Annotated in this window: 58 protein-coding genes and 1 pseudogene (1 of these 59 running past the window's edge); 46 read left to right on the top strand and 13 right to left on the bottom strand. The window is 42.5% G+C overall.

Annotated elements, in window-relative coordinates:
- The 22 genes from LG003_RS10695 to LG003_RS10590 all read left to right on the top strand — a co-directional run.
- Positions 1-2, top strand: partial view of a type III secretion protein gene (locus LG003_RS10695; RefSeq protein WP_112879035.1) — a 2-nt sliver only. The gene continues 460 nt to the left of window position 1, outside the view; only 2 of the gene's 462 nt are visible here; its start codon lies beyond the left edge, outside the window; its stop codon straddles the left edge of the window (only 2 of its three bases are visible, at positions 1-2).
- A gap of 11 nt (positions 3-13) precedes the next feature.
- Positions 14-1,177, top strand: coding sequence for a type III secretion system needle length determinant (locus LG003_RS10690; RefSeq protein WP_262980698.1), 1,164 nt, complete (start codon positions 14-16; stop codon positions 1,175-1,177).
- Positions 1,174-2,103, top strand: a complete 930-nt coding sequence (gene sctQ, locus LG003_RS10685; protein WP_112879033.1) for a type III secretion system cytoplasmic ring protein SctQ — start codon at positions 1,174-1,176, stop codon at positions 2,101-2,103. Before LG003_RS10690 ends, sctQ begins: the two co-directional genes overlap by 4 nt.
- Complete coding sequence (sctR, locus tag LG003_RS10680) at positions 2,100-2,753, top strand: type III secretion system export apparatus subunit SctR (protein WP_112879032.1); 654 nt, start codon at positions 2,100-2,102, stop codon at positions 2,751-2,753. The genes sctQ and sctR overlap by 4 nt, the downstream gene beginning before the upstream one ends.
- A 2-nt stretch (positions 2,754-2,755) precedes the next feature.
- Positions 2,756-3,022, top strand: a complete 267-nt coding sequence (gene sctS, locus LG003_RS10675; RefSeq protein ID WP_112879031.1) for a type III secretion system export apparatus subunit SctS — start codon at positions 2,756-2,758, stop codon at positions 3,020-3,022.
- Positions 3,019-3,807, top strand: a complete 789-nt coding sequence (gene sctT, locus LG003_RS10670; RefSeq protein WP_112879030.1) for a type III secretion system export apparatus subunit SctT — start codon at positions 3,019-3,021, stop codon at positions 3,805-3,807. The genes sctS and sctT overlap by 4 nt, the downstream gene beginning before the upstream one ends.
- Positions 3,804-4,859 (top strand): type III secretion system export apparatus subunit SctU, encoded by a 1,056-nt coding sequence (gene sctU / locus LG003_RS10665; RefSeq protein WP_262980697.1) that lies wholly within the window; start codon positions 3,804-3,806, stop codon positions 4,857-4,859. Before sctT ends, sctU begins: the two co-directional genes overlap by 4 nt.
- 1,038 nt (positions 4,860-5,897) lie before the next feature.
- On the top strand, positions 5,898-6,716 hold the full coding sequence (locus tag LG003_RS10660; RefSeq protein ID WP_112879028.1) for a helix-turn-helix transcriptional regulator: 819 nt from the start codon (positions 5,898-5,900) through the stop codon (positions 6,714-6,716).
- 114 nt (positions 6,717-6,830) lie between these two features.
- The gene (locus LG003_RS10655) at positions 6,831-7,664 is read left to right on the top strand and encodes a T3SS regulon anti-activator ExsD domain-containing protein (protein ID WP_112879027.1); all 834 of its coding nucleotides are present in this window, start codon (positions 6,831-6,833) and stop codon (positions 7,662-7,664) included.
- 14 nt (positions 7,665-7,678) lie between these two features.
- Positions 7,679-8,101 (top strand): YscB family type III secretion system chaperone, encoded by a 423-nt coding sequence (locus LG003_RS10650; RefSeq protein WP_112879026.1) that lies wholly within the window; start codon positions 7,679-7,681, stop codon positions 8,099-8,101.
- Positions 8,089-9,939, top strand: coding sequence for a type III secretion system outer membrane ring subunit SctC (sctC, locus tag LG003_RS10645; RefSeq protein ID WP_315903383.1), 1,851 nt, complete (start codon positions 8,089-8,091; stop codon positions 9,937-9,939). The genes LG003_RS10650 and sctC overlap by 13 nt, the downstream gene beginning before the upstream one ends.
- Complete coding sequence (sctD, locus tag LG003_RS10640) at positions 9,936-11,207, top strand: type III secretion system inner membrane ring subunit SctD (protein WP_112879025.1); 1,272 nt, start codon at positions 9,936-9,938, stop codon at positions 11,205-11,207. The genes sctC and sctD overlap by 4 nt, the downstream gene beginning before the upstream one ends.
- Entirely contained in the window at positions 11,204-11,416 is a 213-nt protein-coding gene (locus tag LG003_RS10635) for an EscE/YscE/SsaE family type III secretion system needle protein co-chaperone (protein WP_049582494.1), read from the top strand. Before sctD ends, LG003_RS10635 begins: the two co-directional genes overlap by 4 nt.
- Positions 11,409-11,663 carry a type III secretion system needle filament subunit SctF gene (sctF, locus tag LG003_RS10630; protein WP_112879024.1) on the top strand — a complete coding sequence of 85 codons (255 nt, stop codon included), beginning with the start codon at positions 11,409-11,411 and terminating at the stop codon, positions 11,661-11,663. The genes LG003_RS10635 and sctF overlap by 8 nt, the downstream gene beginning before the upstream one ends.
- A gap of 2 nt (positions 11,664-11,665) precedes the next feature.
- Positions 11,666-12,019: a YscG family type III secretion system chaperone gene (locus LG003_RS10625; RefSeq protein WP_262980695.1), complete on the top strand. Its 354-nt coding sequence runs from the start codon at positions 11,666-11,668 to the stop codon at positions 12,017-12,019.
- Positions 12,012-12,578: a YopR family T3SS polymerization control protein gene (locus LG003_RS10620; protein ID WP_262980694.1), complete on the top strand. Its 567-nt coding sequence runs from the start codon at positions 12,012-12,014 to the stop codon at positions 12,576-12,578. The genes LG003_RS10625 and LG003_RS10620 overlap by 8 nt, the downstream gene beginning before the upstream one ends.
- A 75-nt stretch (positions 12,579-12,653) precedes the next feature.
- The gene (gene sctI / locus LG003_RS10615) at positions 12,654-12,992 is read left to right on the top strand and encodes a type III secretion system inner rod subunit SctI (RefSeq protein WP_118985034.1); all 339 of its coding nucleotides are present in this window, start codon (positions 12,654-12,656) and stop codon (positions 12,990-12,992) included.
- Between the two features lie 6 nt (positions 12,993-12,998).
- Positions 12,999-13,736 (top strand): type III secretion system inner membrane ring lipoprotein SctJ, encoded by a 738-nt coding sequence (gene sctJ / locus LG003_RS10610; RefSeq protein WP_390894120.1) that lies wholly within the window; start codon positions 12,999-13,001, stop codon positions 13,734-13,736.
- Positions 13,736-14,362 (top strand): Yop proteins translocation protein K, encoded by a 627-nt coding sequence (locus LG003_RS10605; RefSeq protein WP_262980693.1) that lies wholly within the window; start codon positions 13,736-13,738, stop codon positions 14,360-14,362. The genes sctJ and LG003_RS10605 overlap by 1 nt, the downstream gene beginning before the upstream one ends.
- A complete protein-coding gene (locus LG003_RS10600) occupies positions 14,341-14,958 on the top strand; it encodes an HrpE/YscL family type III secretion apparatus protein (RefSeq protein WP_112879018.1) in 618 nt (205 codons plus the stop codon). The genes LG003_RS10605 and LG003_RS10600 overlap by 22 nt, the downstream gene beginning before the upstream one ends.
- Before the next feature lie 156 nt (positions 14,959-15,114).
- Positions 15,115-16,050 carry a YopT-type cysteine protease domain-containing protein gene (locus LG003_RS10595; protein ID WP_112879017.1) on the top strand — a complete coding sequence of 312 codons (936 nt, stop codon included), beginning with the start codon at positions 15,115-15,117 and terminating at the stop codon, positions 16,048-16,050.
- On the top strand, positions 16,047-16,439 hold the full coding sequence (locus LG003_RS10590; RefSeq protein WP_112879016.1) for a CesT family type III secretion system chaperone: 393 nt from the start codon (positions 16,047-16,049) through the stop codon (positions 16,437-16,439). Before LG003_RS10595 ends, LG003_RS10590 begins: the two co-directional genes overlap by 4 nt.
- Before the next feature lie 221 nt (positions 16,440-16,660).
- Here the strand turns inward: LG003_RS10590 and cspE are convergent, their stop codons facing one another.
- Complete coding sequence (gene cspE, locus LG003_RS10585) at positions 16,661-16,876, bottom strand: transcription antiterminator/RNA stability regulator CspE (protein ID WP_112879015.1); 216 nt, start codon at positions 16,874-16,876, stop codon at positions 16,661-16,663.
- A 1,784-nt stretch (positions 16,877-18,660) separates the two neighbouring features.
- On the opposite strand from cspE, the gene LG003_RS10580 reads away from it, so the two are divergent.
- Positions 18,661-19,701, top strand: a complete 1,041-nt coding sequence (locus tag LG003_RS10580; RefSeq protein WP_112877993.1) for a hypothetical protein — start codon at positions 18,661-18,663, stop codon at positions 19,699-19,701.
- Positions 19,702-19,898: 197 nt separating this feature from the next.
- Positions 19,899-20,915 (top strand): annotated as a pseudogene (locus LG003_RS10575) (IS630 family transposase).
- Between the two features lie 472 nt (positions 20,916-21,387).
- On the opposite strand, the gene LG003_RS10570 reads toward LG003_RS10575, so the two are convergent.
- Positions 21,388-21,855 (bottom strand): hypothetical protein, encoded by a 468-nt coding sequence (locus LG003_RS10570; protein ID WP_112877992.1) that lies wholly within the window; start codon positions 21,853-21,855, stop codon positions 21,388-21,390.
- Positions 21,856-22,724: 869 nt separating this feature from the next.
- Here LG003_RS10570 and LG003_RS10565 point away from each other — a divergent pair.
- The 3 genes from LG003_RS10565 to LG003_RS10555 all read left to right on the top strand — a co-directional run bounded on the left by LG003_RS10565 (position 22,725) and on the right by LG003_RS10555 (position 25,680).
- Positions 22,725-23,831 carry a hypothetical protein gene (locus tag LG003_RS10565; protein WP_112877991.1) on the top strand — a complete coding sequence of 369 codons (1,107 nt, stop codon included), beginning with the start codon at positions 22,725-22,727 and terminating at the stop codon, positions 23,829-23,831.
- A 536-nt stretch (positions 23,832-24,367) separates the two neighbouring features.
- Positions 24,368-25,027: an acetate CoA-transferase subunit alpha gene (gene atoD, locus LG003_RS10560; protein ID WP_262980692.1), complete on the top strand. Its 660-nt coding sequence runs from the start codon at positions 24,368-24,370 to the stop codon at positions 25,025-25,027.
- 2 nt (positions 25,028-25,029) lie between these two features.
- Entirely contained in the window at positions 25,030-25,680 is a 651-nt protein-coding gene (locus tag LG003_RS10555; protein ID WP_262980691.1) for a CoA transferase subunit B, read from the top strand.
- Between the two features lie 216 nt (positions 25,681-25,896).
- Here the strand turns inward: LG003_RS10555 and LG003_RS10550 are convergent, their stop codons facing one another.
- Positions 25,897-26,019 carry a hypothetical protein gene (locus LG003_RS10550; protein ID WP_262980690.1) on the bottom strand — a complete coding sequence of 41 codons (123 nt, stop codon included), beginning with the start codon at positions 26,017-26,019 and terminating at the stop codon, positions 25,897-25,899.
- A gap of 318 nt (positions 26,020-26,337) precedes the next feature.
- On the opposite strand from LG003_RS10550, the gene LG003_RS10545 reads away from it, so the two are divergent.
- On the top strand, positions 26,338-28,188 hold the full coding sequence (locus LG003_RS10545; protein ID WP_112877988.1) for a phage tail protein: 1,851 nt from the start codon (positions 26,338-26,340) through the stop codon (positions 28,186-28,188).
- 191 nt (positions 28,189-28,379) lie between these two features.
- On the opposite strand, the gene LG003_RS10540 is transcribed toward LG003_RS10545, so the two are convergent.
- The 3 genes from LG003_RS10540 to cysS all read right to left on the bottom strand — a co-directional run bounded on the left by LG003_RS10540 (position 28,380) and on the right by cysS (position 30,582).
- Complete coding sequence (locus tag LG003_RS10540; protein ID WP_112877987.1) at positions 28,380-28,727, bottom strand: type II toxin-antitoxin system HicB family antitoxin; 348 nt, start codon at positions 28,725-28,727, stop codon at positions 28,380-28,382.
- Positions 28,724-28,972 (bottom strand): type II toxin-antitoxin system HicA family toxin, encoded by a 249-nt coding sequence (locus tag LG003_RS10535; RefSeq protein ID WP_112877997.1) that lies wholly within the window; start codon positions 28,970-28,972, stop codon positions 28,724-28,726. Before LG003_RS10535 ends, LG003_RS10540 begins: the two co-directional genes overlap by 4 nt.
- A 224-nt stretch (positions 28,973-29,196) precedes the next feature.
- Positions 29,197-30,582 (bottom strand): cysteine--tRNA ligase, encoded by a 1,386-nt coding sequence (cysS, locus tag LG003_RS10530; RefSeq protein ID WP_112877986.1) that lies wholly within the window; start codon positions 30,580-30,582, stop codon positions 29,197-29,199.
- Positions 30,583-30,849: 267 nt separating this feature from the next.
- Between cysS and ppiB the strand changes: the two genes are divergently transcribed.
- From ppiB to LG003_RS10505, 5 genes are all read left to right on the top strand, one after another.
- Positions 30,850-31,344, top strand: coding sequence for a peptidylprolyl isomerase B (gene ppiB, locus LG003_RS10525; RefSeq protein WP_112877985.1), 495 nt, complete (start codon positions 30,850-30,852; stop codon positions 31,342-31,344).
- Between the two features lie 10 nt (positions 31,345-31,354).
- On the top strand, positions 31,355-32,077 hold the full coding sequence (gene lpxH / locus LG003_RS10520; protein WP_112877984.1) for a UDP-2,3-diacylglucosamine diphosphatase: 723 nt from the start codon (positions 31,355-31,357) through the stop codon (positions 32,075-32,077).
- A 150-nt stretch (positions 32,078-32,227) separates the two neighbouring features.
- Positions 32,228-32,758 (top strand): 5-(carboxyamino)imidazole ribonucleotide mutase, encoded by a 531-nt coding sequence (gene purE, locus LG003_RS10515; protein ID WP_112877983.1) that lies wholly within the window; start codon positions 32,228-32,230, stop codon positions 32,756-32,758.
- Positions 32,755-33,840: a 5-(carboxyamino)imidazole ribonucleotide synthase gene (purK, locus tag LG003_RS10510; RefSeq protein ID WP_112877982.1), complete on the top strand. Its 1,086-nt coding sequence runs from the start codon at positions 32,755-32,757 to the stop codon at positions 33,838-33,840. Before purE ends, purK begins: the two co-directional genes overlap by 4 nt.
- A 103-nt stretch (positions 33,841-33,943) precedes the next feature.
- Positions 33,944-34,180 carry a hypothetical protein gene (locus LG003_RS10505; protein ID WP_262980689.1) on the top strand — a complete coding sequence of 79 codons (237 nt, stop codon included), beginning with the start codon at positions 33,944-33,946 and terminating at the stop codon, positions 34,178-34,180.
- A 191-nt stretch (positions 34,181-34,371) separates the two neighbouring features.
- Here the strand turns inward: LG003_RS10505 and LG003_RS10500 are convergent, their stop codons facing one another.
- A complete protein-coding gene (locus LG003_RS10500) occupies positions 34,372-34,992 on the bottom strand; it encodes a riboflavin synthase subunit alpha (protein ID WP_262980688.1) in 621 nt (206 codons plus the stop codon).
- Positions 34,993-36,060: 1,068 nt separating this feature from the next.
- On the opposite strand from LG003_RS10500, the gene LG003_RS10495 reads away from it, so the two are divergent.
- The 3 genes from LG003_RS10495 (at position 36,061) to LG003_RS10485 (ending at position 39,369) form a co-directional block, all read left to right on the top strand.
- Positions 36,061-36,798: an outer membrane protein OmpK gene (locus LG003_RS10495; RefSeq protein WP_262980687.1), complete on the top strand. Its 738-nt coding sequence runs from the start codon at positions 36,061-36,063 to the stop codon at positions 36,796-36,798.
- Between the two features lie 55 nt (positions 36,799-36,853).
- Positions 36,854-38,128, top strand: a complete 1,275-nt coding sequence (locus tag LG003_RS10490; protein WP_112877995.1) for an MFS transporter — start codon at positions 36,854-36,856, stop codon at positions 38,126-38,128.
- Positions 38,129-38,313: 185 nt separating this feature from the next.
- Complete coding sequence (locus LG003_RS10485; RefSeq protein WP_112877979.1) at positions 38,314-39,369, top strand: LLM class flavin-dependent oxidoreductase; 1,056 nt, start codon at positions 38,314-38,316, stop codon at positions 39,367-39,369.
- Positions 39,370-39,461: 92 nt separating this feature from the next.
- Here LG003_RS10485 and ybbP read toward each other — a convergent pair whose 3' ends face one another.
- Positions 39,462-41,894: a putative ABC transporter permease subunit YbbP gene (gene ybbP, locus LG003_RS10480; RefSeq protein ID WP_262980686.1), complete on the bottom strand. Its 2,433-nt coding sequence runs from the start codon at positions 41,892-41,894 to the stop codon at positions 39,462-39,464.
- Positions 41,891-42,577 carry a putative ABC transporter ATP-binding protein YbbA gene (gene ybbA, locus LG003_RS10475; protein WP_262980685.1) on the bottom strand — a complete coding sequence of 229 codons (687 nt, stop codon included), beginning with the start codon at positions 42,575-42,577 and terminating at the stop codon, positions 41,891-41,893. The genes ybbP and ybbA overlap by 4 nt, the downstream gene beginning before the upstream one ends.
- On the opposite strand from ybbA, the gene tesA reads away from it, so the two are divergent.
- The 5 genes from tesA to LG003_RS10450 all read left to right on the top strand — a co-directional run bounded on the left by tesA (position 42,548) and on the right by LG003_RS10450 (position 46,346).
- On the top strand, positions 42,548-43,180 hold the full coding sequence (gene tesA, locus LG003_RS10470) for a multifunctional acyl-CoA thioesterase I/protease I/lysophospholipase L1 (protein ID WP_192881020.1): 633 nt from the start codon (positions 42,548-42,550) through the stop codon (positions 43,178-43,180). The two genes, ybbA and tesA, sit on opposite strands and share 30 nt — an antisense overlap.
- Before the next feature lie 51 nt (positions 43,181-43,231).
- Positions 43,232-44,017, top strand: coding sequence for an SDR family oxidoreductase (locus LG003_RS10465; protein WP_112877975.1), 786 nt, complete (start codon positions 43,232-43,234; stop codon positions 44,015-44,017).
- A 68-nt stretch (positions 44,018-44,085) separates the two neighbouring features.
- Positions 44,086-44,943 (top strand): co-chaperone YbbN, encoded by an 858-nt coding sequence (locus LG003_RS10460; protein ID WP_262980684.1) that lies wholly within the window; start codon positions 44,086-44,088, stop codon positions 44,941-44,943.
- A 24-nt stretch (positions 44,944-44,967) separates the two neighbouring features.
- Positions 44,968-45,888 (top strand): SPFH domain-containing protein, encoded by a 921-nt coding sequence (locus LG003_RS10455; RefSeq protein ID WP_112877973.1) that lies wholly within the window; start codon positions 44,968-44,970, stop codon positions 45,886-45,888.
- Between the two features lie 2 nt (positions 45,889-45,890).
- Positions 45,891-46,346 (top strand): NfeD family protein, encoded by a 456-nt coding sequence (locus LG003_RS10450; RefSeq protein WP_112877972.1) that lies wholly within the window; start codon positions 45,891-45,893, stop codon positions 46,344-46,346.
- On the opposite strand, the gene cueR is transcribed toward LG003_RS10450, so the two are convergent.
- Entirely contained in the window at positions 46,340-46,741 is a 402-nt protein-coding gene (cueR, locus tag LG003_RS10445; RefSeq protein ID WP_112877971.1) for a Cu(I)-responsive transcriptional regulator, read from the bottom strand. The two genes, LG003_RS10450 and cueR, sit on opposite strands and share 7 nt — an antisense overlap.
- A gap of 138 nt (positions 46,742-46,879) precedes the next feature.
- Between cueR and copA the strand changes: the two genes are divergently transcribed.
- Positions 46,880-49,627, top strand: a complete 2,748-nt coding sequence (copA, locus tag LG003_RS10440; RefSeq protein WP_262980683.1) for a copper-exporting P-type ATPase CopA — start codon at positions 46,880-46,882, stop codon at positions 49,625-49,627.
- A 100-nt stretch (positions 49,628-49,727) separates the two neighbouring features.
- Here copA and LG003_RS10435 read toward each other — a convergent pair whose 3' ends face one another.
- The gene (locus LG003_RS10435; protein ID WP_262980703.1) at positions 49,728-50,177 is read right to left on the bottom strand and encodes a type II toxin-antitoxin system YhaV family toxin; all 450 of its coding nucleotides are present in this window, start codon (positions 50,175-50,177) and stop codon (positions 49,728-49,730) included.
- A complete protein-coding gene (locus LG003_RS10430) occupies positions 50,177-50,494 on the bottom strand; it encodes a type II toxin-antitoxin system PrlF family antitoxin (protein ID WP_262980682.1) in 318 nt (105 codons plus the stop codon). Before LG003_RS10430 ends, LG003_RS10435 begins: the two co-directional genes overlap by 1 nt.
- Positions 50,495-50,791: 297 nt before the next feature.
- Between LG003_RS10430 and LG003_RS10425 the strand changes: the two genes are divergently transcribed.
- The gene (locus LG003_RS10425) at positions 50,792-51,604 is read left to right on the top strand and encodes a TraB/GumN family protein (protein WP_112877967.1); all 813 of its coding nucleotides are present in this window, start codon (positions 50,792-50,794) and stop codon (positions 51,602-51,604) included.
- A 185-nt stretch (positions 51,605-51,789) separates the two neighbouring features.
- Positions 51,790-52,266, top strand: a complete 477-nt coding sequence (gene ybaK, locus LG003_RS10420) for a Cys-tRNA(Pro)/Cys-tRNA(Cys) deacylase YbaK (RefSeq protein WP_262980681.1) — start codon at positions 51,790-51,792, stop codon at positions 52,264-52,266.
- A 61-nt stretch (positions 52,267-52,327) separates the two neighbouring features.
- Here the strand turns inward: ybaK and ushA are convergent, their stop codons facing one another.
- On the bottom strand, positions 52,328-53,986 hold the full coding sequence (gene ushA, locus LG003_RS10415) for a bifunctional UDP-sugar hydrolase/5'-nucleotidase UshA (protein WP_112877965.1): 1,659 nt from the start codon (positions 53,984-53,986) through the stop codon (positions 52,328-52,330).
- Between the two features lie 253 nt (positions 53,987-54,239).
- Between ushA and LG003_RS10410 the strand changes: the two genes are divergently transcribed.
- Positions 54,240-55,457: an MFS transporter gene (locus LG003_RS10410; protein ID WP_262980680.1), complete on the top strand. Its 1,218-nt coding sequence runs from the start codon at positions 54,240-54,242 to the stop codon at positions 55,455-55,457.
- A gap of 241 nt (positions 55,458-55,698) precedes the next feature.
- Positions 55,699-57,405 carry a YbaL family putative K(+) efflux transporter gene (gene ybaL / locus LG003_RS10405; RefSeq protein ID WP_112877963.1) on the top strand — a complete coding sequence of 569 codons (1,707 nt, stop codon included), beginning with the start codon at positions 55,699-55,701 and terminating at the stop codon, positions 57,403-57,405.
- The last annotated feature ends 266 nt before the right edge of the window (positions 57,406-57,671 follow it).

The following is a 57,671-nucleotide window of genomic DNA, read 5'->3' as shown; positions in this document are numbered from 1 at the left end:
AAAACAGAAGAGTATGAACCCACTGACAGCTATCGGCAAAAAAGATGTCTCCTCCCTCCCAACGTCGTCTCCCGCAGAAGCAGACGCAGATTCGCAACGCCGTTTCGAGCAAGCTATCACCTCTCATGCCGCCAACACGCGTCAGTCAACCACACGGCGGACGGAACAACCGTTAACCAATACGACGACAAACAATAAACCAGCGGATCAACATGCCACACATGACTCAGATGAGGAGCTTCCACTATTCGACTCTTCCCAACTGGCAATTGATGATCCGCGCAAGCAAGCCTTATCATTGACAGGCCATGGCATGCCTGCGCCACTTCAAAATCAGAAAAAAAACGTATCGTCCCCCGCTCATCGCTTCAATGAGATCGCTAACGAGATAAGGGAATCTCTGTCAGCACCCGAAGTCCCAACACGTCAGCCCAACCTGAACACCTTGACTGATTCTGGCCTAAAACCAGTTGATATCACGGTAACTTCTCATCTTGACACAGCAATGATACCTGTTCAGCAAGACATAAACGATGAACGGGCATATCAAACACCTAGCCGATCCCCATCTCAGCCAGATACACAACACGGTGCCATTCCTCACCAACAAACAGACCCAACTTTACCTATACCTGCCCGCCATGCCAACGAAATCAACTCTGCGGAAGGAAAAACACTGGATGAAATCGAAACATCCCATTTGTTGGTATTAAAGCCAAAAGAGTCCGACTCTCAATCCTCTTACTCTGGTGGATCAGACGGGAAAGCACCTTTCTTCCCACAAACGCAACTCCTGCCGGGGGAGCGCATCCTCGCCACGATGCAAGCAGCTTCAACCCTATCTCCCCTTTTGGAAGCGTTAATCGACAAACTGAGTGTAGAGATCAGTATCGAACTAACCCAACAGCAACGTCCGGCGACATTACATCTGACACTTCCTAGCCTGGGAGCACTTGAGATCCAACTCACCAGCGAGCATGGCAAACTTCAAATAGAGATTTTAGCGAATCCGGCAGCTCAACAACTCCTGAAACAGGCACGCTTTGAACTGATTGAACGTCTACAACTTCTTTACCCAACACAAACTGTTGAACTCTCCCTTCCGTCTCAAACGGATAGTGAACATGGATCACGTCAACGTCGCAGCGTATATGAAGAATGGAAAAAAGATGCATGAATAGCCTGACCTTATCCAAAGTTTCATTGGAAGAATTAACGCTGCACCAGACCCTGAGTCGCCACCAGCAACAATTTAATTGGGATAATAACTATCTCTCGCTGGATGTGATTTCTCCTCCTCAGACGTTAGACAGGAAACTGATCGCCCATTGGCAGGGACAAACCTTCTCCTTGTACTGCCATGCAGCCGAGTTAGCGCTGTGGCTCGCACCTGATCTACAACAAGCGGACCTCACATCACTCCCTCAAGATCTGCTGTTGGCACTACTGGAATATCAAAGCAAAGTGCTACCCACTCTGTCATGGTCAGCACTGAGTACCACGTCAGAACGTCCTTTGTCAGCTTGCTTACGACTACGCCTTGAACGGCCAGGGGCCACATTGCCGCTCTGGTTACCAGAGCCATCCCCCTTAATTGCCATATTGCCAGAACGTCAACCTAGAGAATGCCTGCCTATTCCATTACGGCTTTCTCTGCAATGGGGAGCAATAATCCTGACTTTAGATGTGTTTCGTACTCTGGAATCAGGGGATGTGCTGCTACTGCCCCCACAGCAACAACCAGATGACCCTTTATTAGCGTATCTGGAAGGACGCCCTTGGGCCTACTTTAAATCCCATGACCATAAATTGGAGTTAATCACTATGCACACCCCCTCTCCTGATAGTTCTGACAACGCTCTGCCAGTAACAGACTTAAACGAACTAGAGGTTCATGTCAGTTTCGAAGTGGGCCGTCAGACTCTGGATCTACAGACACTCACCAGCCTGCAACCCGGCTCATTACTCGATCTTGGTGTTCCTTCAGATGGCGAGGTACGTATTCTCGTCAATCAGAAATGCCTGGGTTCAGGGCGATTGGTGGATATTGAAGGACGTCTGGGTGTAAGAGTTGAACATCTCTCCGTGGAGAAACAACCATGATCCAGCTACCGAACGAATTGGATCTCATCATCGGTCTGGCCTTGCTAGCTCTGCTTCCCTTTATTGCCGTGATGGCGACCTCTTTTCTCAAACTGTCTGTGGTATTTTCCTTACTGCGTAACGCATTGGGCGTACAACAGATCCCACCCAACATGGCTATGTACGGATTGGCAATTATCCTCACTATCTATGTGATGGCTCCGGTGGGTTTCGCCACTCAAGATTACCTGCGTCAAAATGAAGTTTCATTCAGCAATGCGCAATCAGTAGATAAATTTGTGGAAGAGGGCCTGACACCTTACCGGAATTTTCTCAAACAACATATTAAACCCAGTGAACGCACTTTCTTTATCGATAGTACCCGACAAATTTGGCCAAGCCAGTATGCAGATCGGCTAGAACCAGACAGCCTATTGATACTGCTACCCGCCTTTACCGTCAGTGAATTAACCCGGGCTTTTGAAATCGGGTTTCTTCTTTATCTACCATTTATTGCAATCGATCTCATTATTTCTAACATTCTGCTGGCAATGGGAATGATGATGGTTTCTCCAATGACTATCTCACTTCCTTTCAAATTACTGTTATTTGTCCTGCTTGATGGCTGGACACGCCTAACACACGGCCTTGTTATCAGTTATGGAGATTGAACATGAGTAATGCTGATATTTTGCATTTCACCAGCCAATCTCTCTGGTTAGTGTTAATCCTTTCCCTGCCGCCGGTACTCATGGCTGCGGCAGTAGGAACATTGGTTTCATTGATCCAAGCGCTCACTCAAATACAAGAACAAACGCTTGGTTTTGTCATCAAATTAATTGCGGTCATTATTACTCTATTCGCTACAGCTACCTGGCTTGGCAACGAACTCTATAGCTTTGCCAACATGACCTTTCTTAAGGTGCCGCTAATCAAATGACCCTACCAGAGCTCCAGCAACAAATGCTTGCTTATACCCTGTTGTTACCACGCATCATGAGTTGCTTTGTGATATTTCCTGTGCTCAGCAAACAGATGCTAGGTGGTGGGTTAATCCGCAACAGCGTGGTCTGCTCACTGGCCCTTTATGCTTACCCAACAGTAGCAGGCAGTCAGTTGCCCACATTAGGTAGTCTGGAATTGACGCTGTTGCTCGGTAAGGAAGTCCTGCTTGGTCTGCTCATTGGCTTTATCGCCTCTATCCCATTTTGGGCGATGGAAGCCACCGGTTTTATTATAGATAACCAACGGGGAGCAACAATGGCTTCAGTGCTTAACCCTTCCCTGGGAAGTCAAACCTCACCCACGGGTCTATTATTGACTCAAACTTTGATAACACTCTTTTTCTCCGGCGGCGCTTTTCTTGGTCTGCTTGGCGCCCTATTTCAAAGCTATAACAGTTGGCCGGTAACGCAGTTTTTTCCCCAAATTACCAATCAGTGGATCCACTTTTTCTATGGTCAGTTTAGCTATCTACTACAGCTCTGCGCTTTAATGGCAGCTCCTTTGCTAATCGCCATGTTTTTAGCAGAGTTCGGGCTGGCACTGATTAGCCGTTTCGCTCCCTCTCTCAACGTTTTCGTGTTAGCAATGCCGATCAAAAGTGCAATTGCCAGCCTGTTACTAGTTATCTATATCCGGTTATTGATGCATCATGCCTATGATAAAGTGCTGTTAATTCTCTCCCCAGTGCGCATGTTAATCCCTATTCTGGAGGCACCATGAGTGGAGAAAAGACTGAAAAACCTACCCCCAAGAAACTTAGAGACGCCCGGAAGAAAGGCCAGGTAACCAAAAGTAACGAAGTCGTCTCCACCTCCTTAATATTGGGGCTAATCGGCATGATAATGGTCATGTCTGAATACTATTTGGAACATCTGGGTAAACTGATGCTAATCCCGGCTAATCTACTGGAGAAACCCTTTCCCCAAGCCTTCAACCATGTGGTTGAAAACTTGATGCAAGAGCTGGTCTACCTCTGCCTGCCAATTCTAAGTGTTTCCGTTTTGCTATCGCTGGCATCACACTTCGCTCAATACGGTTTTCTACTTAGTGGACACGCCATCAAACCTGATATTAAAAAGATCAACCCTGTTGAAGGCGCTAAGAGAATCTTCTCTATCAAGAGTCTGGTGGAATTCATCAAATCAATACTTAAAGTAGGACTGCTCTGCACCTTGGTTTGGATTACTCTGGCAGGCAATCTACAAGCACTACTGCGCCTGCCGGAGTGTGGAACAAGATGTATTGTTCCTGTACTCGGCATAATGTTAACCCAGCTCATGACCGTATGCGGCATGGGGCTTATTGTGATTTCTATTGCCGATTATGCCTTCGAACACTACCAACATATTAAGCAGCTTAGAATGAGTAAAGACGAGATCAAACGGGAATATAAAGAGAGTGAAGGCAGCCCAGAGATCAAAAGCAAACGACGTCAATTTCATCAAGAATTACAATCAAGCAATATGCGCGCTAGCGTTAAGAATTCATCAGTTATCGTCGCCAACCCAACCCACATTGCGGTAGGTATCCGTTATAAGAAAGGAGAGACACCGTTACCCCTTATTACACTCAAGTTCACCGATGCGCAGGCCCTGCAAGTTCGACGTATTGCTGAAGAGGAAGGCATTCCGGTGTTACAACGCATTCCGCTGGCCCGAGCACTTTATCAAGATGGCCTGATAGACCAATATATTCCTGCTGATCTTATCCAAGCTACCGCAGAAGTTTTGCGCTGGCTAGAACAGTGGCAAGATCGCCCGCCGGAGCCGTAACCTGTCCTCAAACAGCGTTTTTTGACAGTCAAACTGCATATATGAACTGAGCATTGGCATTTAACATACCTTGCCAATGCTCAATTGCAAACGAAATACAATTTATACCCGTTATCTTTCAAGTTGCCTCTTTGTTGGCTGCACTCACTCCGGTCACATTAGTTACCTATGCTCCCGGGGATTCGCTCCCTTGCCGTCGCGATGCATCTTGAAATCCATAGGGTATATATTTGTTTCTTAAGCGTTACGATTTAATCACATAATAACAACAAATTTAATATAAATAAAAATTACTGCTAATAACCTAACATTGCTTAAACAATATTATAATAAACAATCCAATTCAGTTGGGTGGATTTTTTGTTTTTATCGATGGATCAAATAGCTGAAATCAGATTGAATTTATTATTAAGTGATTTATATTACACGTAGCTATTTTGATTTCACTTTGCGCTGATTTCTACACCTGCTAATTCGTTAATATTACTCTAGCTATCATTCATTACAATTACTAACGTATTATGAATCACTAATAGATTTCCTGAATAAAAGGAGATAACTATCAATATCAGTCAAGACAAAAGACTCGGTTTATATACCCGTCATCTTTCAAGTTGCCTCTTTGTTGGCTGCACTCGCTCACCCCGGTCACATAGTTATCTATGCTCCCAAGGATTCACTCCCTTGCCGTCGCGATGCATCTTGAAATCCATAGGGTATAACTTTATAACTAAGGGTGCAAAATTTATAGGCAATCGTTATCGTGCAAAAAACTGATCCCTTTTCACTCTTCGTTTATAAAACGTTTATAAAACGTTTATAAAACGTGAGAATAATACAGTATTCGGACCAAAGAACATTATAGGCCCACTAGCAAAAATCATTTTAATTAAAAGATGCTATAGTTAACCATCAGGTTAAATACGTAAAATTATTTTTCACTGTCTATTCCAGGCAGCGAAACCAAAGAAAATATCTACTAATAATAATGTAATTTGTATTTTTAAGACATAACACCAACAGATCCAGGACAATAGAATGAACGGCATCACAACATCAGGGAAGGGAATGGATATCTCACTACTCCAGCGTAGCATGCCTGCCTTTAACGTTATAGAGCACCCCCAAGAAGGGATATATATCCTGCTCGAAGGTGAAATGACATGGCAGGACAGTACCAATACCTACGATATCTCCCACAACGAGTTGCTTTTTGTTCGTCGTGGCAGTTATGCAGCAAAAACGCGTAGCGATACTTGCAAACTACTCTGGTTGCCTCTGAGTACAACTTTCCTCCACGGGTTTCTGCAACGCTTTGGTACTCTGCTCAGTGAAGTCGAGCGGCACAACATGTCAACACCCGAATTAATTGCATTTACCTCATCCCCTCTGTTATCTCAAAGTATAAATGGGCTGGTCGATCTATTGGCTCATGATTATCCTACAGCGCTGGGTCAACTCAGAACAGAAGAACTGCTATTGTTATTAGCATTTGGAGAACAAGGTACTTTGCTCATGTCAGTATTACGACAATTGAGCAATCGCCAAGTGGAACGTTTACAGAGTTTTATGGAAAATCACTACCTTAAGGAGTGGAAACTCAGTGAATTCGCTAAAGAATTTGGTATGGGATTAACCACCTTCAAGGAGCTGTTCCGTTCGGTGTACGGAATATCACCACGCGCTTGGATCAGTGAACGCCGTATTCTTTATGCACATCAACTACTACTCAATAGCGAGATGAGTATTGTTAATATCTCGATGGAAGCAGGATTTTCCAGCCAATCCTACTTCACTCAAAGCTATCGGAGACGCTTTAATTGCACGCCCAGTCGAGCCAGGTATGGCAAAGAGTAACGATTGGCTAAAATAATCTGACGTTTTTTACAAGTTAACCGTTGGCCTGACAGATAAAATAAGGCCATCCCTAATTTAATCGACAAGAGTGACTAGCAGCAAGATGAGCATAGCATGAGCCAGCAAGACCATAATCAGACTCGAACCAGCATGTTTCTCGGCCGCAAGATCTCTGTCACGCAGTCGGGAATTCCACGCCGGGATCAATTACTCGGAAAATCATCGGCTATTCAGTATCAGAATAGAGACATTATCAATAGCCAACAGTTTATTTTATTACAACGTTTGCTACCCAGACATCTGCTGGAAAGCTTGATCAAGTCCGTCTGGTTTCGTAGACGGTTAAATTGCGGGCAAGCTTTGCGGCGTGATGACCTACAACAGCTCATTAGAGCGGCGGCAGAACCGGAATGTGACTGGAATAAGGTGCTGGGTGACCGCATAAACCTAGCTGACAGACATCTTTTACAGCACTGGGTATTACAGCCGCTATTTGACTGGTGGCTCCGTTTGTTGGAGCCAGAGATAGACTTCTGGTTCACTGAATTTGATCAGTTACAGATCCAAGAACGGCAACTGCGTGCTAAAGCGCATTTTTGGCAGCAAGCCGAAAGCGTCTCGTCTCAATGCCGGGAACAATATCATAAAGAGGTTACATCTTTGCAAGCAGCGCTTAATCAACGCAAGCAACTATTAGAAAAACGGCTGTTGACAACGGAAACCCAAGCTCGCGAAGCATGGCCCAACTGGTTTACTGGGCTAGATGCACTCCAGACTGGCGGCGACCTAACCGCTTTTATGCCGGTTCCCGAAGCACTGTCATCCTGTTGGGCGTGGTTGACTACTTTAGAGCATGACACCGAGGAAGCTACTCACTTGAAAAAATGGCTTTGTGCCCATTTTCTGTGCCTGCCACAGGACAATTTTTACTGGCAATCGACGACCTAATTATTAGAGGAAACATGCAAATTCTACTCAATCATTTGGCCAGTCGCTTAGGCCAGAAGCCTTTTATTTCCGATAGACAAGGGCATTACCATTTGCACATTGATAACTACAACCTGTTTTTTCGCCAACAGGGAACTGAACTTGTGTTATCCAGCCCGCTAAGCTGGCGCCACAACCCAAAAGATCCGTCAGGCGATGAATTACTGAAAACACTATTGCAACAAGTTACGCGCTGGGGACGCCATGCTCCCCATGCACTGACCTTAGATGAATCAGAGAATCTTATTCTGGAAGCACGCCTTGACCTTGATAGTTTGGATATTCAAATACTGGAACAGATGCTAACTCTGCACATCGATCTACTGGAACAAATCATGGCTTTATTGTCGGAAACCCAATCCGCCCCTCAATGGAAACAGGCAATATGGCAACCATGAAACCATTCCAAAGGCTATGCCGTTCCCTACTGTTATCGTTGAGTATCAGCAGTGTGATGCTCCCTTCTGCTTATAGCCAAGATCTGGATTGGTTTCCTGCGCCTTATAACTATCTGGCAAAAGGAGAAAGCTTGCGGGATGTACTGGTTAATTTCGGCGCCAACTATGAAGCATCAGTGGTTGTCAGCGACAAGGTGACCGATCAAGTTAACGGCCATTTTGAGCAGGACACTCCTCAGGAATTCCTGCAACATTTATCCTCTCTCTATAATCTGGTCTGGTACTACGACGGGAGTGTGCTTTATGTATTCAAAAACAGTGAAATACAATCGCGCTTGCTTAAACTTGAACGGACCAACGCAACGGAGTTACAGCAAGCCCTAAAACGTTCCGGTATTTGGGAGCCACGCTTTGGCTGGCGTCCTGATCCAGGCAACCAACTGGTTTACGTATCAGGCCCTCCTCGTTATCTTGAACTGCTTGATCAGACTACATCCGCACTGGAACAGCAGTCATTGCTGCGTAGCGAAAAAACGGGCGCCTTGACAGTGGAAATTTTCCCGCTCAAATACGCCTCAGTGGTCGATCGCAAGATCCAGTATCGTGATACCAGTATTGAGGCGCCGGGCATAGCCACCATCCTCTCCCGCCTGCTCAGTGATACCAATGTGAGCGCTGTTACTGGTGAAGCATCTTCTTCTATGGGAGAAAGCTACTCAAACCGTGCGGTCGTACAAGCAGAACCCTCCCTAAATGCCATCATTGTACGGGATAACCCGGAAAGGATGTCCATGTACGCCCATTTGATCAACGCACTGGATAAACCATCCGCCCGGATTGAAGTTGCCCTTTCCATCATTGACATCGACGCAAACAACCTTTCAGAACTAGGAGTTGACTGGCAAGTCGGAATCAACACCGGGCCTCGCCATATCATTGATATCACAACTTCTGCCAGGGAAAAAAGAGAGAGCAAAGAAAAAGGTGAAAACCTCGGTTCAGCCGCATTAAGTAGCCTGGTCGATCGCCGTGGCCTGGATTACCTGCTCGCCAAAATAACCTTACTAGAGAGTAAAGGAAGCGCTCAGGTGATTTCCCGCCCAACGCTTTTAACGCAGGAGAATACACAAGCAGTCATTGACAACAATGAAACCTACTACGTAAAAGTTAATGGCGAACGGGTTGCCGAGCTTAAAAGCCTTACCTATGGCACTATGCTGCGCATGATCCCTAGAGTCATCCAAGTAGGAGATTCTCCTGAAATCAGTTTAGACCTGCATATTGAGGATGGTAACCAGAAACCTAATAGCTCAGGACAGGATGGCATCCCGACTATCAGCCGAACCGTTGTCGATACCGTTGCCAGAGTTGGACATGGGCAAAGTCTGCTGATTGGTGGCATCTACCGCGACGAAATGAGTCAAATAACACGCAAGGTGCCATTTTTAAGCGATATCCCCTACCTGGGTGTCTTGTTTCGCAATACCAGTGAGCAAGTTCGGCGATCAGTACGGCTATTCATTATTGAGCCACGTCTGATTGATAGTGGGATAGCCCATTATCTGGCTCTTGGTAACGGACAAGATCTACGCCCTGGATTACTGGCAACACAGGATATCTCTAACCAGAGCCTATCGCTGAGTAAAGTTCTGGGAAGTGCACAATGCCAACCATTATCCTCAGCCCATCAAGTACAAGAAACCCTACGGCAAGCAGGTAAAAGCTCATTTCTATCCTCATGCCGAATGGGTAAAACTTACGGATGGCGAGTCATTGAACAACAATGTTCATTGAAGGAAACCTGGTGTGTTCGTGCGCAAAATAAGGCGAACAGATGAGTTGGAAAATTCGCTTTTACCGCGGACTGAATAAAAGTATTGAGGTTAATTTAGCTGAGGGGCGTTTAGCCATCGGCTCAGACCCCCTACAGGCAGATATCGTTCTGGTGGATGAAGATGTTGCGCCTGTGCACCTGATTTTAGAAGTCGAACCAGACTCAATTCGCCTGTTGGAATGGGCCGGTGAAGTCGCACCAAGTCAGAATGGCGAACCGCTATCATCGGGTGCGACATTGCAAGCGCTGGCCCGTCAAGAGGCTGGCCCGTTATTGTGGGCTTTTTGTGACCAACAACATGCATTCCCGAACCAACTCGCTGAACTGGCGGTCATACCACGCCAGCGCCCTGCCCGCCAAAATCGTAGCCGGGTAGCAGGCGGGATGTTGATACTTTGTCTGGTCTTGGCACTCGGTCTTCTGGCACTGCTTGGGCATGAAGGATGGCAAAGGAGCAACATGTCCAATGGCCTCGCCGAGCAAGAACTACGCCGTTTTCTCAATGGCGATTCAGCCTATCGCCAGATAAGTGTACAAATGATGCCCGATCATGGGCCACTACTGCTCAAAGGTTATGTGGACCTCAATCAACAACGGCTGGCGCTGCAACAGTATCTCGATACTCACTCTCTCAGTTATCGGCTGGAGTTGCGTACTATGGAAGAATTACGTCAGGGGGTGGATTTCATTTTACAAAAATTAGGCTATGCCCAGGTACAAAGCCGCAATGGCAAACAACCCGGTTGGGTCCGCCTTACGGGAGAAGTCACTGATACCAGCCAGCAATGGAACGATATCGAGTCACTACTCAAACGTGATGTTCCGGGATTACTTGGTATAGAAAACCAGACGAAGTTCACCGGTAATCACCTCAAGCGACTGGATATGTTATTGGCTAAACATGATTTACCCGACTCGCTGATCTACAAAGATAAAAATGATCGTATCGAGTTCACTGGTCAATTGGATGAGCACCAGACGCATAACTTCTACCGCTTACAGCAGGTATTTAAACAAGAGTTCGGCAGCCGGCCAACACTGGTATTACTGAATAATAAGCGTCTCACTCGCAATGATGAGCTCAATTTCGACGTCCGGGCCGTTTCCTTCGGGCGTGTACCCTATGTGGTACTCAAAAACAACCTGCGTTATCCGGTTGGAGCAACCACAGAAAATGGTTTAAGAATCGAAGCCATCCGTCAAGATGCGATTGTTATTATCAAGGGTGGACAACAATTTATCGTCAAACTTAACAGGAGCCCAGCTTCATGATGACATCCCTGGAAGCACGACTGTTTGGTGCTGATCCCACTTATGTCAACGAAATGCAACACCGTCTCGCTCAGGCGCTGAACGATATCAAACAACGCCTGAGACGCGGCGGTTCAGTACAAGAATACCAACAATGGCAACTGGAGGCTGATGCCATCCAAGCTGCAATCACAATACTTAACACAACAGAAGGAAACCATCATGGCTGAAATTTTTACTTCCGCAAAGACAGTTAATACTCTCGATAAGGTTGCTGAGCAGCTTAAGACCCAAGCCAACACAGCTAACACCGACGTTAATGACGCAATCGCCGCCCTCAGCGGCGGGCCTGATAACCCTGCTTTGCTAGCTGATTTACAACACAAAATCAACAAGTGGTCGGTAATCTACAACATTAACTCTACTGTCACCCGGTCCATGAAAGACCTGATGCAGGGCATATTACAGAAGATCTAATCATGACACGTTCACTCAAAGGGCTACTGGCAGATATTGCTCTGGTTGGAAGCGGCCATCACTGTCATGACGAAGCCAATATTATTGCCGACTGGCTGATGTCAAGCGAGGAAGGACAAGAAGCAGCAAACCTGATTCGGCTCTCTTCTCTAACGAACCAAGGCAAATATCAACAGGCTCTGGATTTTGGTCGGGATCTCCCTTGGCCTATTTTAGAACCTTGGTTAGCTTTGTGTGAGTGGCGTTTGGGTCTGGCATCAGCTCTGGAGCAGAGACTGACGCGAATGGCGGGCAGCGACGATCCACAATTGCTCTCCTTCGTTGACGGCATGCGGGAACAACTGGCTCATGAATAGGATTGAAGGACCATCCTATAACACTGTGTCGCAACCAACGGTACAGCCTTCGGTCAGTTCCAAGCACCAGCACAGCTTTGAGCAAGCACTGGAAACCACGCCTGATCAGCAAATGCTGAAAGAGCGCCAGCAACGCTGGCTTCAGGGAGAACCGCTGGAAAACGTTTTAGCCGACTTCGAGCCAGCGACACAGCGCAAAGTGACATGGCAGTGGTATCAGGCTTTATCGTCTGACAAACAGCCCTCCCAACGTGCTCAGTTAGAAGACAAGCTGATCGCTCCGGTACAAGAGCAGCTATGGTCGCAGTTTGGTGGCTTGACAGGCAATATCAAGCCATCACTGGATATGCCAGAACTTAGAAAGATTGTTCGTGAATTCGCCCCCACAGGTCGACAACAGGAGACAGTGCTCCTCAAGATACTCGGCAAGATTGAACCTATTCCTGGCAATGAGTACCTGAGTGACCTTATCCGGCAGGAGTTGAAAACATTGATCCCCCGTAACGGTATGGTGGATAACCTGATTCGAAACTCACACAAACCTGATTTGGAAGAATAATGGATCTACCGCAACTCAGTAAAACAAGGATAGACAACCTAGATAAACTCAACACACCTCAAATTTGGAGGAACAATGGATCTACCACATATAAGCGAGACACTGATCACCAGCCTGGATGAACTCAACACATCTCAGGCCAGTGCAGAAAATATTGCGAGTTTTGAACTTGCTATGTCCAATCAAGATCAGGGGATTGAAAACAATCTGATCAATGAATTAGGTCAGATCAGGCAACAACTTACTCAGGCGAAACAAGATCTGGAAACACAGCTAGCGGTCCCTAGCAGTGATCCTAACAGCCTGATGCAAATGCAGTGGTCTCTAATGCGGATCACCCTGCAAGAAGAGCTGATTGCCAAAACGGTAGGACGACTCAATCAAAACATTGAAACCCTAATGAAAGCCCAGTGAGGAGCTGTGAAGAAACACTATATAATCTGCGTCATGCTCGCTGTCCTGATGCTAACTGGCTGTAAAATCGAACTCTACACCGGAGTTAGCCAAAAAGAAGGCAACGAAATGTTAGCCTTGCTCAGGGAAGCGGGCATTTCCTCTGATAAGCAGCCAGACAAAGATGGCAATATCAAGCTGTTAGTCGAAGAGTCTGATATCGCCCAAGCTGTTGAGGTGCTCAAGCGTAAAGGATATCCACGGGAGAGCTTTTCCTCGTTACAAGATGTCTTCCCTAAAGACGGCCTTATCTCTTCACCAATAGAGGAGCGAGCACGGCTTAATTTCGCCAAAGCACAGGAGATTGCTCGAACACTTTCTGAGATCGATGGTGTGCTGGTAGCACGGGTACATGTTGTTTTACCCGAGGAGCAAGACAGACTAGGTAAAAAACTATCGCCAGCCTCTTCCTCGGTGTTTATCAAGCACGCAGCGGATGTGCAACTCGACACTTACATTCCTCAGATCAAGCAACTGGTTAATAACAGCATTGAAGGGTTGAGTTATGATCGGATCAGTGTCGTATTAGTACCCGCAGCAGGCGTACGTCAAGTACCGCTGGCACCACGCTACTCCACTCTGTTCTCTATCCAAGTGACTGAAGAATCACAAGGACGGCTGATTGGACTGTTTGTGCTATTATTGGCCCTGTTATTTATCAGCAATCTGGCACAATTCCTGTGGCACCGAAGCAGGATGCAATAATGGTAACAGCATTAACGCCCTATCAGTTTCGGTTTTGCCCTGCCAGCTATATTCATTCTGATCATCTATCACCAGAATGGCTTGCAGTCTTATCTTCCCTACCTGAGTGGCGAAACTCTCCCAGGCTTAATGGACTACTGCTAACCCAATTTGATCTGAATGTGGACTATGAATTACCAACTGGATTGGGAAATATTGCCTTGTTAGAGCAATCGTGCTTAGAACAACTTCTTACCTGGCTAGGAGCTTTACTTCATGGGCAAGCTATCCGCCATTGTCTGATGGCGACAGAACTTCGCCACTTACATGACTCACTAGGAAAAGAGGGACATCGCTTCTGCTTAAATTATCTCGACATCATTATCGGCAACTGGCCAACTGGCTGGCAGCGCTCATTACCACCAGAAATCAATGCAAACTATTTTCGTACCAGTGCTTTACAGTTCTGGCTAACGGCGATGGAGCCTCCTCCTATTGATTTCGCTAAGCGCCTGAGCCTACGGCTTCCCTCTTATGAAAACCTCGCGGCCTGGCCTGTCAGCCAGGCAGAACGACCGTTGGCACAAGCATTGTGTCTCAAATTGGCTAAGCAAGTGAACACAGAATGTTACCATTTATTAAAATAACGACAGAGCATCTTCAACTGTCTCCTGAACTCCAGATACTGCGTAAAGCGGACTATCAGACCTGCCTCAGTGCCAAATCTCTGCTTGAGGCTGCCCGGCTTCAGGCACAAGAAATTGAACATGACGCGCAGGCGGTGTATGAGCAACAAAAAGAGTTAGGTTGGCAAGCAGGCATTGATGCTGCCCGCGCAGAACAAGCTAACCTGATTCATCAAACCCAGTTGCAATGCCAACAATATTACCGGCAGGTGGAGCAACAGATGAGCAATGTAGTATTGCAGGCTGTACGTAAAATCCTAAAGAATTATGACCAAGTTTCCCTCACCTTACAGGTAGTTCATGAGGCCCTGTCATTAGTCAGTAACCAAAAACAGGTTATCCTGCGCGTTAATCCTGAACAGGCCGCAACAGTTCGCGAACAAATATCACGGGTACACAAAGATTTCCCTGAAATCGGCTACTTAGAGATCACTGCTGATGAGCGCCTCGATCAAGGGGGCTGTATTTTAGAAACAGAAGTCGGGATCATTGATGCCAGTTTGGATAGCCAATTAGAAGCACTGATGTCAGCCATCAATAACCAATGGCAAAGTTGACGACACCATCACACTTCAAAGAGATAACCGGTTTTCGACGGAAAGTGAAAATTTCTTCTGCCGTTATTAATATTCTCTATTTCGACAAAACATTATGATTCACTCTACCTAATATCCAAGCGTATATCTCAAAAAAAACCACTTAAGGAGTGACCATTGTCTCCCATTTCAGGTATTAATCACCAAAGAATATTTCCTACCCAACAGCTCGATACCACAGCCGTTAATCAACCACAGGGTGAACTGTCGGGTAAATCCCTGAAAGTCTCTTCACCCAGACCAGGGTTATTAGAGCGCCTCTCAGCGGCGATTCAACGCAATCTACCGGGCCATTCTATGCTCGATCGTCAACTAACCACCGATGGCAAGAAGAATCAAGAAAGCCGCTTCTCGTTCAGCATGATCAAGGACAGAATTGTTCACTTTGCGGTGAGCACCACATTAGGGAGTGTTAGAGATTCTGCAAATAAACACGGTGGAGAAGTGACTTTCAAGTTCGCCCAGACCAAAGGTACCTTTCTGGACCAAATCATGAAACATAGTGACACCTCCGGCGGGGTTTGTGAATCCATATCAGCTCATTGGATAAGCGCTCATGCCAAAGGAGAAAGTGTCTTCGATCAGCTCTACGTAGGCGGCCAGAAAGGTCAATTCCATATCGACTCTCTGGTTTCCATCAAACAGTTACAGATGGATGGCATGGACCCCTATGCCGAACAAAGTCAAATAACGGAATCCTGGCTTAGTGAGAACGGCGTCCAACCACGAAGCCAGCTTGATACAAACGGCGAAACTGGCAGCAAAGGCACAAAAGATCTATTAAACGCTATCCTGGATACAGGTAATAAGGGATCAGGCTACAAGAAGATCAGCTTTGAAGGGCAGATGGCTGGACACACTGTAGCCGCCTATGTCGATGACCAGAAAGGTGTTACCTTCTTCGATCCTAACTTCGGCGAGTTCAACTTCCCGGATAAAACCTCATTCTCCAACTGGTTCTCTCAAGATTTCTGGTCCAAATCCATGTACAACAAGGAAATCGGACTGGGACAAAATTTCTACGTTTCCAACTTCGAGCCTAAAACACGATGACACACGATTATCACCAGCTTATAGAAGCGCTGTTCTCTAAACTCGGAGTGCCCGCGTCCCCTACCGACGATGGTATCTACACTTTAGAAGTTGATGGACGTTTTCAGGTATTGATTGGCTGTTATCACGACAACTGGCTACAGTTGTTCTGCGAATTAGGGTCCGAAGTCAGTCATGCCAACAATCTTTTTGGGCAACATTGGCCGGCTCATGTCCAAGGTGATTTGGATGGACAAGCAATTTTGTGGTCACAACGCCCCTTGGTCGAAGTAGACGTAACTGAACTACAAGCTTGGTTAGAACGCTTTATTGATGATATTGAGCAACGCCTGACACCTAACACAACCCAACAGCCTAAAAATCTGCCGCCTTCCTTGATGCGGGTTTGAAACCACTACCGGAATATAAGTTTAATGGGAGCTTCAATATTTGCTCCCCTTTAAACTGCCAAGGCGAAATAATCAAACAAAGAGTTAAAAAAAATACTGTTACCGCCATGCAAAAAAACCGCAATTAAGCGGTTTTTTACTGATTAACAACTTTAACTACTCAGGATATTACCTTCATCGCTATCGTAAAGTCGCTAATAGATTTAAGCAGTCAAATTAAATCAAGATAATACGATAACATTTGCTGCGGATGGGCCTTTAGCACCACTCTCAACAGAGAATGAAACTTCCTGACCTTCTTCCAGTGTTTTGAAATTATTACTCTGAATTGCAGAATAATGGACAAAAACATCTTTACTTCCATCTTTTGGGGAAATAAAGCCAAAACCTTTATCGTTGTTAAACCATTTTACTGAGCCAGTCATTGCATTAGACATAGAATTTTCCTTTAATTTTATTAAGTTGCCATAAGGCGTTATGAGGTCTGTTTTTCAGTTTTACTTATGGATACTAATTATAAGGAATTCGCAATGAAGTGGTATCGGGGATAACGCTAAATGGTGAACTGCTTTAACTTTCTTTTCATAAATAGGTCTGTACTTCCAAACCAGTGACGTTATTAAATCACATTGATTGGTCATTAGCAAATTTTAATTTCATTTATTTTTTTCTATTGGTGTTCTCCTTTATCCTAAATTTCGACTTTATCCATATTGCATGGCTTTACCATGGCCATAACTAACTGAATTATAAAAAGTTTTTATCTACAAACCCCTATTTTTCAAAGTTATAGCAACTGATTTAAATTTACAATTTATCCCTAACAACCTAATCAGGCTACAATCCGTAACCTGAAATGAATAAAAATAAAATTAACATGCAGCAATCTTCAAATAACCATTGCAGTTAGTGAGCTGTGACATATTAACATAAGGGAAAATCTTATAGTTATTAATAAGTTTTCCATTAAGAGCGCGACATTTTGCTGAAACATTACATGAACGCTCTCCGGCTTTCGAGACCGATGCATTACAAGATTGGGCAGCACTAGATACATTCCACTTCGCAATACAATCCTGAGTAGTAATTGGAATAGTAGGCACAATAGACTTGTCATCTCCACTACTTGCATTTGCAGAAGCAATGCGACTAACATAAACTTCTCATATTTATGTATCCTTAGAGAATCATGCATTTCTCATATAACGGATATTGGCAACATACATTATTATTATCTAATTGAAATTGCTTTTCATGGCTATTTTAGATATGTTAATGTTTTTCTTAAGCAATATTTGATTTCTGAGTAAAATCATATGATCAATATTCTCAGTGGATGGGAGAATTTCATATATCCACATTAAAAAAGTAGTCCACTCCCCATACAGGGCAAGATCACGAACGTTTATTAACCACAAAATGATTAATTAACGCACTAAAATTGATTGATTAATGAACTTTGTTAGTCATTAATGGGCCTTGCATGTTCAAAATTTAACCAAAATGAATGATAAACGCACACTCATGCTCTCGCCCTGACTCCCCACATGATTACAAGTCAATTGGAATATAATATGAAAAAAACCATATATTGATTTCAAACGATTATCATTAGATATCATACTATTTTTCTTGCAAGATTCTAATAACTAAATATGAAGTTTCATTAAATTATCATTTATTAATTTGATAGATCAATATGGATAAATACCGGACAAAAGGCACATAAATCAAATCTCAATTAAATCAATTCACTATAATATTTATATGCTTAAAATGATAAAAATGGCTATAGGGTAATATTGAAAAAAATAAATATCATCCCAACATATTGGAAGTTATATCTATAATGTTAATTTAAAGATGGATAAATATCTCTATATTAGCATTAAGTGATTGCAGGTTATTAATTTGTAATATAGTAATTACGATGACAGAGAAACTATTTAAGAGATTACCCAAGAAGAAGATGGAAGAATATTAATAATTGATTTCAGCATTAAACAGTAACTGAATTACAATAAAATATATTTTCAGGTAATCTTATTGACGGTAAATGGAATTGATCTATGCACTGTAGTTGAATTTATTTCCAGAAAGAAAATTGAAAAAATATACAACTAATTCATTCAACACCTTGAAACTCACCCATTTTGAACTATATTTATTTTAACTATGTTTAATTATGAAAAAAATATTCATCCTTTATGAGGGGTTAAAAATGAGCACAGACTTTGAATGGGATCCAAAGAATTCTCAGGTATATACCAAAGATTATGGGACTGGATCTATCACTCTTTCATCTACTCAATCCGATTCGTTCGATAAGTTAGGTGGCGCTAATTTCACAATGAACGCTGAAAGTGAAACATTAACACTACAAAATGATTCTGATAATATACCTATCTATTGGCCAGAATTTACTCGCAATGATGATGGAACAATGACTGACAGCAGGAAAGGATTAGATATAAATGTATCCGCAGGAACATTAGAAGTAGTCTATCTATCGGAAAATAGAAATAACACCGTGGCTTATTTAGGTTGTGCTGAAAGTGCTAAATTTAACCTTGAAAAATCAGGTATCTTAAGCATCAAAAATCCAGGAACTGTATTTATGTTTATAGATTATGTTGTTTCCGATAAACCGCCAAAACTCATAATGTCAGGAAACAGTCAATTTGAAATAAGACAAAAAGAAAAAATAGAAGACGATGTTCCCGCCTTTATATTTCTAGCTAGTGAAATTTCTCTAAGTGAATCATCTAAGCTCACTTTTGAAAGCAGTAATCTCTATCTTGGAGATGGAAACTTTAATTACTGTAATATAAGTATACAAGACAAATCGACAGTAACCTTGATTAACAACGGTATAATGCAGAAAAATGACATAGAAAAAGACAAAACATGGTTCAAACTTACAGCAGGCTCTCCCTCACTAAAATTGAAATCTTTTGACGGCATCCATTTCCCACTCTATTTTAACAACATACCTGACAACATACCTGACAACAGAGGATATCCAGAAGGTCTATTTAATTTCATTAATACAGAAGGCAAGAATGAAGGAAAAATTACTATTAATTTCGAAAAACCGGGACCAAAGGAAGACCCTTATTTTTTCACAAAAAAGATATTTGAGAAGAAACTCATACATCTCAATGGTCAAGTAGCAGATAAAGAATCCTTTAACATCAGTTATGGAAATGAAATTACCAATGGTCATGAAATTGGCACTGTAACAATATCACTTAAAAATTAATATTAATCATATTAGAAATAAATGTTCAATAGACCAAAATTAATTTTACTCTTATGGTACGATATCGAATAAGGTAACGTACCACTCCGTATCAATAAATAACTTTTCAAAATAGTAGATCACTTGGAGGGAACTCAGTCCAGTTTTTGCGATCTGATCAATTGCAAAAAATCCCAAACCACTAAACGGACTGAGTTATGCCTATCATAGCACTGATACCCCGCAATGAACGACGCCAGATGAAAAAAATTATCCAGAGCACCTGAGATAAAAATTATGCTCGCCGACTCATGGCCATGTTGATGCTACATCACGGTGAGGCTGTTTCACAAGTCGCCAGAACCCTTTGTGCCAGTCGTTCTTACGTCAATCGCTGGATAAATTGGTTTACTTTATATGGTCTGGAAGGGTTAAAAAACCTTCTGGCGGGCAGACCCATGGTCTGGAATTTAATCCCACTTTATCCTTTGCTGTCTTTTTTATTGCAACATTTTCCCCAACAATTTGGTTGCTTGCGTTATCATTGGAGCCTTGAATTTTTTATAATTAAAATCAATGCATTATTAAATATAAAATTATCCATCAGCACCTTCTATCATTACTTACATAAAATGGGTATCGTTTGGTGAAGAGCAGCCCCAACGCTTAAATTACCCGATCCTGAATACCATGAAAAAATGGCGAAAATTACCGAGGCATTGTCAACGTGCTCGGAAAAACATCCTGTTTTTTATGAAGATGAAGTCGATATCGAGCTAAATCCAAAAATCGGCGCTAACGGGTATTTAAAAAAAGGCAGCAGAAACGTATAGTGACACCCGGAAAAAACCAAAAACATTACCTTGCGGGTTGCCTGAATATCCAAACAGGGAAAATCACTTATGTTGGTGGGTTAAATAAAAATTCTCGATTATTTATCAATGCATTAGAAGAACTTGATCACCAATATTGTCATGCTGAAACCCTCACATTGATTTTGGATAATTATAGTATTCACAAAAGCCGGTGAGTCAGTGATTAGCTGGCCCGTCACCCTAAATTTAACCTATTGTTTTTACCTGTTTACTCCCCCTAGCTGAATAAAATTGAACGCCTGTGGCAATCCCTGCATGAAACAGTGACGCGAAATCATTGCTGCCAGTTATATGTGGCAGTTGCTCGAAAAAGTGAAAATATTTTTAAATTCATTTTCCTATAGGACTAACCGAGAATAAAAAGAGAAAGTGTATCATAATTATGAAAATTCATTTATAAATCAGCATGTTATATTTATACTATAAGATAATAAAACTGAACAAAATCAGATTATCATCTCATTAAATAACCACTTAAAAATACCCATATTGTTATATGTGATAATTGTTGAGAGAATCCAGCCAATTCTTTCCGTTTCTGGAACATGAATTGAGAATCATCTCATTAGAAACACTTATTTATGAAATTGTGTATCATCATTCTGATTTCACAAAAACCACACCATATTAGATTAATATAAAATAAGGCTACGTTTCAAAACGTAGCCTTAAACTAAGAATTAAAAACTGCTAAACTAGTCAATCAATCACATCTATTTCCATTTATAATATGGAAAAAAATCATTTGAATTTACGACTAGTTTATAATTCATCATAGAATACAGTTAATCTATAAAAAATAAATCCAGTTTGAAAATCAACCTATCTTTCTCTAGTACAATACAGGAGTAAGCGAAGTCAGATTTCCTGGTGTTCCGCAAACTAATTTTAAATATTTAGATGCCATTGTCTGTGGATTAAAATTTCTAATCTCTTTTGCCGCCAGATAATTGAATTTTTCACCAACATAAAACTTCATTACGCCTTTAATACTCCTTGCTTCTTGGAACACCCAAATATTTCCAACATGTTCCGCAAATGTTGAAACCTGAAAAAGAAGTGGACTATTAACATTAGGATTAGTATTAGGACCTATCCGCGGAACTGATAAATATGAACAATGCCATACACCGTTTGCTTCAATAGTATGTGGTAGCAATGACTGAGATCCAGTTGGGTGAGTTAAATACATCTCATTAAGTTCACCTACATAATTACCGATTATACTAAGATATGAAGGTACTTGATTATCAACGAGAGATTGTAACTCTTCTATATCTTCAATATTTTTTTCTTTCATTTCATCCACCTATATTATTAAATTAAAAAAATCATGATAAGATTTTGAATAGCATTAATCTTTGCATTCAAAAACACAATATAAATTCAAAATTAATTAAATTGATGAACTAATCTCTAATCACCTCCTTGAGCTTAAAATTGATTGTTGGTAGTAAACTTTATCTTCTATTCCACAAAGGCATTATTATTTTTATTTATCATGTTACGTTGTTAATTAAATATAGCTAAATTTCCACTCCTGTCCACTAAATTTTAAAATAATTTCATGACATCTTATCCATTTCCACATTGAAACATTTAAAACCACAAAATCATTACATCAAAAGGTAAAATCAGTTAATTATTTCTCTCTGAATGCCGACAAGCAATATAAAACAGAATAATATTATGCTCATACTTATTATTATTTCATAATAAAATTAACTATCCTAAAAATCATCACACTTAGGTGTATTTGCAATTAATTCTGTGATTATTGCAGTAGTTACAATGCATTATAATATTCAGTATATGTTCCCTCAATAAGATCCCCATCAGAGAATCACGTCATTTGGCAATCGATAATAAAGCACATGGAAATTAGAAATTTTCTCTTTTGAGATTTTAGTCACATATAAGAAAACAAGTTGGCTTAATCAGCGAATTAGATTTTAGAAATAAACCATTACCCCATAATATTATTCATTATATAAATAAACCATTGAAAATTCTTTGCCAAAAACAGCGAAAAGCACTGATATCAGGTTCCATTCAACAGTAACAAAATCACAATAAAATAAATTGAAAGTATCTTGAAATCTACTTATTTTGAACTATATTTATGTTAAACAAATTTTAATTATGAAAAATTAATACTAAGGGCTAAAAATGAACGAAAACTCTGAAAACTATTTTATTTGGTATCCGGATCGAGATCAAACATACACTGAAGAGTATGGTAGCAGCAGGATTCCTCCAATATACTCATTTAATAAAGAAATTGGCACCACCTTCACAATGGATGCTGGAGAAAATACATTAATACTGTCTTTTGATAAAAATGCTCGCCCTAGCGACTATAATATTAGGTGGCCTATTCTTAGGCCACTACAGACTGCCCAAGATAATCCAGACAATAAAATTTTATCAAAAACAATAAAAATATTATCAGGAAATCTTATAATATCTGGAAAGCCCATAATATCTGGAAATCTCATAATATCTGGAAAAAAAGAAAAATCTGTTAACTTTTATCTTAATAGTGAAATTTTAGGCGGATATGGACATAGAATTGAACTACAAAACTCAAGTACCTTCAAAATAGAAAATGCTGGTATTGTAAGAATTAGCAACCACATAAATACAAAATTAAGAGAATCAACAGTGGTTATGTCAGGAATAAGCCGTCTTACTGTAGAGCCTGTAGAAAAAACACAAGAAAATAATGAAGTGCTAGAAAGTAATATTTCACTAAATTGTGATTTCTCTATCACTGAATTCTCTAAAGCTATGCTTAAAAGCCATCATGTTCATATAGATGGTGGCAGTATTATCTTACAAGATAATGCAAAGATGTTAATAAGCTCTCAAGTATTAAACATAAGAACTGATTTAGATGAAAAAGGTTGCCCTTTATTCGACACAAACTTCACCCTAAAAGCCGGAGCGACTTTATTAAATCTCAACTCTATAGATGGCATCCACTTTCCATTAGATATTCACAGAGAAAACTACCCTAAAGGTGTATTCAATTTCATGGCTGAAGGAAAAGAGAATACAGGAAAAGTCGTCATTGATGTTGCACCAAAAGATGCTAATGCCTATGGCCTCAATACACTGCTACGTAAAAATTTCACAGCGATTAACGGAAAGGTAGTAGAAACCGGAGATCAGATGAAATATTTTGATTTTAATTATGGAAAAGATATTCGCAACGGTAATCAGGTCGGTACTATTACTATCTCTCTCATAGACCCTAACCTAAGATTATCTTAGTAAATAGATTCAAGGCACGGCATAGAATACAATGCTGTGCCTCCCGGTATTAACAGATCATCCCTACACCATACACCTATAAGGCTAAAGTGAACCAATCCCATTAGAAGCCCCTCACACTTACCTATTTTCGCCCTTGCTCCTACTCAATAACGCTTTCTATACTCCCAATCACCGCCTTTCCCCTTATCCTGAACGGCGAGGTTTCTCGGAGGCTAATTGATGAAGCAGGAAGTCAATCAACGACACCGTGCCTCATCCGACATTCATTACTGACGAAATTCTCATTATCGGGTAATCACCTGTTTGTCATTCAAGAAATAGCGAAACAAAACGTGCACACCTGTGCAAGATTTTGCACGCCGCTTATTTATTGTTCGTATAAACCTGAACACACTTTCCTCAACCCGATAAGTAGAATTAATTAAATTTCAGTTAATTATAAAATATTCTTATTTAAATCCTGTGGTTGACATACCTATTGCTAAACTTAAAGATAAGCGCTTATATCCATATATCATATATAGGGAATTAATATGAAAAATAAACTCATTAGCATACAACAAGTTATGGCACATTTTTATGACGGTATGACCATTATGGTTGGCGGTTTCATGGGCATAGGCACACCTCCCCGCTTAATCACCACATTACTGCATTCCGGTGTAAAAAATCTGACTCTGATTGTTAACGATACTGGCCGTATCGACGCCGGCATAGGCCCCCTTGTGGTTAATGACAGAGTGAAAAAAGTCATTACCTCACATATTGGCACTAATCCGGAAACCGGACGCAAAATGCTTGCTGGAGAAATAGAAGTAGAACTGGTTCCTTTGGGAACGTTGATCGAACGTATTCGCTGCGGAGGAGCCGGTCTGGGCGGATTCCTAACCCCAACCGGGGTAGGTACTGTTGTAGAAGAGGGAAAACAAAAAATCACCCTCAATGGAACAGACTATTTATTGGAACTCCCGCTACGTGCCGATCTCGCGTTGATTCAAGCTCATCTTGCCGATCATCATGGCAACCTCACCTACCAACTCAGTGCCCGAAATTTTAACCCAGTAATCGCCCTAGCGGCAGATATTACACTTGCCGAACCGAATGAACTGGTTAAAGTAGGTGAAATCGCACCGGACTGCGTGATAACACCTGGCGCATTGATCGACTACATCGTTTATCCAGGAGAAAATTAATAATGAATGCTCAACAAATTATTGCCCACCGTGCTGCTCTCGAACTACAAGACGGCGATGTTGTTAATCTTGGCATCGGTATTCCCACGCAAGTCCCGAACTATCTGCCTGATCACATTCATATTACTCTCCAATCAGAAAACGGCATACTGGGCCTTGGACCTATTACAGAAGTAGATCCCAATCTGGTCAATGCTGGCGGAAACCCCTGTGGCATCTTGCCCGGCGCCGCCATATTTGACAGTGCCCTCTCTTTTGCCCTTATTCGAGGCGGTCACGTCAATACCTGTATTCTGGGGGGTCTGCAAGTTGACCAGCATGCTAACCTAGCCAGTTGGATGATACCGGGGAAAATGGTCCTTGGTATGGGAGGGGCAATGGATCTTGTCACCGGTGCTCGCAAAGTCATCATTGCAATGAAACATTGCACCAAAGACGGTTCAGCAAAAATCCTCAAGCAGTGTACTCTGCCACTTACCGCCATCAATAAAGTCAGCATGATTGTCACTGAATTAGGTGTCTTCTGCTTTGAACAGGGTCAGTTAATCCTGAAAGAACATGCGCCAAATGTCACATTAGAGACTCTACGAGAAAAAACTGAAGCAGAATTTAGCATCGCACATGACCTCAAAGTCATGCCTGTACCGGTATAGGAGAAAATGAGCATAATTAGCAGAATCATTAGCTGGTTTTATCAGCGCTATTCCACCACCTCACCAATCGCTGCGGTACTATGCGACTATTCATGAATGTTCACCGACCATGAATGTTCACTGGTCGGATTATAAATAGCAAAGAGCCGAATAACAGTGAGTAAATAAACCAAATTCTCCTTCACATCGACCAGTTTGATATATACCCAATGGATTTCAAGATGGATCGCGACGGCAAGGGAGCGAATCCCCGGGAGCATAGGTAACGATGTGACCGGGGTGAGCGAGTGCAGCCAACAAAGAGGCAACTTGAAGGATAACGGGTATAAATATTTTCATGCAGTTTCATAACTTATATCGTTTCTTTCCAACTATATAACTAAAGATAAATCAATTTTTTATTTATGCATTTAACCTTACACTCAAAAAATAAACCCACCTCCACGCTCGACATTATTCAATATATATCTGGTTACGAAATTTCCGATTATTTACTGCCATCAACCATACAAAAATAGTTAACCTCATAAGATATAAGAATATTCCATTATTCTCATTCCTTACTAGACTATGATCGGCATGAGTTGGTAGGAATCATTTTTACAATAATTCAATATGTTAATTATAAAATAGTATTATTTAATTTGAGGAAAGTATATGAGTCCCAAGAACGATTTTAAAGCTTTTTCTATTAGTAATAATGCTAACGTAGTAAGCCAGGAAGGGTATGAAACAAGCTCGGCTTTAAAAACTGGATTTCCACCAGAGAATATTACCACTCATTTACTCAACAAGGTATTGCGTCAATCTTCAACAATATCGTCTACAATAGCTAATTTTATCGCGACACAATATGGCGATGATGTTCTGGACGATGGGGATATAGTCAAACTCACTACTCAGTTAAATAAAGCCTTAGAAAAAAAGATTGCGGCAGAAATTCCAAGTGCTTCACTAACTCAGAAAGGAATTGTTCAACTCACAGATAAAACAGGCAACAGCAATTCACTTGCAGTCACTCAGAAACTTGTTTCTGATGTAAATGATAATGCTAACAACAGATTAGCAAAAAACCAAAATGGCGCAGACATTCTTGATAAAAACGCGTTTGTGAAAAATCTCGGCTTAGCAGAAACCGGCAATTTAGCTAAAAATGCGGTACCGAATAGTAGAAAAATTAATGGAAAAGCGTTAACCGGGGATATCAGTCTGAACGCTGGAGATGTGGGGGCATTTAAGCTTGGATTAACAGGAAACAACACTGTTAATAATCAAGTCCCCTGGAATGCAAACACAGGATTATATGATTTACTGAACCCTGGAATAGATTCTTCGCATGTCGCTCATTTCAATAATGGCGTTGGAAGCTGCCCAGCTTTTCAATTGAAAGTGCTGTACAAAAACCGGGGAATTGCTTATCGCTCTGCCCGTGATAATTTTGGCTTTGAGGAAGATTGGACTGATATTTATACAACAAAAAATAAACCAACGGCAGCGGATGTTGGGGCATTTAAGCTCGGATTAACAGAAAGATACACTGTTAATAATCCAATCCCCTGGAACGCAAACACAGGGTTATATGATTTGCTGAATCCTGGAATAGATTCTTCGCATATTGCTCATTTCAATAATGGCATTGGAAGCTGCCCAGCTTTTCAATTGAAAGTGCTGTACAAAAACCGGGGAATTGCTTATCGCTCTGCCCGTGATAATTATGGTTTTGAGGAAGATTGGACTGATATTTATACAACAAAAAATAAACCGACGCCGGCGGATATCGGGGCATATGCAAAATCCGAGGGATCTGAATTTATCCAAGCAAAACATATTAATCCAGCGAATATAAGTGATTTTACCGCATGGATAAGATCATTGCCGCTGGGCGGTCATGCACTTAGATTTGGAGAAAATCATGGTGGCATTGGATATCCGTGGTCATGCGGCTATGTAACAAGAATATATGATACATGGGCGGGATTTGTCGCGCATTATGACCATGCAGGTATTAGCTTTATCCACGGAAATGATGGGGGCGGAAATACAAAAGTTAGCCGACTTTGGACAGACAAAAACGCCCGCTCCGACGCTAACGGCATTCTTAGAGTATCCAGCCCAGTTGTCGATATTCATCCAGACGGAACTTACGAGTTAACCAGCGAAGCTGAGGGAGTAACTGTTAAGCGTATAAATACAGGGAAATATCGCATCAGCGGTTGCAACGGTTTTGCCAAAGATGGTGCGTGGGGAATTCACGGTGGAACTATCATCCCGGCGGACAGCAACGGGTTAAATCTGATTTGGATTCGTGAATCGGTAGACACAGCCAGCGGCGATATAACAATTGAATGTTACCATCGTCAGAATAAAGACGCTCCAGAATTTGCTCAAAATAAGCGCGTAAAAAGTGTAACTGCAACAGGAGAAGTCGTTTATTACAATGATGCTGAACCCTGCGATATTCCAGACGGAAGAGTCATTAATATTCGTGTGCAACTACCTGAAATGTAATTAGGATCAGTCTCCCTAAAAGGAAGCCCCAGATTGCTGACGAACCCCATTCAAAAAATGGGGTTCTGTTGATGTCAATCGTATTGTTGTAGTGTGGGGTCTTTTAGTATATCGAGGTATCCATTTTCCAGTGCCTCTATTCAAAGACCTGGCCCGATGGTTAGACTTTTGTCATTAATCCGATGAGGCTATTAAGACCCTACATGATGTTTACTGACTTCATTTTCTAGCGCTTGATTCACGAAAGCATTAATCGTCACATCTTCTTCAAGTGCTAGTTCTGCAATTTTTCTATGCAATTCTGGATTAACTCTAACATTAAAAACCCCTTTATATGGCACATCAGGATTTTTATTTAATTCCTTGCAGTCTTGCAAATACAAATCAATTGAGATTTTAAATTCATTTTCCAATTCTGCAATTGTTTTTGCTTCATAAGTCACTAAATCGCGGATATATTCCAATTTACCAAAAAGGGTATTGTTTTCCAGGTCAAATTCAATTGTACCTAAATAACCTTTATATTTTAAATATTTCATATCAACCCCACTTCTTTTAAAGTCTGTTTCACAGCTTTTAGTGTACCACCTTTAATGTAATTTTCAGGATGAGGGCGGTGCATTAAAATTATGTGATTCAATGATTCATTGAAGAATCGTACCCTTGAACCTTGCTTTTCTTGTTTCTCATAGCCTAATAGGCTTAATAACACAACAAGTTCAGACCATTCAAAAGTTTTTTGGCTATTAAGAAACTTTTCTATCAGTTTCTCCGCTTTGCTCATGTACTTGTCCTTCTTCACAAGAATGTAACTAACGGTAGTTACAAATATCAAATAAGTCAAGTTCCTTGTGCAACAAAAAGGGGCGTTAGTGCCCTTCAGATTGCTGATGAATCCCACTTAAAAAGTGGGATTCTGTTGATATCCGATGGCTAGACCTTTGTTATCAATCTGAGATTCCCCAAGAAGGAAGCCTTAATTATCAAGGCAGTTGTACTCTATCAGGCTTACTTACGACGCCAGCTTGTCCCCTGCGGACCATCTTCCAGTTCAATACCCATCTCATTTAACTGATTACGAGCAGAATCTGCCAGCGCCCAATCTTTATTTTTACGGGCATCATTACGCTGCTTAATCAGTGCTTCAATTTTATCAATCTCTTCATCGTCAGCCTGAACACCACGGTGCAGGAATTGTTCCGGCTGTTGTTGCAACAAACCTAAGATACCCGCCAACTTGCGTAATTCAGCCGCTAAGCCATTCGCTGCACCCATATCTTCTGATTTCAGGCGGTTGATTTCACGTGCCATATCAAACAGTACCGAATAAGCCTCTGGCGTATTGAAATCATCATTCATTGCGTCAATGAAACGCGCCTCAAATACTTCGCCACCGGCCGGCTGTACAGAAGCATCTGTACCTCGCAGAGCTGTATAAAATCGTTCAAGTGCGGTACGAGCTTGCTTTAAGTTATCTTCTGTATAGTTAAGTTGACTGCGGTAATGGCCTGACAACAAGAAATAACGCACTGTCTCTGCATCGTAATATGCCAATACGTCACGGATAGTAAAGAAGTTGTTCAGCGATTTGGACATCTTCTCTTTATCTACCATCACCATCCCTGAATGCATCCAGTAATTCACATACGGACCATCATGGGCACAAGTAGATTGCGCAATTTCGTTTTCATGATGCGGAAACATCAGATCAGCGCCACCACCATGAATATCAAAATGATTACCTAGCTGTTTACTGTTCATGGCAGAACATTCAATATGCCAACCCGGACGGCCCGCTCCCCACGGCGATTCCCAACTTGGTTCCCCAGGCTTGGACATTTTCCACAATACGAAATCCATCGGGTTACGCTTAACATCAGCCACTTCCACTCGCGCCCCTGCTTGTAACTGGCTGAGATCTTGGCGGGAAAGCAATCCGTAATCCTGATCACTCTCGACGGAAAACATAACATCGCCATTATCTGCGACATAAGCATGATCACGTTTTATCAACGATTCAGTCAGCGCAATAATCTCCTGGATATGCCGGGTCGCACGAGGTTCCAGCTCAGGACGTAAGATATTCAGCGCATCAAAATCTTTATACATTTCTGCCAACATCCGGCCAGTCAGATCATCACAACTTTCACTGTTTTCTGCTGCCCGTTTGATGATTTTGTCATCAACATCAGTCACATTGCGGACATAAGTTAAATCGTATCCCAGATAGCGCAGATAACGAGCAACCACATCAAAAGAAACAAAGGTTCTGCCATGACCAATATGGCACAGGTCATAAATCGTGATACCACACACGTACATCCCTACTTTCCCTGGATGAATTGGTTTAAATTCTTCTTTCTGACGGCTGAGGGTATTGAAAATTTTTAGCATCGAGATTTTCCGTAAATTCACTGTACGTGTGTTAAAAATAACGAATTGATAATCCTGGATTTATGCCCTTATCTCATCAATAAATGCTCGATATGGCATAATCCAATAGGATATTGAAACCTGATATTAAGCGCTTTGCAAGGTTAGCGATCAATATAGTCTACTGAAACTAATAGGTACTGACTCATTATGGTAGATGTGATATAAAAGCCGCCTGGTCCAAATGCCCTAACCGGGTTAATCAAAACTATTATTAGGATTTCAATTATGGTGACTTTCCATACCAATTTTGGCGATATTGTAATTAATACTTTCGCTGATAAAGCTCCTGTAACTGTTGAGAATTTCTTGAACTACTGCCGCAATAGCTTCTACGATAATACTATTTTCCACCGTGTTATTAACGGTTTCATGATTCAGGGTGGTGGATTTGAACCTGGTATGAAACAAAAGCCGACTGATGCAGCTATCAAAAACGAAGCCAATAACGGTCTGAAAAATAACCGTGGTACTTTGGCAATGGCCCGTACTAACGATCCACACTCAGCAACTGCACAATTCTTCATTAACGTTGTTGATAATGATTTCCTGAACTTCCGATCTGAGCGCCCTGATGGCTGGGGTTACTGCGTCTTTGCCGAAGTGGTCGAAGGTATGGATGTTGTTGATAAAATCAAAAGCGTTTCTACCGGTCGCAGCGGTATGCACCAAGATGTACCACTCGAAGATGTTATCATCGAAAAAGTGACTATCAGCGAATAACTCACTGAATATGTGCACACTTTTTATTGCGGATTTACATCTCAGCGAACATGAACCGGCAATCACTGCCGGTTTTCTGCGTTTCTTGCGTGAGGATGCCATTCAGGCAGATAGCCTCTATATTCTCGGCGATCTGTTCGATTACTGGATCGGCGATGATGATAACAACCCTCTCCACCGTGAAATCGCTAGCGCACTAAAAACTGTGCAACAACAAGGTATTACCTGTTACTTTATTCATGGCAACCGTGACTTTCTACTCGGTTCGCGCTTTGCTAAAGAGAGTGGCATTATCTTGCTCCCACAGGAAAAAGTACTGGAACTGTACGGTAAACGAGTGCTTATTCTGCACGGCGATACCTTGTGTACTGATGACGAAAGTTATCAACGATATCGTAAGCGGGTTCATACCCCGTGGGTCCAACGTCTGTTTCTACTGCTACCTCTGTCTACCCGTCAAAAAATTGCCGTAAAAATGCGAGCAAACAGCCAATCGGTCAACAGCAGAAAATCCGAAGCTATTATGGATGTAAACCAGCAAGCTGTTATTGACACTTTTGAGCGGTATCAAGCTGACTGGATGATCCACGGACACACCCACCGCCCTTTTGTACATGAAGTTTCTCTGCATGATAAAACCGTCTACCGTGGTGTACTTGGCGCATGGCATCATCAGGGATCGATGTTCAAAGTAACGGATAAATCAATCGATCTTATCTCTTTCCCATTCTGATTAATCGGGAACACACCCGATATACAAGTGTCACAACAAAAGTATAAAGTAACGCAATCGTTTTCCTTAGCTTGTGAGCATGATATGATCCGCGGCCTTAAAGCGTTATTTTCATTCTGGTGGACGTTAAAACACAGGAGCATTTGATTTATGATTGCCCAACCTGATTTAGCAGGAATAACTCAACACAATGCCAAAATCGCCATTGTTATGGGTTCTAAAAGCGATTGGACGACTATGCAGCACGCGGCTGATATTCTCACTTCTCTTAATGTACCTTTCCACGTTGAAATTGTTTCTGCCCATCGTACGCCCGATAAACTCTTTAGTTTTGCCCAACAAGCGGAACAAAACGGTTTTGATGTCATTATCGCTGGCGCCGGTGGCGCCGCCCATTTACCCGGCATGCTGGCAGCTAAAACGCTGGTCCCGGTTCTCGGCGTCCCCGTACAAAGCGCCGCTCTTAATGGCGTAGACAGCCTCTACTCTATCGTACAGATGCCAAAAGGGATTCCTGTTGGTACGCTTGCGATTGGAAAAGCCGGCGCGGCAAACGCAGCCCTACTGGCCGCACAGATTCTGGCGCGTCATGATAAAGATTTACTGAAACGCCTTAGCCATTGGCGTGAAACACAAACTCAGGATGTACTCGATAATCCCGATCCGCGGGAGGAAGCATGAAGCCAGTTTGTGTATTAGGCAATGGTCAGCTCGGCCGCATGTTACGCCAAGCTGGTGAGCCTTTAGGTATCACGGTTTATCCTGTTGGCCTCGATGCAGAACCCGAAGCGGTTCCTTATCAGAATAGCGTTATTACCGCTGAAATTGAGCGCTGGCCGGAAACAGCGCTTACCCAAGAACTTGCCCGCCATAAGGCTTTCGCTAATCGAGATATCTTTCCCCGTCTGGCCGACCGTCTGCCGCAAAAACAGTTAATGGATAGCCTTGGTCTGGCAACTGCTCCGTGGCAATTACTCTCTGAGGCCAACCAATGGCCGCAATTATTCTCTGAACTCGGTAATTTCGTTATCGTTAAGCGCCGCATGGGTGGTTATGATGGCCGCGGGCAATGGCGTATTCGTCCCGGCGATGAAACAGCATTACCCGCCGATATTTATGGTGAATGTATTGCTGAACAAGCCATTCCTTTCTCCGGCGAAGTTTCACTGGTAGGTGCCCGCAATAAAAATGGCGATTGTGTGTTCTATCCCTTAACGCACAATTTGCATCAAGATGGCATTCTCCGTGCCAGTATTGTCTCTCCTCAAGAAAATGACCATTTACAGCATTATCATTTACAACAACAGGCCGAGAGTATATTGTCAGCTATTATGCACGAGTTGAAATATATCGGCGTGATGGCGATGGAATGTTTTATTGTCGGTGATAATTTACTGATCAACGAACTCGCACCACGCGTTCACAACAGCGGTCACTGGACTCAAAACGGTGCATCTATCAGCCAGTTTGAATTACATCTTCGCGCTATTCTGGATTTGCCCATGCCTCGGCCAACAGTGACTGCGCCGTCAGTTATGATCAATTTGATTGGCACAGATATCAATACCCAATGGCTCAACTTGCCATTGGTACATTTGCATTGGTATGAGAAAGAAGTCCGTCCTGCACGTAAAGTCGGTCATCTTAATCTTTCTCACTTTGATAAAAATGAATTAAAAGATACATTGCAGAAACTTGTTCCCATGCTGCCCCCTGAATATCAGAGTGGCCTTGAATGGGCACAGGAAAAATTAATTAGCTAACGTCTAACACTGGCATTATTTGTTTATTAAACTGATCATCCTGATTTGTGTACACAATAGCCCTACAGTAAGGATACAAATAGTAAGATATAGAGAGGCACATATGAATATAGCCACGTTAAGAGTTCGCGTTTCTGAAGATCTGAAAAATGCGGTAGCACAAGCCGCTCGGGATAATAGCTTGGACATGTCTAGCTTTGTTCGTCTGGTATTAACTAGAGCAACAAAAGAACACCATGTTACTAATGCTACAACGCAGACATCTATCCATGAACTGGAAAGTGGTGGAGGTACAAGTGTAGATACCATAGATGAACTTTGGGACAAAATTTTCCAATAAAATATGCTCAGAATTCACTATCTTGAACAAAACTCAAGTTAACTATTTATCATGAAACATATGATAAATGGACATCAAAATAATTAGACGTTTGTCATCCAATGGCCTGAAATTAAATGTGGAAGCGGAAGTAAAGTAACTTACCGCTTCACACCTCAACTCATTCCAACTTATTTATATTCTTTCAATTATTATATTGATCTATTAGCATTAATCGATCTAGATATAGTATCTACAATTGTTCTCGTTGTTTGATCTATTTCATAATTAAGTAAGTCACCAACTTTAATATTACTAAGATTGGTAGCCCTTAACGTTTCTGGAATTAAATTCAATTCTATGGTTTTGTCTTCTTCATTTATACCATTTATTGTCAAGCTACAACCATGTAAACCAATAAAACCTTTATGGAAAAAATATCTGATATTATCGCCAGGAATATTAATCACTAATCGATAAGTTTCACCAGTTTTAATAAAATCAACGACTTCTGCCACACCTTCAATATGCCCATATAAGCTATGACCGCCATTTTCTTTATTCATTTGATGTGATCTTTCAATATTAACTTCATCCCCTACATTTAAAATCTTTAATGTGGTCACATCAGCCGTAAAATCTGATATATCAAAATAAACGATATCATTTTTAAATTGCGTGACAGTCAGGCATGTACCATTAATCGCAACACTAGCCCCCACAGGAACATCATCAAAGAAATGGTTATTATTACTGACGGTCAATGTACTAAATCCCTCTCTTTTCTCAAGAGATAATACGTTTTCTTTTCCTTGCACAATTCCAGTATACATAATCACCCTCTTTTATTCATATTTAAGTAGAAACACCCTTGTTACATTAAGATAATTTATGGTTTATACGAATATGTCTAATAAAAATTCATTAGCTCTATTAACCATATTTTACTACCTCATATTTTACAAAATATCTTTTATATACTTGATTTAAATCAAAATTTTAATAACACATTTAAAAGCCAATAAACTACTTTACCCTATTGTTTTTAATTATATCAAGCTTTTTGTGGAATAGATGATTTTTTACTATTAAATTGATAATTATCAAACATGAGTAAAAATAGAGTCGAAAATTATTTTTCTAACTTATGGAAACACTTTACCTTGAATATTTATCATTTGATTAAAAGCATATCATAATAAAACCACCAGCCAAAGAACTATAATTTACAACATTTCATTTACAATCTCTTTTTTATTAAACACAAATCAAACCAGTTATCATTTTAAACATTTATTATGTTTCTATTCCATGAAAAATACTTTAATCTATGTTTTAAAATCAAAGCAATAATTATTTAAATTCACAAATTATTTTGATGATAAAAAAACAGACCTAATTTATTATTTTTATTTCTCATGGCTATTTCTCATTAAAAACTCAGATTAATTAATGGAAATAAATTATAGATTTAAGTTAACTAAAATATAATTACAAAAATATTTTCACAAAACCATTAATTAATAATATTTTTCCCAATTCTCAACACCAAATTGAATAAACAACCTATCGCTAATTAAATAATCAATATATTACTAACACTGAGAAATGACTAAGGTTAGAATAATCTTATTTTTCTATACTATTCAACATTCATCAACAAAACCAAATATCCCTTTGACAAAACCTCTCCATTAGATCAATGTTATTACCATTAATTAGTCTGACAACATACGAAAAGGGAAACCCTCGTGTTATTTACCTGGAAAGCCCACGATACTAAAAACCGCCTACAGTTTTTTTCCGCCTTATGGTCCTCGTTTCCATCTTCTTGCTCTATTTATCAAACAACAGCTTGGTATTGGATCAACACCAGATTAAAGAAAAGCGGATTACCTGCAATGTTATTATTACTACCAATAATCGTTCAAGCTCAAACCAGTCATTTTGTTAATTTTCAATCTATTGATACCAGCCTGTATATGCAGTTTGAAAATCGGGTCGATCCCCAAAAAACCATTTCACCGATTTTAGAGGCTTTCGGCGACTACAGTGTCGGCGATATGTACGTCTATAGTATTTGGCAAAATTCACTGCAAGGTGATTACCAAGGTGATAAAAGCACCTACTATTATAAATTTGTCCCCAGAGTGAGCTTGAGTAAAGTCACTGGTAATGACATCTCTTTTGGGCCGGTAAAAGATATTCTGTTCGCTCAATGGATTGCCAAAACTAAGGGGATAGATTACGACTATTTCCCCGGTATCAGTATTGACTGGCAAGCTAGCTGGATTAGCTGGCTACGTACAATTTTTTATTTTGAGAATAATGCCAAAGGAAGCTGGAATGATCAGCGAATTCATATCGACTACGGAATTCCCTTCAATAACCGTTTAGGTGATTTCCGGGTTGTCGGGACTTTCGATTATACATTAGGCTTACATGGACAACCCAAAACTATCGATTTCAAACCAGAGTTACATTACGATTTGGGAAAGATCCTTGGTCATCAACCCGGTCATTTATGGACTGGCATTGTTCTGAACCCCATAAAAAATAAATACAAAATAAGAGATACCCCTTATTATCGAACGGATCAATTTAACTATGGGATCTTTATTCGATATAGTTTTTTCTGATATCGGAATAAAATATCAGAAATTTTCTGATGGCCTTTATCCTGATGGAGTCAAAATGCCCATTCAACATGACCAGTTCGGACGTACTTATCAGTGGCTCCTACTGATACTTTTGGGTTTGATTTACTTTCTGGTCACCGCAACCACATTTACTTCGCTAGGCGTTGTATTACCTAGCATGATCAAGGAATTACACTGGAGTTGGACGGATGCCGGTCTGGGGTTCACCTTACTTGGCCTATCATGTGGGCTGTCCAGTTACCTTCCAGCGATGTTTATTCGTCGTACAGGCGTCCGCGCCACTTTGATGATTGGTACGCTCACCTTTATCACCAGTTTTTACATCCTCTATAACACCCACAGTATCGCGGCCTATTTTACCGGTACAACACTATTAGGGATCGGCTTTAGTCTTATGGCGACTGTTCCCGGCACTTATGTCATTAGCCGACTTTTTAAAAAACAGTCGTTGGCTTTTGGTATCTATTTCACCATCGGTGGATTAGGGGGCGTGGTCGGTCCGTGGATCTATTTCCTGGCAACAGTATTTTGGGAAAACTGGCGTATGCACTGGGCAATTTCCGGGATATCACTCACCTTGATCAGCTTATTAACCATTTTATTTATGCGCGAAGGTAAAAAGGAAAACGCCCACGCTGAAAGAATTAGCAAAAATCAACAAGACCAGCTCCCCTCCAATATCTATCGCACCAAGGAAATATGGAATGTCCGGCAAGCACTGCACACCTGGCAATTTTATGCCATTGCAGCCGCTTATACTGCTTTTTTACTGTGTGGGATAACCGTTAATAGTTTTGCGGTCGCCCATATTACTGAAAACGGATTCAGCGAATCTGTTGCTGCTTCCTCACTCAGTATTTTGGCTTTTATCAACGCATTCTCACGATTTGCAGGAGGCGCGGTTGGTGAATGGTTCGATCCCAAAAAAATGCTTATCGGCAGTCTGTCGATAATTATCTGTGGTCTTATCGCACTCAGTGCCGCCACCTCATGGACATTTTTAATCCTGTTCACGTTGTGTATTGGCATCGGTTATGGCATGACTTTTCTGGCATCCAGTATATTGCTGTTCAATTATTTTGGGCGCACGCCTTATCTGGAACTGTTCTCGGTGATGAATCTGATCTCCACTATCGCCTGTATCGCCCCTTTTCTGGTGGGCGCAATTAAGGATTATTCAGGTAGTTTTACACCGGCATTTCTCATTATCGCCATACCGGTACTAACTATTTTGATTGTCACATTCATGATGCAACCACCTTCACAAATCGTGAAGAAATGTTCTGATGACAACACATTACTTAACTGAATTTAACAATAAAATGAACCTATACCCGTCATCTTTCAAGTTGCCTCTTTGTTGGCTGCACTCGCTCACCCCGGTCACATCGTTACCTATGCTCCCGGGGATTCACTCCCTTGCCGTCGCGATGCATCTTGAAATCCATAGGGTATATAAGATATTCCTTACCACAGACAAACAAGGAATTAATCATGGCAAAGAAAGAATTCGGTGTATTTCTACCCATAGCGAAAGGTGGATGGATTATTTCCAAAAATACACCACCACTCGATGCTTCTTATCAGCAAAACCGTGAAGCGGCTATTCTGGCTGATCAAATTGGTTTGGATTTCATTATGTCAATGAGCAAATGGCATGGCTTTGGTGGTGAAACGGAACATTGGGGCTGTTCTCTGGAATCCGTTACCATGATGGCAGGTATTGCTGAAGTGACTCATCATGCCCGGCTTATCGCAACCATGCATGCCGGGCTGCATAATCCCGCCGTGGCAGCCAAAATGATTGCGACACTGGATCAAATTAGTCATGGACGCGCCGGGCTGAATATTGTCTCTGGCTCCTTCAAAGACGAATTTGAACAAATGGGGGAATGGGATAACAATTTAGATCACGATCAACGTTACGCAATGACCGAAGAGTGGACCCAATTGATCAAACGGCTTTGGAGTGAGAAGCAGGTTAATCATCAGGGAGATTACTTTAATTTCAAGAATTGTGTTTCTGAACCTAAACCTGTTTCCGTTCCGCGCCCTTATTTGGTCTGTGCCGGTCAATCAGAATGTGGGTTACGTTTTAGTGTGCGTAACACCGATGTGTGTTTCATCGGTGGTAAAGATGAAGAAGAAACGCGACAAATTAGTCTGATGGCTAAACGTCTTGCAGTCGAATACGGTACAACTACCAAAACCTTTTGTATGTGTACGATTATTTGCGCTGAAACAGATGAAGAAGCTGAAACGCTGGCTGAATTCTATCGTGATGGCCTGGATATAGACGCAGTTAAAAACATGATGCACAGTTTTGGCGTCGATATTGGCGGAAAAAGCAATGCGATGGTTGAAAGATCCCAAAATGCTTTTATGACCCACACAGCTATCGGCAACCCGGAAACATGTTGTAAACAATTGTCAGATTTACTCCGTGAATGCGAACTGGACGGGGTTATGTTGATCTTCCCTGATTATGTTAAGGGGTTGACCACTTTCGGCGAGAAAATATTGCCACAACTTAGAGTCGAATTTACCTAAACAACGATAATAGGACAATAAGCTAGGGAATGGGTTCATCACATCTCGACGAGCGATTACCCATTCCCTGAATGTCTGCAAATATCGCCCTTTTATCCCTGAACCCGCCGGTATAATCCCGTACCCCGTAACAACCGAAGCCCTAACCAACTCCCACACAATGAAAGTAACAAGCTGCTGATTATTGGTAATAACAGCCACATCTGCCATTCTGGTTGCCACGGAAAATCAAATACCTTGGTCTGCAATAACCAAAGCGCAACTTCAGCGCCAAGTGCCGCAGTAAAACCCGCCATTAATCCAAGCAAAGCAAATTCACTCCACAGCGTACGACGCAGTAACTGTTTACTGGCTCCCAAGGTGCGGTAAACCACTAGTTCAAGTTGCCGTTGATGCATCCCTACCTGAACCTGTGCCAATAGCAATAATGCGCCACAAACCATGACCAACCCAACCATGACCTCTAATGCCTTACTTACCTGCTGCAAAATACCCTGAATTTGCTTAATCATCACGCCGGTATCAAGTAGGCTCAAGGTTGGAAACTGACGATTAAGATCCGTCAGAAGGCGACCCTCTCCCTCATAATGGAAACTGGTCAACCAGGTTTGCTGCTGATTCTCTAATGCTTGTTTCGGGAAAATAAACAAGAAATTTGGCCGCAAACTTTCCCAATCTACCAGTCGAATACTGCTAACTATGGCACTGAATTGCTGCGTATCACCACTAAATGTTAGCTTATCGCCGATTTTGATTGCCAAACGCTCAGCAAGACCCTGCTCAATCGAAACCTCATCCGCCTTTGGCGGCCAGTAACCTGCAACCAAGGTATTAAACGGGGGTAACTCCTCTTTCCATGTCAGGTTCAATTCCCGCTGTACCGTGTTGCTATCCGATTCTTTGGCCTCTGCCCACGCGATGGCTGACTGACCATTAATTTCCGTCAAGCGAGCCAATACCACTGGATAGAATGCCGTAGGTTTAACCTGATACTGAGCCAGCAAATGTTCTACTTGTGGAATTTGCTGTCCAGTCATATTAATCAGAAAATAGTTTGGACTGTCCGGTGGCAATTGGTGCTGCCAACGGTCAAGCAAGTCTCCTCGGACCACCAGCAACAAAGCAAATAACATAAATGATAAAGAGAAAGCCGCCAATTGAGCTACTGTTTGAAACGGCTGCCGCAGTAGTCGATTAACCGCCAGACGAAAACTGAGTTGGCGGAGTTTCAAATGACGTAATAACCACAATCCTCCCCAACCAAACACGGCTAGTAATAGCGCAACCATCATCATGCCTGCAAGTAACGCCCATAACATGGGCTTGGCGCCAACTAACAGACTCAACCCACTAATGACCACCAATACCGCCAACGGCAAGTAATAACGCAACGGCCAGATAGGCGCAATAATATCATCACGCAGCACCCGTGATGGTTGGGTTGCCATTAACTGCTTGTACGGACGTATTCCTACCAGTAAGGCGATAACAGATAACGCGCCTAACGCCCATATCCACGGCCAGAATCCGGCTTGCGGCAACATCTTCGGTAACATGGGTGCCAAAATCTGTACGAGCAGATATTCAAACATCAATCCCAAAAGCGTCCCCACCAGCGCCGCCGCAATCAATATCACCAGCCATTGACCAATCACCCATTTACGCAACGCCCAACGCCCCGCCCCCAGTGTTTTAAGCACAGCCATCAAATCATGGCGGCTACGGCAATAGTGAGTCATTGATACTGCTACCGCGGCGACAGCGAGTAATAACGTTAGCAAAGCCGATAACAACAAGAATTGCTGTGCCCTTTCAATAGATTTTGCGAGCGCTCCACTATCTTGTTTCAAGGTATACCAGCGCTGATCAGCTTTAAGTTGGGGATCAATGAGCTGCTGATACTGATAAACCGCTTCTTTATCACCCGAAAACATATAACGATAAGTCAGACGGCTACCCGGCTGAATCGCCCCGGTAGATTGCGCATCATCAAGATTGATCAAAATCCTTGGTGCAATCTGAAAGGGATTGAAACCACTGTCTGGTTCCTGAATTAATTCTCCGCTCACCTTAAGCGTGGTATCACCCACATCGAGATTATCGCCAACTTTGATTTTCAATAGTTCAAGCAAACGAGGCGCGACCAGCACCGTGCCTTTTTCCGCTTTCAAACCCGGTGGATGGGTTTCCAGTTCACCATATAACGGGTAATGACTGTCTGCGGCTTTTACATTCGCAAGTTGAGGAATGTCTCCGGCATAAGTCATTGTGGTGAAAGAGAGCTGGCGACTTAATTTTAATCCCAGTTTTTTCGCCTGCTGTAACCATTCTTCATCTACCGGATAAGCAGCACGCAAGACTAAATCACCCGCCAGAAAATCCCGACTCTGGTAATGAACACTTTGATCAATGCGATCACCGATCCTGCCCAAAGCCAGTACACAAGCTACCGCCAAGGTAAGAGATAACCAGACAATCAATAAAGAAGGTGTGCGCCACTCGCGCCAAAACCAACGCCAAATCATCTTTCTTCCCTCAATTTTCCATCAACCAACCGCAAGCAACGTTGACAACGGGCCGCAAGCTGGCTGTCATGAGTGACCAAAATTAATGTTGTGGCATAATCACGATTCAGAGAAAACAGTAAATCAGCAATACGATCACCGGTTTGCCGATCCAGATTACCTGTTGGCTCATCAGCAAACAGAATTTTGGGTTGGCTGCTGAATGCCCGTGCTAATGCCACCCTCTGTTGTTCACCGCCAGAAAGTTGTGCCGGCATATGTTTCAAACGCTTCCCCAATCCCAGTTGTTCAAGCAATTCAGCCGCCTGTTTCCTACTACTATTTTCAGACTCACCACGTAATAAAGCAGGAAGCTGGACGTTCTCTAATGCATTTAACGTCGGAATTAACATAAATGACTGAAAGACAAAACCAACACTTTCAGCCCGGAGTTGCGCCCGCTGCTCCTCATTCATCTGGCTTAAATTATGCCCTAGCAGCCGAACCTCACCGTCACTGCCATCATCTAACCCAGCAATAATGCCAAGCAATGTGGATTTACCCGAACCCGATTCTCCCACCAAAGCGATAGTCTGTGCCGACTCGACAACCAACTCAACTCCCTGCAATATAGTGATCTTATGTTCTCCCTGACCAACGTGCTTACTGAGATGCTGAACTTCAAGAATATTCCCCGTTACCATTTACTTTTCCTTTTACTGATGGTGCTATTTAGCGCCAGAGCGACTGCGGCTGATACCCTTCTGATTCTCGGTGATAGCCTTAGTGCCGGTTACCATTTGCCTATTGAACAGTCATGGCCTGCTTTAATGGAAAAAAAATGGCAGAAATCTGGCAATAAAATCACGGTCATCAACGGCAGCATCAGCGGTAATACCGCCGCTCAGGGCCTTGAGCGGCTACCTGAATTACTTAAACAACATAAACCTCGTTGGGTACTGATAGAACTGGGTGCCAACGATGGACTACGCGGTTTTCCCCCACAACAAACAGAACAAGATCTGCAACAGATCATTACTTTAGTGAAACAAGCCAATATTCAGCCTTTATTGATGCAGATCCGTCTGCCACCAAATTATGGGCGCCGTTATACCGAATCTTTTGCCAAGATTTACCCCAAACTGGCAGAACACAATCAAATCCCTCTGCTCCCGTTTTATATGGAACAAGTCGCTATTAAACCGGAGTGGGTGCAACAAGACGGATTACATCCCAATCTGGCAGCTCAACCATTTATCGCCGACTGGATGTCTGACACACTATCAGCACATCTTAATTATTCTTGAATAGTAAACTATTAGTTTCAACAAATTGATGTCTATAAACAGGTTAAAGTTATGCAAAAGTCAGTTCTTATCACAGGCTGTTCCAGTGGAATTGGTCTGGTGGCGGCCAAAACACTACACCAGCGGGGCTATCGAGTTTTAGCAGCTTGCCGGAAACCCGCAGATTTACAGCATATGCGCGAGTTAGGACTGGAACCTATCGAATTGGATCTTGATGACAAAATGAGTGTTGAACGCGCCGCAGCAGAGGTCATCAGGCTAACCAATGGCCGTCTTTACGGACTGTTTAATAATGGCGGCTTTGGTATTTATGGCCCGCTCAATACTATCAGTCGTGAACAACTGGAACGGCAATTCTCCACCAATCTATTTGGTACACATCAACTTACCTGCTTATTACTTCCAGCAATGCAACTTCATGGTGAAGGCCGTATTATCCAAACCAGTTCAGTTATGGGACTGATTTCAACCCCAGGCCGCGGTGCTTACTCTGCCAGTAAATATGCCTTGGAAGCATGGTCAGATGCGTTAAGAATGGAATTAGCCGGAACAGGAATTAAAGCTTGTCTAATTGTCCCTGGCCCGATAAAAACACGTTTTACAGAAAACGTGAATCAAACGCAAAGCGATAAGCCGGTCAGAAACCCCAAGATCGCCCGCCATTTTACCCTAACCCCCGAAGCTGTTGTGCGCAAACTGATTCATGCTTTGGAAAGTCCTAACCCTAAATTACGTTATCCAGTGACTTGGATAACCCACGCAGTTACTATTATGCGCCGGATTTTGCCAGGAAGAGTAATGGATAAAATACTGAGTAAACAGAGTGGTACAACTTGAAAGTTAATAAAATAACCTCAATCTATTTAATCATACCCTGCAATAATCAAATTTAAGAGACTAATTATATGTTACCAACCTCTACTGGAATTAATGTTAACGAAAGCAACCTACATCAAACCGTTGAACAGTCTATGACTGTGCCTGTTTTATTTTATTTTTGGTCTGAACGTAGCTCACATTGCCAAGAATTAGGCGTAACACTGGATAAACTGGCAGCCGAATACGCAAATCAATTCATATTGGCAAAAGTAGATTGTGATAAAGAGCAAATGGTCGCTGCACAGTTTGGCTTACGCGCCATTCCTACAGTTTATATTATGCAACAAGGTCAACCCGTAGACGGTTTTCAAGGGCCACAACCTGAAAACGTGATTAGAGAGATGCTTGCTCGTATATTACCGAAACCGGAAGAGTTGAAAGCCGCCCAAGCTGAGGAACTTATCGCCGAAGGAAAACATCAGGAAGCACTACCGTTATTGAAAGAAGCCTGGCAATTAGCACCCAAAAACAGTGCAATTGCACTTATGTTGACCAAAGTGCAAATTATGCTCAATAATATAGAAGAAGCCCAGGAAATTCTGAGTTTTATTCCATTACAGGATCAAGACACTCATTATCACAGTTTACTGGCTCAAATTGAGTTACAAAAGCAAGCGGCGGATACACCAGAGATCCAACAATTGCAGCAAGAATTCGCCATTCAACCGGAAAATGCAGAGCTGGCTGTTAAGCTCGCGCTGAAACTGCACGAAGTCAGCCGTAATGATGAAGCTCTGGAATTATTACTCAGCTTCCTGAAAAAGGACCTTTCTGCTGCCAACGGTGCGGTACGGAAAACAATGATGGATATTATGTCTGCAATGGGGACCGGTAATACCTTAGCTTCGAAATACCGTCGCCAGGTTTACTCGCTGCTTTACTGATTTATTTAATTGTAAGGAATTGCTATGGATTTATTCGCTTTTGGTGCCGTACCCATTCTGATATTTATTGCGGTGGTTATTGTCTTTACTTGCGTAAAAACAGTGCCACAAGGCTATCAATGGACGGTAGAACGTTTTGGCCGTTATACCCGAACTTTATTACCGGGTTTGCATATTATCGTCCCTTTTATCGATCGCATTGGCCGTAAAATTAACATGATGGAACAAGTGTTGGATATTCCTTCACAGGAAGTGATTTCCCGCGATAACGCCAATGTTACTATTGATGCAGTCTGCTTTATTCAGGTTGTCGATCCTGTTCGGGCTGCTTATGAAGTCAGCAACCTTGAACTATCCATTATCAATCTGACGATGACCAACTTCCGTACCGTTTTGGGTTCAATGGAATTGGATGAAATGCTGTCGCAGCGTGATTCTATCAACAGTCGTCTATTACATATTGTTGATGAAGCCACTAACCCGTGGGGAGTGAAAATTACCCGTATTGAAATCCGTGATGTGCGTCCACCAAAAGAGTTGATCTCTGCCATGAACGCCCAGATGAAAGCAGAACGTACAAAACGTGCTGATATTCTGGAAGCAGAAGGTATCCGTCAGGCGGCTATTCTGAAAGCAGAAGGAGAAAAACAGTCTCAAATTCTAAAAGCAGAAGGGGAACGTCAATCGGCATTTCTCCAGGCAGAAGCACGTGAACGTGCCGCCGAAGCGGAAGCTCGCGCAACTAAAATGGTGTCCGATGCGATTGCTGACGGTAATATGCAGGCAATTAACTACTTTGTTGCCCAGAAATATACGGATGCACTGACCAGTATTGGCGCTTCCAGTAACAGCAAAGTCATTATGATGCCTCTGGAAGCGAGCAATCTAATGGGTGCGATTGGCGGTATTACTGAACTGATTGGCGAAAGCAAAAAAGGTAAATAACCATGATTGCACAGATTGCGGCGCAAACCCCTTGGCTCTGGTTCTCTTTTGGCGGCTTACTGTTAATTGCAGAGCTTCTGGGAACTGGCGGCTATCTGTTATGGACGGGTATAGCCGCTATCGTTGTTGCGTTTGTCACCTGGTTGCTACCAGGAATAGATTGGGAATGGCAAGGCATTTTGTTTGCCACTCTGACGCTGCTTTCTGCAATGCTATGGCGCTATTGGTTACGTCGCCGCCCATCAAAAGGCGGCGATACCCTGAACCAGAAAGACCACCAGCTCATCGGTATCCGAGCCAAACTGACTACAGATACTGAAAATGGTTACAGCCGGGTCAAACTGGCGGATGGAAGCTGGCGAGTTCACTGTGATAGTGAACTACCAGCCCATACCGAAGTAGAAGTGATCGCTGTTGATGGCATTACCCTGAAAGTAAAACCGGTCAGTTCTCAGTGATGAGAGCAACAACCCGATAAATGATCTATGATGGGGCATGCAGCCCCGTCATCTCCAGGGCACTCTTCCGCCAAAGATAACAATTTACTTCTTATTTTCTGCAACTCTTCAATCGCCTTTTCTATTTCAGCCACTTTATGCAATGTTGCTGCTTTTACATCAGCACTGTGTCGATTGGGATTGCGGAATAACACTAAAAATTCACGGCATTCATCAAGCGTAAAACCTACCTGTTTTGCCTGACGCAACAGCGTGAGTTCATCAATATGTTTCTGCTGATAATAACGGTAGCCGTTATCCCCCCTTTCCGGCGGTGTAATCAGATCTTTTTCTTCATAAAACCGGATCGCTTTGCTGGTAAGACCGGTTTTTTGGGCAATCTCACTAATGTTCATTTTTTCCCCTTGACCTTACCCTTGAGGGAAGGTTTAACCTTCGCAATAAGTCAGAAATTCACTTGAACTGTGTAGATATCATCAATTATCACACAGGTGTGAAGAATAATTACATCACTATGTGTTAGGAGTTTTTTTATGTCACACACAACCATTTTAACCTTGCAGGGACTCTCCTGTATGCACTGTGTTAACAGTGTGAAAAAGGCACTAGCAAATCATGCAGATGTGGAACAAGCGGATATTACGATCGATTATGCCAAAATCATCAGTAAAGCCTCTGCTGAATCATTAATCGAAACAATTCAAGCAGCCGGTTACGATGCGATAATCGCCAGTCAACCCGATGTTGAACTGGCTCTCTCTGGCCTGAGTTGCATGCATTGTGCCGGTACGACTCGTAAAGCGTTGGAAGCCGTAGATGGCGTTATCGCCGCAGAGGTGAATACTGAAACAGCTAAAGTTTACGGTAAAGCCGATGTCGCTACCCTGATTGCCGCTGTTGAGCAGGCAGGTTATCAAGCAAAACTCGCTTCTGGTCAAAACTCCCCAAAATCTGAGCCGCTGACATTACCTGCTTCAAACAGACCGGAACCTTTGGCAGCGGCAACCTCCTCCCTTCCGGTCGAAAAAACTGACGTATCCGTTGTGAGTGATAGCGATGAGAGCATCCAGTTGCTGTTGGATGGCATGACTTGCGCTAGCTGTGTGAATAAAGTTCAGAAAGCATTACAAAGCGTTGATGGCGTGGAAAATGCCAGAGTGAATCTTGCTGAACGCAGCGCTTTAATTACCGGTAGTGCCTCACCAGAAGCACTGATTAAAGCAGTAGAAAAAGCCGGGTATGGCGCAGAACTGATTCAGGATGAAGCTGAGCGGCGTGAACGACAGCAACAAGTTTCTGACGCTAATATGCGCCGTTTTCGTTGGCAGTCAGCATTAGCCTTAGTCGTCGGTATTCCTGTGATGGTATGGGGCATGATGGGCGATAATATGATGCTCACACCTGAAAACCATCATATCTGGCTGACTATCGGCGTTATCACGCTTGCCGTGATGATTTTTGCCGGTGGTCACTTCTATCGCAATGCGTGGCAAAGCCTGAAAAACGGCAGTGCGACAATGGACACCTTAGTGGCATTGGGAACTGGTGCAGCCTGGCTTTACTCCATCAGTGTCAACCTATGGCCAGATAGTTTTCCACCACAAGCCCGTCATCTCTATTATGAAGCCAGCGCGATGATTATCGGTCTGATAAACCTGGGGCATGCTCTGGAACAACGTGCCCGTCAGCGTTCTTCAAAAGCACTGGAGCGTTTGCTAGATCTGACACCACCGACTGCCCATGTGGTGACAGGAGATGGCGAAAAAGAGATGCGATTGACTGACGTCAAACCCGGCATGACGTTACGTCTGACAACCGGTGATCGTGTTCCCGTTGATGGTGAAATCATTCAAGGTGAGGTTTGGATAGATGAGGCAATGCTCACCGGTGAGCCGATTCCACAGCAAAAAACCAAAGGCGATAACATTCATGCCGGTACGACGGTGCAAGACGGTACAGTACTGTTTACTGCCGCCGCGGTTGGCAGTCAGACAACATTAGCACGAATTATTAAACTGGTCCGTCAGGCACAAAGTAGTAAGCCAGAAATTGGTCAGTTAGCAGATAAAATTTCCTCCGTGTTTGTTCCCGTTGTGGTCGCCATTGCCCTGATTGCCGGTGTTATTTGGTATTTCGTTGGGCCAGCACCACAGATTATGTATTCATTGGTCATTATTACCACTGTGTTGATTATTGCCTGCCCCTGTGCCCTTGGGCTGGCGACCCCGATGTCAATTATCTCTGGTGTCGGCCGAGCAGCAGAATTCGGGGTACTGGTTCGGGATGCCGATGCACTGCAACAAGCGAGCACATTGGATACCATTGTTTTCGATAAAACCGGTACGCTGACGGAAGGTATGCCTCAATTGACTGATATACATACCTTTAATGGGTACAGTGAACAAGAGGTATTGCGTTGGGCGGGTGCACTGGAAAAAGGCTCTAACCATCCATTAGCCAAAGCCATTCTTGCTAAAGCCGAAGGGCTGGAATTACCGCAAGTTGGACAATTCCATACGCTGGCTGGGCAGGGTATCAGCGGTGAAGTGAATGGCACAACCTTGTTGCTAGGTAACCAAGCATGGCTAGAACAAAAGCAGATTGATACGCAAGACTTAAAACCGCTGATTGTTCAACAGGCAGAACAAGGCATCACACCGGTTCTTCTGGCAGCAGGAGGTAAAGTAGCGGCAGTGCTGTCAATTCGTGACCCACTGCGTGAAGATACCATGACTGCATTGCAACGATTACATCACCAAGGCTACCGTTTAGTGATGCTGACCGGTGATAATCCGGTGACTGCCAATGCGATTGCAAAAGAAGCGGGTATTGATCAAGTGATTGCGGGTGTATTGCCTGATGGCAAAGCTGAGGCGATTCAGAAATTGCAAGCAGCAGGTCACAAAGTTGCTATGGTGGGGGATGGCATTAACGATGCCCCTGCCCTAGCGCAGGCTGATGTGGGCATTGCAATGGGAGGCGGTAGTGATATCGCCATTGAAACCGCCGCAATAACACTAATGCGTCATAGTCTACACGGTGTGGCTGATGCGGTTGAGCTATCCAAAGGCACTCTGCGCAATATGAAACAAAATTTACTAGGCGCGTTTATCTATAACACATTAGGTATTCCCATTGCCGCTGGTCTGCTCTATCCCTTTACCGGAACCCTGTTAGATCCGGTAGTCGCAGGTGCGGCAATGGCGCTGTCTTCAATTACGGTGGTGAGTAATGCTAATCGATTACTGAGGTTTAAGTCTAAAACCACGAAAATGAGTTAGCTTTAGCGATATTGGGGTAAATTGTAAAAATTTGTCATCCCTGTACTCTTTACACTTTTACCCCATCATCCATCGCCAATTCGTGGACAAATTACTTCAGTTATAACCACTTATGCCGGCTGGCTGCGATCAACGCAGCCCAACTATCGGGCGGATTTCCTCTTCCTAGCATCTTCTCGAAGACCGAATAGGGATCGGACTTACTACCTTCCGAACGCAAGGTCTCCTCATCGTTGACCCAAGCATACACAATGATCCTAGCCCTAGAATCATAACGGAAGAACAAACGGAACCTTCGACCAATCTTAGCTCGTCGCCAGTAGCGATAGGCTTCTCCTAAGGTGTTACCTTGCCGATACTCGTCCCGAGAAGGATCACTTGGTACCACATCCAGAATCAATTTGCTCAACGCCCGAAACAGCTTGACACTAGAGTTGCTCTCGAACCCGTGTGGGCCACTCTTCTCGGCCCTTTTTACTGCATCATGCAGCTTCTGAAGCTGTTGTATCACACATGAGTGATATAGCAGTGTCCATCCATGTCTTTGCATCAAATCACAACATCTCCGTCAATATTTTCACTCAGATCGATAGCGTGACCAGCATTGTACTGCATAGCCTCTTCCAATTCTTTAGGTAAACCACTCACATGATGCCCAACCTGAATATCCTCAGACAATAGATCAAGGAATGCCCCAATGACAGGATCTTCATGCTCAATTCCTACACAGGTCACGACTATCTCACCATTACACAACTCAAAGGCCAACTTACTACCTGTACCAATACCTAATGCCTGACGGATAGACTTAGGTATCGTTATCTGACCTTTGGAAGTCAATGTTGCAAGTTCATAGATAGATGTCATAACAAATCTCCAATTATCACTTTCATTAAAGTGTAAGGAATAATCCTTACATCGTCAAGATAATCTAGTTTAGGTTTATTTCACTTTAACGGTGAACACCAATCTACTGACTCTCTATACCAAAAGACTGTGATAGTTGCTAAAAGGCTAGCAAGGTAAATGGAAGGAACAAAAAAATCTCCTTGTATACTGATAGTAGTAAAGAAACATTCAATGGAAATAAATAAAGATACAGCGGAAGTACAGCTATAATATTGATAGTCACCTTAAAAATATAAATGCTAAACCGGAACACAAATGGGACGACTGATTAAACACCTTACCAATATATTGGGAATAAAGTCTTCCCACCGTTATCCCTATCCCGCTCACGATATTATACTGGCAGGTGATAGACATTTGCACCTGGTAGGCAGTATTCACATGGGTACGAAAAATATGTTCCCACTTTCGGAAATATTGATAGAACAACTTAATCTATCCGATACATTAATCGTGGAAGCAGATATTATTCAGGCAGACTCCCCATTTCATGATGAATTTCAATCATATCACCGCATCGAACAACGTTTATCTTCTGAGATGTACCAGAATTTTCAAGACTGCTGCAATGAAATCCAACAGCAGGAAGAATTCCTCAATTTATTACCCTCATGGCAAATCGCTTTAATTTTACAAGCAGGACAAGCACAAAACCTTGGACTGCATCCCCACTACGGTATCGATTATCAGCTACTGAATGCAGCCAAAGCGCAAGGGAAAACGGTTATTGAACTAGAAGGTACTGAATCACAAATTAATTTACTTAATCAAATTCCCAATAACGGCCTGCCACTACTGGAAGATACATTAACCCATTGGCACGCAAATGCCCGCGCTTTACAAACAATGATCAGTTGGTGGATGGACTATCAACCTGAACAGCAAAAACATGTTTTACCAACAACTTTCAGTAAAGAGATATACCAACTATTGATGACTGAACGTAATAAACGATGGAATAAGCGTTTACGGAAATTACCTACCGGTCGATATCTTGTCGCTGTTGGTGCTTTGCATCTGTACGGTGAAGGGAATTTGCCTCAGATGCTGGCAGAAGAACAGGATTAAAAAAAGGCCAATAATACAGTAGTATTGGCCAATCAAAGAGGAATAACCTGTCACTCTCGTTATTCTTATTGTTCGGGATATTACCTGTTTGTACACAAGCAACAGAGCCATAGTTAGAATATCAATTCCATCCTTCTATTTCATCCATTATCCTTAATTACAAAATTATTCTATGTAATGAAATTATGACACCTGCGATCATTCTATTAAAAAAACAGAAAGTTAGCTTTACTTTTCATACCTATGAACACGATACAAATGAGCATAACTTTGGTGATGAAGCAGTGAGGAAATTAAGACTCAATGCCAGACAGGTATTTAAAACTTTGCTGGTTGCACTTAATGGTGAAGCTAAAAATTTGGTGGTAGCCGTCACCCCCGTTTCAAGTGAACTGGATTTAAAAAAGGTCGCCAAAGTTTTTAAAATCAAAAAAGCAGAAATGGCTGATCCCCAAATCGCCCAGAAAGTGACAGGGTATCTCGTCGGCGGGATCAGTCCGCTAGGACAGAAAAAATACTTGCCAACAGTTATTGATAACCAAGCGCAACAGTTCCCAACTATATTTGTCTCAGGTGGTAAACGAGGGTTAGATATTGAATTGGCGTCGTCTGATCTCTGTAGATTACTGAGAGGTAATTTCGCTGATATTGCAAAAACTTAAATTATTACCCCAAAAGGGCGGCCAAAATTGCCGCCCTTTCGATTTACCATTCTGTCAGGGATTATTGATAAATAATCTCACCCTTTGGCTCATAATCAGCCGCTTTCAGTGGTGAATGCTTCTCGATATAGTCTTTCAAAACTTCTGCATCAACAAAACCGGTGTTGACATAGGTTGGATAATTATCAACACGTGGATAGCCATCACCACCAATAGCATTAAAGTCAAGCATTGCCATGCGGTAAGTTTTATTCGGCTCTAGTGGCTTTCCACCGATTTTTACCTCTTTAATACCTTTACCATCAGCAATCAGGCTAACATTCACAAACTGTGCATAAGCACCAGAGTCAACTTTCATATTAGCAATCGCCGCCAGATATTGTTTGACTTCATCGCCTTTCATATCAACGTAAACCAATGTGTTGGCAAATGGATGCACTTTCAACACATCTTTATAAGTGATATCACCTGATTCAATCGAATCGCGAATACCACCACCACTCATAATCGCAAAATCAGCACCCGCGCGTTCCATCATGGCAGAAAGCGCAACATGGGCCATATTAGTCTGAACAAAACGAACTTTGCTTCGATCCCCTTCCAATTTACCCTCAATAGAACCCACTTTTACACCAAGTTGTTTATCACCTTTATCTTGATAAGGCATCAGCAACTTTAACATATCCGGGTTTTGTGCAATTTCATGAGTGTAGTAAGCACGTTCAGTAGAACCATCTTCCTTCTGCACTTTCTTTTTGAGGTTAATAGGGATCAACTGATAGTGAGTCAGCTTTAATTCACCATTACGGAACTGGAAGTCAGCACGACCAACATATTTACCCCACTCATGAGCCTGAACAATCCAGGTACCGTTCTGACGATCCGGCGAACATGGGGTTCCTGGCACATAATCGATCTGCTTATAATTTTTATTTTCCGCAGACATACAGACCGGATCTTGTGAGTGACCACCGACAATCATATCCAGATAGCCCGCAGGCAAGCTGCGAGCCATTTCAACATCACCCGGCGCATTAGAACCATGATTACCGTTGTCATAGTGCCCCATATGGGTTGCTGCAATAATCACATCTGGCTTTTCATCTCTTTTTAGTTCTTCAACAACCATTTTGGCTTCTGTCGCAGGAACACGAAATTCAACATCAGGAAAATTAGCTGGGTTACCGATTTTCGCCGTATCATCAGTCGTCAGGCCAATAACCGCAATTTTCACACCCTGCTTATCGAAAATAGTATAAGGTTTAAACAAACGTTTGCCGGTGCTTGTTTGGTAAATATTGGCAGCCAGAAATGGAAAAGTTGCCCATTTTTCCTGTTGACGCAGTATTGACAGAGGATTATCAAACTCATGGTTACCCAACGCCATTGCATCATAGCCCACCAAGTTCATGCCTTTAAAATCAGGTTCGGCATTTTGCAGATCAGATTCTGGTACACCGGTATTAATATCCCCGCCGGAAAGTAGTAACACACTACCACCTTTTTTCACGACCTCCTGACGGATTTCATCAACTACCGTTTTTTGAGCAGCTAAACCATACTCACCATAATCGTTATGCCAAAAATGACCATGATGGTCATTGGTGTGCAAAATGGTAATGTTATAGGTTTTATCCTTCTCCCATGCATTTGCGATTGCTGGAAGTAGTGCTATAGATACAACCAAAGCACAAGCTGAGGTCTTGAACGAGAATTTCATGGTATATCTCCATGTTTTTTTAGTGAATTGCCATGCAAAAACAGCTTTTAAAGCTAACAAGGCGGGATAAGTTGATCATTTCTTGAGACAGGTTATGTTATGCAGTTATTAACACATGTTTTGTTTCGTCTTTGCGAGAATACTATAAAACTATATCCAAGATAGTAAAAAATCAACTCTCTACCTAATATGTATTAAAATTCAACAAATAACCAATATACTGACTATTGATTAAGACAGGTTGGCTGCGAATATGAGCGAACAAAGCAATACCACCATAGTTCCATCTCACCCCAAAAAAACCAGGAATACCGTTTTTACTATTCTTGGGGCAATCAGTGTTTCACACTTATTGAACGATATGATCCAATCGCTGATTCTGGCAATTTATCCTTTACTACAATTAGAATTCAACCTGAGTTTTGTGCAAATCGGTATGATCACCCTGACTTATCAGATTACCGCCTCTTTATTACAACCACTGATAGGTCTCTATACTGATAAACATCCACAGCCCTATTCATTACCTGTTGGGATGAGTTTCACCTTATCCGGTCTATTATTGCTGGCCTATGCCAACAATTTCCCGTTAATTCTATTAGCATCTGCATTAATTGGAACAGGCTCTTCGATATTCCACCCGGAATCGTCGCGCGTAGCACGTATGGCATCCGGTGGTCGCCACGGACTAGCTCAATCTCTTTTTCAAGTCGGCGGTAATTTTGGCAGCTCCCTTGGGCCTTTGCTAGCCGCTCTGTTTATTGCTCCCTATGGCAGAGGCAACGTTGGCTGGTTCTCTTTGGCAGCATTACTGGGTATCATCGTGCTGCTACAGATCAGTAAATGGTATAACGCTCAGAATTATTTCAAGAAAAATCAAGCCAAAATTGGCCCTGCCATTAAAGTTTTATCAAGAAAAACCGTGATAGGTTCCTTGGTTATTTTGCTAATCTTAATCTTTTCCAAATATTTTTATCTCACCAGTATCAGTAGCTATTATACTTTTTACTTAATACACAAATTTGGCATTTCCGTGCAAAGCGCCCAGTTTCATCTGTTTATTTTTTTATTCGCAGTTGCAGCAGGAACCATTATTGGTGGACCGCTTGGTGACAGGATCGGCAGAAAGTATGTTATCTGGATATCTATCCTTGGAGTTGCACCTTTTACATTAGTTCTGCCTTACGCTTCTCTGTACTGGACAAGTATTCTATCAGTGATTATTGGTGTGATTCTGGCATCTGCGTTCTCTGCAATCCTGGTATACGCTCAGGAACTTATTCCAGGTAAAACCGGGATGGTATCCGGCCTGTTTTTCGGGCTGGCTTTTGGTATGGGAGGTATTGGCGCAGCGGTACTTGGTGATATTGCGGACAGAACAAGTATTGAACTGGTTTATCAGATTTGTGCTTTTCTGCCGTTACTTGGCATATTTACCGCTTTATTACCTAATATAGAAGATAAGAACTAGGAAAATCACCATACAATCCCACATAAAAGTTAATTTTTATGTGGGAATAGTGCTTATTCACCTCATAAATATTCAAATAGAGCAACACAAATACCTGTTACGGGTAATTTAATCCTTTCAATCCATATTTTTTGATGTTTTATTCATTTTTTTAGCGAATTTACCTCGAATTATCTATAAAATACAGTTACACCTACCTCTTCACTATGCTATTTACTAGCCTCAGCAAGAAGGAGTCTTAATGGAGCACTCGACACCACTTATCACCACTATCGTTGGCGGATTCTTTATCGCTTATCTGCTTGGTATGCTGGCACAACGCCTGAAAATCTCACCGCTGGTTGGTTACCTTACTGCGGGAGTACTCGCTGGTCCTTTCACTCCTGGTTTTGTCGCTGATGCATCACTGGCCCCCGAACTGGCAGAAATTGGTGTCATCTTATTGATGTTTGGTGTCGGACTGCATTTTTCACTCAAAGATCTGTTAGCAGTAAAATCTATTGCTATCCCTGGTGCTATTGCACAAATATTGGTCGCGACACTACTCGGAGTAGGGCTATCAGCAATACTGGGTTGGGAATTATTTAGCGGTATCGTCTTTGGTCTCTGTCTATCAACCGCCAGTACCGTTGTTCTATTACGAGCACTAGAAGAGCGCCAACTGATCGATAGCCAACGAGGTCAAATAGCTATTGGCTGGCTGATTGTCGAAGATCTAGCGATGGTGCTGACTCTGGTATTACTGCCCGCAGCTGCCGGTATTCTTGGTAATAAGGAAGCCAATATCGGGCAGTTAATTATGGAGCTCGCCATGACAGTCGGCAAAGTTATCGCTTTTATCTTGCTGATGATTGTTGTTGGCCGCCGTCTAATCCCTTGGGTACTGGCAAAAACCGCTAGTACCGGCTCCAGGGAACTATTTACCCTTGCTGTATTGGTTATCGCCTTGGGTATCGCTTACGGTGCCGTTGCTCTGTTTGATGCTTCATTCGCACTGGGGGCGTTCTTCGCCGGGATGGTATTAAACGAATCAGAACTAAGCCACCGTGCAGCCCAAGATACGCTGCCACTCAGAGATGCTTTCGCCGTATTATTTTTCGTTTCTGTTGGCATGCTGTTCGACCCAATGGTCCTCATTCAACAGCCCCTATCGATATTGGCAACGTTGGCAATCATTATTATTGGTAAGTCCGCCGCTGCAATGTTACTTGTAAAGATGTTCGGCCACTCACGCCGGACCGCGTTAACGATTTCAGTCAGTCTGGCGCAAATCGGTGAATTTGCCTTTATTCTAGCCGGCCTTGGGGTTGCACTCGGTCTGCTTGATGGAAATGCCCGTAACCTTGTTCTGGCTGGCGCGATTGTTTCTATCATGCTAAACCCAGTTCTATTTAGTCTGTTGGATCGCTATCTAGAAAAAACAGAAACTATTGAGGAACAGTTACTGGAAGAAACGTTGGAAGAAGAGACGCAAATTCCTGTCGATATCTGCGGCCACACTATCGTTGTCGGCTACGGACGTGTCGGCAGCTTGCTATGCCAACGCTTGCAGGAAAAAGAGATCCCTCTGGTTGTTATTGAAAACACCAGAGCCAAATTTGAGGAACTCGGTGAACAAGGTATTAGTGCAGTCATGGGCAACGCTGCCAGCAAAGATATTATGTCACTGGCGCGCTTGGATTGCGCCTGCTCCCTCCTACTAACTATTCCTAATGGCTATGAAGCGGGTGAGATTGTCGCCTGTGCAAGAGAAGCACGCCCGGATATTAATATTATCGTCCGAGCCGACTATGACGATGAAGTTACCTATATCACAGAGCGTGGAGCTAGCCACGTCATTATTGGTGAGCATGAAATTGCTAAAACAATGGCAACTGTATTCGCCAACAGTGAGCAAAGCTATCCGATTGAACCACCTCCAGCATCGCCTTTTTCGCCATTACTTTGAGGAAAGCGACTGCTGATGGAATCATTCCCTATTCCTTACCGAGTAGGGATCATGAGCCGTTCTTATCACTTAAGTATCAGTGATAAGAACGGTTCAGAGGGAACAAAACTTTCAGTTGAAGTATTGCTTTACTCAATTCTATACCCTATGGATTTCAAGATGCATCGCGACGGCAAGGGAGCGAATCCCCGGGAGCATAGATAACGATGTGACCGGGGTGAGTGAGTGCAGCCAACAAAGAGGCAACTTGAAAGATGACGGGTATA

This window comes from Photorhabdus kleinii (assembly GCF_025384885.1).
Lineage (GTDB): Bacteria > Pseudomonadota > Gammaproteobacteria > Enterobacterales > Enterobacteriaceae > Photorhabdus > Photorhabdus kayaii.
The sequence above is the reverse complement of the archived record's forward strand: the minus strand, read 5'-3'. Positions and strand labels throughout refer to the sequence as shown.

What these genes read in the sequence shown, in the direction of transcription:
- lpxH (WP_112877984.1), top strand. Translation starts at nt 31,355, where the DNA reads ATGTGCACACTTTTTATTGCGGATTTACATCTCAGCGAACATGAACCG.
- LG003_RS10455 (WP_112877973.1), top strand. Translation starts at nt 44,968, where the DNA reads ATGGATTTATTCGCTTTTGGTGCCGTACCCATTCTGATATTTATTGCG.
- atoD (WP_262980692.1), top strand. Translation starts at nt 24,368, where the DNA reads ATGAAAAATAAACTCATTAGCATACAACAAGTTATGGCACATTTTTAT.
- LG003_RS10655 (WP_112879027.1), top strand. Translation starts at nt 6,831, where the DNA reads ATGAGCCAGCAAGACCATAATCAGACTCGAACCAGCATGTTTCTCGGC.
- LG003_RS10430 (WP_262980682.1), bottom strand. Translation starts at nt 50,494, where the DNA reads ATGACATCTATCTATGAACTTGCAACATTGACTTCCAAAGGTCAGATA.
- LG003_RS10425 (WP_112877967.1), top strand. Translation starts at nt 50,792, where the DNA reads ATGGGACGACTGATTAAACACCTTACCAATATATTGGGAATAAAGTCT.
- sctS (WP_112879031.1), top strand. Translation starts at nt 2,756, where the DNA reads ATGAGTAATGCTGATATTTTGCATTTCACCAGCCAATCTCTCTGGTTA.
- LG003_RS10625 (WP_262980695.1), top strand. Translation starts at nt 11,666, where the DNA reads ATGACACGTTCACTCAAAGGGCTACTGGCAGATATTGCTCTGGTTGGA.
- purE (WP_112877983.1), top strand. Translation starts at nt 32,228, where the DNA reads ATGATTGCCCAACCTGATTTAGCAGGAATAACTCAACACAATGCCAAA.
- LG003_RS10690 (WP_262980698.1), top strand. Translation starts at nt 14, where the DNA reads ATGAACCCACTGACAGCTATCGGCAAAAAAGATGTCTCCTCCCTCCCA.
- LG003_RS10550 (WP_262980690.1), bottom strand. Translation starts at nt 26,019, where the DNA reads ATGAAAATATTTATACCCGTTATCCTTCAAGTTGCCTCTTTGTTGGCT.
- LG003_RS10580 (WP_112877993.1), top strand. Translation starts at nt 18,661, where the DNA reads ATGAGCACAGACTTTGAATGGGATCCAAAGAATTCTCAGGTATATACC.
- ybaK (WP_262980681.1), top strand. Translation starts at nt 51,790, where the DNA reads ATGACACCTGCGATCATTCTATTAAAAAAACAGAAAGTTAGCTTTACT.
- sctC (WP_315903383.1), top strand. Translation starts at nt 8,089, where the DNA reads ATGGCAACCATGAAACCATTCCAAAGGCTATGCCGTTCCCTACTGTTA.
- LG003_RS10590 (WP_112879016.1), top strand. Translation starts at nt 16,047, where the DNA reads ATGACACACGATTATCACCAGCTTATAGAAGCGCTGTTCTCTAAACTC.
- purK (WP_112877982.1), top strand. Translation starts at nt 32,755, where the DNA reads ATGAAGCCAGTTTGTGTATTAGGCAATGGTCAGCTCGGCCGCATGTTA.
- ushA (WP_112877965.1), bottom strand. Translation starts at nt 53,986, where the DNA reads ATGAAATTCTCGTTCAAGACCTCAGCTTGTGCTTTGGTTGTATCTATA.
- LG003_RS10435 (WP_262980703.1), bottom strand. Translation starts at nt 50,177, where the DNA reads ATGCAAAGACATGGATGGACACTGCTATATCACTCATGTGTGATACAA.
- LG003_RS10650 (WP_112879026.1), top strand. Translation starts at nt 7,679, where the DNA reads ATGCAAATTCTACTCAATCATTTGGCCAGTCGCTTAGGCCAGAAGCCT.
- LG003_RS10450 (WP_112877972.1), top strand. Translation starts at nt 45,891, where the DNA reads ATGATTGCACAGATTGCGGCGCAAACCCCTTGGCTCTGGTTCTCTTTT.
- LG003_RS10490 (WP_112877995.1), top strand. Translation starts at nt 36,854, where the DNA reads ATGCCCATTCAACATGACCAGTTCGGACGTACTTATCAGTGGCTCCTA.
- LG003_RS10495 (WP_262980687.1), top strand. Translation starts at nt 36,061, where the DNA reads ATGTTATTATTACTACCAATAATCGTTCAAGCTCAAACCAGTCATTTT.
- LG003_RS10600 (WP_112879018.1), top strand. Translation starts at nt 14,341, where the DNA reads ATGTTACCATTTATTAAAATAACGACAGAGCATCTTCAACTGTCTCCT.
- ybbA (WP_262980685.1), bottom strand. Translation starts at nt 42,577, where the DNA reads ATGGTAACGGGGAATATTCTTGAAGTTCAGCATCTCAGTAAGCACGTT.
- LG003_RS10505 (WP_262980689.1), top strand. Translation starts at nt 33,944, where the DNA reads ATGAATATAGCCACGTTAAGAGTTCGCGTTTCTGAAGATCTGAAAAAT.
- sctI (WP_118985034.1), top strand. Translation starts at nt 12,654, where the DNA reads ATGGATCTACCACATATAAGCGAGACACTGATCACCAGCCTGGATGAA.
- sctT (WP_112879030.1), top strand. Translation starts at nt 3,019, where the DNA reads ATGACCCTACCAGAGCTCCAGCAACAAATGCTTGCTTATACCCTGTTG.
- sctD (WP_112879025.1), top strand. Translation starts at nt 9,936, where the DNA reads ATGAGTTGGAAAATTCGCTTTTACCGCGGACTGAATAAAAGTATTGAG.
- ybaL (WP_112877963.1), top strand. Translation starts at nt 55,699, where the DNA reads ATGGAGCACTCGACACCACTTATCACCACTATCGTTGGCGGATTCTTT.
- sctQ (WP_112879033.1), top strand. Translation starts at nt 1,174, where the DNA reads ATGAATAGCCTGACCTTATCCAAAGTTTCATTGGAAGAATTAACGCTG.
- cueR (WP_112877971.1), bottom strand. Translation starts at nt 46,741, where the DNA reads ATGAACATTAGTGAGATTGCCCAAAAAACCGGTCTTACCAGCAAAGCG.
- LG003_RS10485 (WP_112877979.1), top strand. Translation starts at nt 38,314, where the DNA reads ATGGCAAAGAAAGAATTCGGTGTATTTCTACCCATAGCGAAAGGTGGA.
- LG003_RS10545 (WP_112877988.1), top strand. Translation starts at nt 26,338, where the DNA reads ATGAGTCCCAAGAACGATTTTAAAGCTTTTTCTATTAGTAATAATGCT.
- LG003_RS10555 (WP_262980691.1), top strand. Translation starts at nt 25,030, where the DNA reads ATGAATGCTCAACAAATTATTGCCCACCGTGCTGCTCTCGAACTACAA.
- LG003_RS10605 (WP_262980693.1), top strand. Translation starts at nt 13,736, where the DNA reads ATGGTAACAGCATTAACGCCCTATCAGTTTCGGTTTTGCCCTGCCAGC.
- sctU (WP_262980697.1), top strand. Translation starts at nt 3,804, where the DNA reads ATGAGTGGAGAAAAGACTGAAAAACCTACCCCCAAGAAACTTAGAGAC.
- cspE (WP_112879015.1), bottom strand. Translation starts at nt 16,876, where the DNA reads ATGTCTAATGCAATGACTGGCTCAGTAAAATGGTTTAACAACGATAAA.
- LG003_RS10535 (WP_112877997.1), bottom strand. Translation starts at nt 28,972, where the DNA reads ATGAGCAAAGCGGAGAAACTGATAGAAAAGTTTCTTAATAGCCAAAAA.
- LG003_RS10540 (WP_112877987.1), bottom strand. Translation starts at nt 28,727, where the DNA reads ATGAAATATTTAAAATATAAAGGTTATTTAGGTACAATTGAATTTGAC.
- LG003_RS10410 (WP_262980680.1), top strand. Translation starts at nt 54,240, where the DNA reads ATGAGCGAACAAAGCAATACCACCATAGTTCCATCTCACCCCAAAAAA.
- ybbP (WP_262980686.1), bottom strand. Translation starts at nt 41,894, where the DNA reads ATGATTTGGCGTTGGTTTTGGCGCGAGTGGCGCACACCTTCTTTATTG.
- LG003_RS10635 (WP_049582494.1), top strand. Translation starts at nt 11,204, where the DNA reads ATGATGACATCCCTGGAAGCACGACTGTTTGGTGCTGATCCCACTTAT.
- LG003_RS10620 (WP_262980694.1), top strand. Translation starts at nt 12,012, where the DNA reads ATGAATAGGATTGAAGGACCATCCTATAACACTGTGTCGCAACCAACG.
- ppiB (WP_112877985.1), top strand. Translation starts at nt 30,850, where the DNA reads ATGGTGACTTTCCATACCAATTTTGGCGATATTGTAATTAATACTTTC.
- LG003_RS10465 (WP_112877975.1), top strand. Translation starts at nt 43,232, where the DNA reads ATGCAAAAGTCAGTTCTTATCACAGGCTGTTCCAGTGGAATTGGTCTG.
- LG003_RS10565 (WP_112877991.1), top strand. Translation starts at nt 22,725, where the DNA reads ATGAACGAAAACTCTGAAAACTATTTTATTTGGTATCCGGATCGAGAT.
- copA (WP_262980683.1), top strand. Translation starts at nt 46,880, where the DNA reads ATGTCACACACAACCATTTTAACCTTGCAGGGACTCTCCTGTATGCAC.
- LG003_RS10660 (WP_112879028.1), top strand. Translation starts at nt 5,898, where the DNA reads ATGAACGGCATCACAACATCAGGGAAGGGAATGGATATCTCACTACTC.
- LG003_RS10570 (WP_112877992.1), bottom strand. Translation starts at nt 21,855, where the DNA reads ATGAAAGAAAAAAATATTGAAGATATAGAAGAGTTACAATCTCTCGTT.
- LG003_RS10460 (WP_262980684.1), top strand. Translation starts at nt 44,086, where the DNA reads ATGTTACCAACCTCTACTGGAATTAATGTTAACGAAAGCAACCTACAT.
- sctR (WP_112879032.1), top strand. Translation starts at nt 2,100, where the DNA reads ATGATCCAGCTACCGAACGAATTGGATCTCATCATCGGTCTGGCCTTG.
- LG003_RS10500 (WP_262980688.1), bottom strand. Translation starts at nt 34,992, where the DNA reads ATGTATACTGGAATTGTGCAAGGAAAAGAAAACGTATTATCTCTTGAG.
- sctF (WP_112879024.1), top strand. Translation starts at nt 11,409, where the DNA reads ATGGCTGAAATTTTTACTTCCGCAAAGACAGTTAATACTCTCGATAAG.
- cysS (WP_112877986.1), bottom strand. Translation starts at nt 30,582, where the DNA reads ATGCTAAAAATTTTCAATACCCTCAGCCGTCAGAAAGAAGAATTTAAA.